Origin of the sequence: Kosakonia sp. S57, from assembly GCF_016516575.1 — a bacterium.
Taxonomy (GTDB): Bacteria; Pseudomonadota; Gammaproteobacteria; order Enterobacterales; family Enterobacteriaceae; genus Kosakonia; species Kosakonia cowanii.
This window is the reverse complement of the sequence record NZ_JACVUL010000010.1, coordinates 115,343-172,283: the sequence shown is the minus strand read 5'-3', so window position 1 is coordinate 172,283 and position 56,941 is coordinate 115,343. Positions and strand designations below refer to the sequence as shown.

The window sequence follows — 56,941 nt, the reverse complement described above, 5'->3', positions numbered from 1 at the left end:
GGTCACCGCTGCTTTTTTAGTCACGGCCTGCAGCACGCCCACACCGCCAAAAGGCGTTACCGTGGTGCAGAATTTCGATACGCAACGCTACTTAGGGAAATGGTACGAGATCGCCCGCTTCGATCACCGCTTTGAGCGTGGTCTGGAGCGCGTCACCGCGACCTACAGCCTGCGCGACGATGGCGGCTTAACCGTTGTCAACCGGGGTTATAACCCGGATCGCGGCAAATGGCAGGAGTCGGTCGGCAAAGCCTACTTCACCGGCGACCCGCGCACCGCGTCGCTGAAGGTCTCATTTTTTGGCCCGTTCTATGGCGGCTACAACATCATCTCGCTGGATAAAGAGTATCGCCATGCGCTGATTTGCGGCCCGGATCGCGACTATCTGTGGATCCTCTCCCGCACGCCGACCATTTCGGCCGACGTGAAAGAGAAGATGCTGGCAGAAGCGACCCGCCAGGGCTTCGAAGTGAACAAGCTAATCTGGGTCGATCAGCCCCATTAATGGGCGCTGATTTTTAAGCCAATAATTCCGGCCACAATCAGACAGAGGCTAACGATACGCGCCAGGCTTGCGGACTCGCCGAGTAATATAATCCCGGCGATCGCCGCGCCAACGGCGCCAATGCCGGTCCAGACCGCATAAGCGGTACCGACCGGCAGGGTTTTCATTGCCCATGAAAGCAGCACGACGCTAATAAGCATCGCCACGACGGTAATAATACTGGGAGTGATGCGGGTAAAACCGTGGGTATATTTAAGGCCGATAGCCCAGACGACTTCAAGAAGACCGGCGATGACGAGAATAAACCAGGACATGGTTGGCTCCAGTACGGGGCCGTCCCCGAATTAAAATTGACGCTGTCGGGTCGTCCCGCCAGCCAGGTGATGAGTGTCAGATTTTCCCTTCTTTACCTGAGGATTTCAACCCCACAAACCCCCATTCAGTTTCAGGAAGTTAAAGCAAGAAATAGCCCCTCTTCGCAGCGGAATTCAGGCATTTATTCATCATATCCAGCGAATATGATGAATCGCTTTCCTGGATTCAGGAAGCCGTGCGCCCTACTCTGACTGCGAAGAAAAATATGTTCAAAATGCTTGTGATTGACCGCTGTTACTTCACCCGTTCAGGGATGGAATCCTGGCTCAATCAAACCGATCTGTTTCCCGCCTCTTTCCTTGTCACCGCTCTGCATAATTTGATGCTGGCGAAAGAGCATATTGTCCAGTGGCAGCCGGATCTGGTGATTATTGATTTACACAGTTTTAAAGATGAAATTCATCATATTCAACAACTTGCTTCGCTCTTCTCGGTATGCGGCGCATCCTGCCAGGTGATGCTGCTGGAGTCGGGCCACGACACACAGCTGTCGGCGTTTTGCGCGCAATTTCCGATTGCGGCGATCCTGCAAAAGACGGATCCGCTGGAAAAAGTGGCGCAGGCCATTGATAACATGATGCAGGCGCGCCCGGTCAGGCAGTCACGGCGAGTCGTGACGCCGCTACTAACGCGTCAGGAAGAGAAAGTATTAACCCTGTGGATGGAAGGCAGAGATAACGCAGCAATCGCAGCAAACATGAGGATCAACGGGAAAACCGTTTATACCTACAAAAGAAACATTCGCATGAAATTGGGGATGGGAAACCGCTTTACGCCGTTTTTGTCACTACCAGAGGCAAACTAACGGTACGGCACAGGCCGTACCGGCAGTCATCACTGTTGTGCTTTGGTCGCAGCGCCAGAAATTGCGCTACCGCCATCGGAGATATCTTCGCCGACGCCACGGGTGGTGTTACACGCCGTCAGCACGGATGAAAGAACCAGTACAGAAAAGATCGCAACAAATGTCTTCTTAACCATAATATCTTCCTTTTATTGTCAATATCGTTTGTGTATAGCCACTTAAGCATAGACAAATTCCCGAAAAGCGACGGGAAAAAAGCGGATTTTTAAGACGAAAGGAAGTTATTAGCTGGCGGCGTGCGAAATGATATGACCCAGCGTCTGCACATCTTCGCCGATACCGCGCGCGGTATTGCAGCCTGCGAGCAGTGCGCAGCTGATAAGCAGCAGGGAGAGGAGTTTTGCGAGACGTTTCATCATCCGGGCCTCAACGAACCCGCGACGCAGCAGAGCGCTACGCCGCGGTTGCGCGCATTACTTCACGCGAGATACATATTCGCCGGAGCGGGTATCAACTTTGATCACTTCGCCAACCTGTACGAACAGCGGCACTTTAACCACAGCGCCGGTGCTCAGGGTAGCCGGTTTGCCGCCGGTACCTGCGGTATCACCTTTCAGGCCTGGATCGGTATCAACGATTTCCAGTTCAACGAAGTTCGGCGGCGTGACGGAGATCGGCTGGCCGTTCCACAGCGTCACGATGCACTCGGCCTGATCCAGCAGCCATTTTTCGCTGTCGCCAATCGCTTTTTTATCAGCGGAGAGCTGCTCAAAAGTTTCGTTGTTCATGAAGTGCCAGAACTCACCGTCGTTGTAGAGGTAAGTCAGGTTCATATCCACAACGTCCGCGCCTTCAGCCGAGTCGGTAGACTTGAAGGTTTTCTCAACGCGGGTACCGGTCAGCAGACGACGCAGTTTAACGCGTGCGAACGCCTGGCCTTTGCCCGGTTTCACGAATTCGCTGGCCTCAACCGCGTACGGTTCGCCGTCCATCATGATTTTAAGACCGGCACGAAAATCGTTGCTATAGTAAGTCGCCATAAGGCCCTCTGAAATTGTTAACTGGTAGCTTAGCCAAAAAAATGGCACACATTGTAACCCTAAAATCCCCTTCCAGAGAAGATTGGTTATTGCAACTTGCCGATGTAATCACCGATCCCGATGAACTGCTACATATTTTAAATATAGAACCTGATGAAGCCCTGCTGCGCGGACGCGAAGCAAAGCGGCTTTTCCCGCTGCGGGTGCCGCGGGCGTTTGTCGCGCGCATGCGCAAAGGCGATGTTAACGATCCGCTTCTGCGTCAGGTACTTACCACCAGCGAAGAGTTTATCTCCGCACCGGGTTACAGCACCGATCCGCTGGATGAGCAGAGCAGCGTAGTGCCAGGTCTGCTGCACAAATACCGCAACCGCGCGCTGCTGTTGGTCAAGGGCGGCTGTGCGGTAAATTGCCGCTACTGTTTCCGTCGCCACTTCCCGTATGCCGATAATCAGGGCAACAAGCGGAACTGGCAGGGCGCGCTGGACTATATTGCCGCGCATCCGGAGCTGGATGAGATCATCTTCTCCGGCGGCGATCCGCTGATGGCCAAAGATCACGAGCTTGAGTGGTTGATCGCGCAACTGGAAGCCATTCCACACCTTAAGCGCCTGCGCATCCATAGCCGCTTGCCGATTGTGATCCCGGCGCGTATCACCGATACGCTGGTTGCCCGTTTCGCCCGCTCCTCGCTGCAAATTTTGCTGGTGAACCATATCAACCACGCGCAGGAGATTGGCGACGATTTCCGCGCAGCAATGGCGCAACTGCGCCAGGCGGGCGTCACGCTGCTCAACCAGAGCGTGCTGCTGCGCGGCGTAAATGACAATGCGCAGACGCTGGCGGATCTCAGCAACGCCTTATTCGACGCGGGCGTGCTGCCTTACTATCTGCATGTGCTGGATCGGGTAGAGGGCGCGGCGCATTTTATGGTGAGTGATGAAACGGCGCGGGAGATTATGCGTGAGCTGCTGACGCTGGTGTCGGGGTATATGGTGCCGAAGCTGGCGCGGGAGATTGGCGGTGAGCCGAGTAAAACGCCGCTGGATCTACAACTGCGTCAACAGTAAAAAAAGCACGGTCGCGAAATACGCAACGCGACCGTGAAAAAAGCGCTTGCACGGGATACAAGCGCGTGTCGGAACTTTAAAAGGTCTCCCAGCCCTCATCGGCGGCGCCGGCAGGTGCCAGACGCGCACGCTGTACGGGTGCTTTCACGGTGCTGGCGCTGGCGCGAGCCGGCTGCTGGCCCGGTAAACGGAACACATCCACCAGCTGCTGCAGTTTCGTGGCCTGCTCTTCAAGGCTACCCGCTGCCGCCGAGGACTCCTGTACCAGCGAGGCGTTCTGCTGGGTCGTGGTATCCATTTCAGACATCGCCTGCGCAATCTGCCCGATGCCACGGTTCTGCTCATCAGAGGCGGCGGCGATCTCCTGCATCAAATCCTTCACCTGCATCACGGAGTTAACGATGCCGCTCATGGTTTCACCAGCCAAATCCACCTGACGGGAACCCTCCTGCACATAGTTCACCGATTCGCTGATTAAGGTTTCAATCTCTTTGGCTGCCTGCGCGCTGCGCTGGGCCAGAGAGCGAACTTCACCCGCTACCACCGCAAAGCCGCGGCCCTGATCCCCTGCCCTTGCTGCTTCTACCGCCGCGTTAAGCGCGAGGATATTGGTCTGGAAGGCGATGCCGTTAATCACCGAGGTGATTTCAGAGATGCGTTTTGAGCTCTCCATAATGTCTTTCATGCGGTTTACCGCCACGCTGACCACGGTGCCGCCCTGTGCCGCGGTATCAGAAGCAGTAATCGCCAGCTGGCTCGCCTGATGGGCGTTCTCAGCGTTCTGTTTCACCGTCGAGCTGAGTTCTTCCATACTGGCGGCCGTTTCAACAACTGCTGCCGACTGCTGTTCAGTACGTGCTGAGAGTTCGTTATTGCCTAACGCAATCTCGTTCGCTGCGGTATTCACCGAGCTTGAAGCGGCGCGCACCATCTTCAGCGATTCAGAGACACGCTCAACCAGCAGGTTAAACGCGGCGACCGCACGGCCAATCTCATCCATCCGCCCGGTTGTCAGCGCCTGGCTCAGATCCAGTTTCTCGCTGATATTTTCCATGCCATCGCGCATATCGTTAAGACGACGCTTGATGTTAAGCACGGTAAAGAGACCAAACAGACCGAGAACCAGCGTCGCGACCAGCGTGGCGCTAATGGATAAAACCATCGAGCGGTTAATTAAGCTGGAGTTAGCAGAGACGGCGTCATTTACCAGCTTGCCGTTATAAGCAACCTGTTCAGTAAAGTCGTTAATTAATATGGCAATACTGTCGGCAACCGGCCCGCCTTTACGCATCGCCTGAATAATGGCAGCACGGTCATTACTTTCTGAGACTTTGAAAAATTGATCCATCACTGCGCGAAACTTTTCTAAATCGCCCAGCGTTTTATTTGACATATCCTGATCGTGTTGATCGGAAACGAGATCTTTAATGTAACCCTGGTGCATGGCGTAAACGTCGTCATACAACTTTAATGCGTTCTGTTTGATTTCCGCCATCCCGGCAGGTTCTTCAGTCAGACCGTGAACGAAGAGCTGGCCGCGGATCGTCAGCACTTTCAGCATCTCTTTGTTCATCATGTCGAGGCTGGGTAAGGTATTTTCTTTAAAGTTCGTTTGCGACTCACCCAGTTTCGATAAGGAAAATATCGCAATCAGGTTTGTGCCGATAAGGCTTAAGATCAATAACGAGAAGGCAAGTAACAACCTCTTTGTAATATTCATTGGTAACTCCCGACACTTCATGCAAGAAATAATATTGTTTTTTTACACTCCTTCGCGTTTTGTCCTGAAGTGAGTATCGGCAGCGAAAAATATTACTTTATCGCGATATATCCTCTTTTCTAAAAAAAGACAAAACAGAGAAAAATATAATTAAATAAAGCGCCAAGATTAAGAAAACTTAATATTCAGAGAGGCGAAATTTAATTAGCAGGAAAATTATAATCGTCTTATTTACAAGCAGGGAATAAATAACAGAGTGCGGGAAAATAGTAGCTATTGCAGCGCGCCCGCCATCGCTGGCGGGCAGAAGGGAAAGGATCAGTTAGGGCACTTGTAAACCTGGGCGTTCATTTCGCTGGCGGTCGGCACAAAGCTCGACAGCACGCCCTGCGTCGGGCTGCTTACGTTGTAGAGCACGTTGCCGCCCATAGCGGCAGCCTGGTTGCGCAGGGCATTTGCCGCGCCGCGCATTGAGCCGCCCTCTTCGCCGTGCTGGCCAGAGAGCCAGTTGCTCTGCTTGCCGCTGGCGGTGCCAAGATACTTGCACTGCGCGGCGGGCTTATCTTCCACAAAACGCACGTTCTGGCCGCCAGCGGTGAGATCATTGCTGCTGCTGCAACCCGCCAACAGAAACGCTGCGCCAACCATTCCCGCCAAATATTTTACCGACATGTTATTCCCCGTAATCAATGAGCTGGACGCGGTTCGTCCGTGTCTAAACCTTATACTAAAAAGATGACTAAAAGAAAAATGCCGCCATCGCAGCTCAGATAAATCAGCGGAAAATTGCCAAAAAGCCCCGCCAGTTACGGCAGGGCTTGCTGAGATTAACAGCCATCAAATTTATACGGCGGGCCGGAGGAGGTGGTGCCGACGGTTTCGACACTCACGCTGCCCTGCGGGTCAACGTTCAGTTTGAAGACGTGCCACAGCGTATTGCGCTGCGAGCCGCTGGCGTTTTCCACCGCCCAGTTCCAGCTGCGGCCATCCGACAGGGAGAGCGTCACCTTTGCTCCCGTCATCAGCGGGCCGGTTGCCGGTTGGCTGTTGTGTACTGAGTAACAGTACGCACCGGGGTGGAAATTGCCAATCGAGACGGTTTCCGGGCCATAGCCATTGCGCACGTCATTCTCCAGCCCCGCTTCTGCGCCGACCGGGTGCGTCGTCATATAGTAGACATGCTGCCTTGCACCGCCGGGATTACTCGCTTTGGGCGGCACAATCAGGTGCGCGTCGAGATTCGCCGGTGTGGCGTTCCAGCTGACGACAATCTTCGCCACTGCGCCCTTCAGGCGATGCGTCAGGGTGAAATCCTGGGCAAAGAGTGTTCCTCTGACGACCGTAATCGTGGTTTGCAACGGGAAGTAGTCCGGCGCGGTGACTTCAACATAGTAGCTCCCTGATAAGACATCGAGGCTGTAGCTGCCGTTACTGTTGGCCTGGGTGGAGTAGACCGGCTGCGCGTCGCCTTTGCTATGAAAGAGTTTGATCTCAGCGCCGGGCACGACAACCGGTGCAGGGTTACTATAGCCCCATACCGCCTGGGCTCCCCACACTCCGCCGCGCAGGTTGACCTGCTGCGGATGGAAACTCACCGTTTTGTCCGCATCAATGCTGGCCTCGTTATTAAGCGACGCGGAAACCTGCACATTCATCACATCTGTCGTGGTGCTCTCAAGCAGAGCGACGGCGATCCCCTCATCGTTAGTCACGCTCAGGCTGTTGATGGTGGCGGCAACGCCTTTATCCTGTAACCACTGCACCGTCGCGCCGCTGACCGGGTTGTTATTGACGTCCTTGACCCGCGCATGGAAGGTAAAGCTGTCTGTGCCGTTGGCGGTTTTATCAGTGGTTGATCCCTCCAGCGTGACGCTCGCCAGCGCAGCGGTCGAGATATCGCCGATAAAGTCGACCGCTTTACTGGCCGAGGTTCCCGCCACGCGAGCCGTTACGGTAAATCGTCCGGCGCGCAGGCTGTTAACGCTGGTGGTTACCTGACCATCCAGATTGCTCACGCCCTGTGTGCGGGTCAGGACTGCGCCCGCGCTGACGGTGAAATCAACGGTGATTCCGCTCAGCCGGTTCCCCTTCACATCGGTCACCGTTGCCGAGAGGCTATTGACCGCATTGCCGTTCGCCACCGCGCCATTGCTCTCCACCACCAGGTTGGCATCGGAGATTTGCGCCGTGACCACATCGGCAATGAACAGCGTCGATTTGCTCAGGGTGCTGCCGTTTACCGTCGCGGTCACCGTGTAGAGGCCAGCAATATCGCTAACCACCGTAGTTTGCGCCTGCCCATCCGGCCCGGTAATGGCGGTCGTCGCGGCAAGGGTTGCGCCTGGCGACACGCTAAAGTTGACGGTAACACCGGGGATCGGGTTGTCATTGGCGTCAACAACGGTGGCCGTGACGCCATTCGGCGCAATCCCGTTAGCGATCGCGCCATCGGGCGAGATAAGCAGGTTTTCATTGGGCAGTTGCGCGGTGGTGCTGTCAGCAATAAAGCGGGTGCTCACCTGCGCGGCCTGCGGCGTGCCAACCAGTTTCGCCGTGGCGTTAAAGGTTCCCGCCCGGCGGCTGGTTAAGGTGGTTTGCGCTACGCCTTGCGCATCGGTTAGCGCCTGCGCGGGCAGAACGCTGACCGGGCTGTCGGGAATAAACTGTATCGCCATGCCCGGTACCGGGTTGCCAAACGCATCAGCGATCCTGACCGTCATAACGCTGCCCGCCTGGCCATTGGCCAGCGCATCTTGCGCCACGCGGCTCTCGATAAAGCGGGCGCTCTGGCGATCGACGCTGAAGTTAACGGTTTGCGTCAGCGCCTGGCCATTAACCGTCGCGGTAATCTGCGTCGCCACCGCGCGCGTATGCGTCAGTAGTAGTGTCGCCTGACCACGGGCATCGGTCAGCACCGCATTGCCGCCAATCAGCGTCGCGCCGTTATCCGCCGAGAAGCCCACCGCGTAGTTCGCCAGCGGGTTGCCATAGCGGTCAGTAACCGTTGCACGCACCGCATTGGCCTGCTTTCCATCCGCCAGCGCGTTATCAGTCATAATGTCGAACGCGGAAAGCGTGGCGGTGGCGGTATCGGCGATAAACATTACCCGCACGCTGCTGCTGTTACCATTGCGTAACGTGGCGGAGACCACGCCTTCACCCGCAACGCGGCTCTTCAGCTTCACCGTCGCCAGACCCTGGCTGTCGCTCACCGCGCTGAGCGAGATAGTATCCTGCCCCTGGTTGTTAAACAGCGTGGCCGCCGGTTTACCTGTGCTGTCGGCAAGCTGAGCAATATGGAATGTGACGCGCTGCCCGGCGACCGGCTGGCCCTCCTTCACCACGCTTGCCGTCAGGGTAAAGGCCTGCTGGTTATCAGCCAGCTGCGGTGCGGTGGGCGTCAGGGCGATTGGCGCGACCGTTTCGCTGGCGCGCATCACGCGGAGGGTGGTGGTCGCAGGCGTGGCGCGGTTGCCGTTTTTATCAACGCCAACTGCGGTCAGCACATACTCCTGCGCGGCACTGGCGGCTTCGCTGCGCGTGGTGCGATAGGCCGGAACCTGCACATGGAGTGCGGTCAATGCCGGTTGCTGCCAGCTGCCGCCGTTGGCGGCAAAGTTCGCCGAGGCGCTCCACTCAATGCGCTCAAGGCCATACTTCGCTTTGCTAATCGTCACCGGGATGGTCAGCGTCGTGCCCGCTTCCGCGGTGAGCTGCTTTGGCAGCGAGAGCACCACCAGTGGCTGCTTGCGGTACTGCATCACGATGTCGTAATTGCGATCGACAAGGGCGTATTTGCTGCCGATCAGGCTGCGGTGCAGATCGACATTGTCGCTGGCAATCTGCCGCCACAGCGGCACACCGAAGCGGTAGTTCAGTGCCATATCAAGGCGTGTATCCTGGCTGTCGCCAAAGGTGCGCTCGCCGGAAAGGGTCAGCAGCGGGAACGGCGTATAGTTAAGCCCAAGCGTGACCGCAGAGGGGTTATGTTGCAGATCGCCCGGCCCGCTGGCAGGCGTGAGGGCGATGCCTTTACCGAAGTAGTGCTCATATTTCAGCTTTGCTCCCCACTGCGGGTGCGCAGGCAGCCAACCGTCGAGGCGAACATCAATGCCATTCGCCGGGCGCTCGTCATACTCTTTCATGCCTTTTAGCGTCGAGGCGTGCCAGCCGGTGAGGCCATAATAGGCGTTGGCTGAGAGCTTCAGGTAATCAGCCCAGGCTTCGCCACCGATGCCAAGACGCGCATTCTTGCCGCTGTAGTCATAGTCGTAAAACGCATTGATGCCCAGCATGCCGCCTGCCAGCTGGTGACGGTAGCCCAACCCGACGTTGCCAATATTGCGCGCATCGCTTTTGCGTAGCCCCCACTGGCTGAACAGCAGTTGTCGTTCACTCTCCAGCAGCGGCAGCAGCAGATCGCCGCTCACCTTCCCTTTGCTGTCCAGCGACGCGCTGACACTCCCTTTTTGATCCATCCAGTCGCTAAGCTGTTGGTTGATCACCCCTTCGCCGAGGCTGCGGGCGTAGGCAAAGGCTGAGCGGCTGACATCTTCGGAGATCAGTAGCTGCGCGGCCTGCGCCGCTTTCGGTGCCAGCCACGCCTCGGCCGCTGTCGGTTCAACCGGCGGCGGCTCTATATTTAGCGTTGGCAAAGGCGAATTATTTTGCGGCTGGGGTGCAACCGCCGGTGAAATGGCGTGGGATAACATTCTGGGCTCGCTGATGAGCGCCTGTAGCCCGGCCATGGTTTCATCCATGCTGCGGTAATCGGCATATTCCGTTACCTGCGCCGCGGAGGTGAAGGGAAAAAAGAGTGGGCTGAATAACTGGAGCGCGATAATTCCCCACGCGGTACCACGCTTCCAGCCGGGAAGTTGTCTGGTTTTCATTATTACGTCATCAAGGAAAAACACGAAAAAGCCGTTTTTAACAACGGCGTTTAAAAGAGAAATTGGCGATGCCTCTGTCAGATATTGGCAAGGTTGCGCATCTTTTCTTTAACGATTTGGTAACTCGTGTAGTGCGCCTTCGCGCACAGGGTATCCAGCTTGAGATCGAGCTGCATGGTGTAGATCTCTTTCGCCTCTTTACCCATGATGTTTTTATTAATATTCAGAAATTTGTAGCCTTCGCCTATTTTTGAATAGTCATCAGAGTAGTTTTTATAGGTAGAGGTGTCCGTGCCGCGAATGAAGTTAAATTTGTCGATACAGGCATTGTTAGTTGATGCAATAACGATCCCATCGAAAAAGGGCGATTTGCGCTCTGCCGCCACGCCCTGTGGCGCGTTGGCGTTACTGACGCTGGCTGCTGAAACCCTCTCTTTTGGGGTGTTTTTGTTACCTGCACAGGCGGAGAGAAGCAATACGCACGCGCTGCTTAATATAATGGCATTTAAATTGTTCATTTTATTTTTCCCCTTAAAATTAAACCATTAACAAAAATACCAAGTTTTAAATGTGCGAGTGCCGTGAGGATATGACTACCCACACACTGCACGCGCCTAATAAGGTTCAATAATAAATTCGCACTCTTCTTTTTAGCTATTTATATCGGAACATTAGATACAAACAAGATAAATTATCGTCATATAAGCCACTTTCAGCGTTACGCATAATTATTATAAAAAAAATAATAACAAAATCCCGGTCATTCATGGAGAATTCTCTGGTAAATTGTCGGGATGCGTCTCTTAAAACTGAAAAAAAGCGGCTTTATTTATTGACAATATAGGTAGCATCGACAATATGGTTACATTTTCTATGCAGTCTCATAATTCTGAATAGCGTGATTTAATTAACAGGTTAAAGTAACTATTAATTAATTTCGCTATTACAGAAGTATCTAACTTCTTCTTTTTAATTTATTCCATGATGAATAGCATCATGAAAGGTATCAATATGCTCTTTATTATAGATAAGGAAATCTATTTCAGACCCGCCGATGGCGCAATATGGGGCGCAGGCACTGAAAATGAAAAACGGTTTTTAACCCTCGCTGGCAGCCGCTTGCTGCTCTTTTTTATTGAGCATCGCGGCGAGATCGTGACCCGCGATGCGATCTTCCAGGCGGTCTGGGAGCGGTATGGCCTGCACTCCACCAACAACACCCTCAACCAGTACATCTCACTGCTGCGCAGAACGATGACGGACCATGGCCTGGGCGCGCAGGTGATTAAAACCATCCCCAAAACCGGCTTTATATTCAGCCGCGATCTCTCCGTTATCGCCCTCACGGAACAGCATGACGTGACGCCACCAGCACCTGCACCAATACCGGCACCAATCCCAGCCGCGCCTGACCCGCTGATTGCGCGTAAACAGTACGGCGCGCTGGCGCTGCTGGTGCTGTTTTTGCTGTGCACCTTTATGCTCTTTGGCCTGTGGCAGAGCCGTACCCTCAGCGCGCCGCTGCCTGAATTTGGCAAAAGCGTGGTGACATTCACCCAGTGCGATTTTATGCCAGCGGAGAGCGAGGAGGAGCCCCGGTTGCTGGCGTCGAGTGACAAACTCAAATTTATGACGCTGGTGGACGATCTGGCCGTTGAGCAGGAGCCAACTCGCGATAAAGCCCCGCTGGCCTGCCCGGTCAACTCGCCTGCGGGCTGAAACGCAGGCAAAAAAAAGAGCGGGCATTAAGCCCGCTCCTCTTCGTTGAACCCGCGCCCGGTTTCCCGGGCACGTGTCCGGCAGCCATTACATCATGCCGCCCATACCGCCCATGCCACCCATACCGCCAGCAGCACCTAAATCAGGCGCGTCGCTTTTCGGCAGATCGGTAACCATGCACTCGGTAGTGATCATCAGACCGGCTACGGAAGCCGCGTACTGCAGTGCAGAACGGGTCACTTTAGTCGGATCCAGGATACCCATGTCGATCATGTTGCCGTACTCTTCGGTCGCAGCGTTGTAACCGTAGTTACCGTCGCCCGCTTTAACCATGTTGGCAACAACAGACGGCTCTTCGCCACAGTTCAGCACGATCTGACGCAGCGGGGATTCCATTGCGCGCAGCGCAACTTTGATACCCACGTTCTGGTCTTCGTTCTGGCCTTTCAGCTCAGCCAGTTTGCTGGCTACGCGAATCAGCGCCACGCCACCACCGGCAACCACGCCCTCTTCAACGGCAGCACGGGTTGCGTGCAGCGCATCTTCAACGCGGGCTTTCTTCTCTTTCATCTCAACTTCGGTCGCAGCACCTACTTTGATGACCGCAACGCCGCCTGCCAGTTTCGCTACGCGCTCCTGCAGTTTTTCACGGTCGTAATCGGAAGTAGCTTCTTCGATCTGCTGACGAATCTGCGTTACGCGACCCTGAATAGCGGTCTCTTCACCCACGCCATCGATGATGGTGGTGGTGTCTTTATTGATGACAACGCGTTTCGCCTGACCCAGATCTTCCAGGGTCGCTTTTTCCAGCTCCATACCGATCTCTTCAGAGATAACGGTACCGGCAGTCAGGGTTGCGATATCCTGCAGCATTGCTTTACGACGATCGCCGAAGCCCGGTGCTTTCACCGCAGCGACTTTCACGATGCCGCGCATGGTGTTAACTACCAGAGTTGCCAGCGCTTCGCCTTCCACATCTTCAGCGATGATCAGCAGCGGTTTGCCTGCTTTAGCAACGGCTTCGAGAACCGGCAGCATTTCGCGGATATTGGAGATTTTCTTATCAGCCAGCAGGATGAACGGGCTTTCCAGTTCTACTGCGCCAGTTTCCGGCTTGTTGATGAAGTAAGGGGAGAGGTAGCCACGGTCGAACTGCATACCTTCAACCACGTCCAGCTCGTCCTGCAGACCGGTACCGTCTTCAACGGTGATCACGCCTTCTTTACCGACTTTATCCATCGCTTCAGCGATCAGTTTACCTACGGTTTCGTCGGAGTTAGCGGAGATGGTACCAACCTGAGCGATAGCTTTAGAGTCAGAGCATGGTACGGAGAGCGCTTTCAGCTCTTCAACGGCAGAAGCGACAGCTTTGTCGATACCGCGTTTCAGATCCATCGGGTTCATGCCCGCAGCAACGGCTTTCAGACCTTCAGTGATGATGGACTGTGCCAGAACGGTCGCGGTGGTGGTACCGTCGCCCGCAGCGTCGTTCGCTTTGGAGGCCACTTCTTTCACCATCTGCGCGCCCATGTTTTCGAACTTGTCTTCCAGCTCGATTTCACGTGCTACGGAAACACCATCTTTGGTGATGGTCGGTGCACCGAAAGATTTATCCAGAACCACATTACGGCCTTTCGGACCGAGGGTAACTTTCACTGCATCTGCCAGAACATTTACGCCGCGCAGCATTTTTACACGAGCGTCGTTACCGAATTTTACGTCTTTAGCTGCCATTTTCTGTATTCCTTAAATTCGTTCAGGTTCGTTCGCGCGCGTTGTTACGCTTCAACAATTGCCAGAATGTCGCTTTCGGACATAATCAGCACTTCTTCGTTGTCGATCTTCTCAGCCTTCACACCGTAACCATCGTTGAAAATCACGATATCGCCCACTTTTACGTCCAGCGGCTGAACAGTACCGTTTTCCAGGATGCGGCCCTTACCGACAGCGATGATTTCGCCACGAGTTGATTTGCCTGCCGCAGAACCGGTCAGAACGATACCGCCAGCAGATTTAGACTCAACTTCCTTACGTTTGACGATCACACGATCATGTAACGGACGAATACTCATTTGATAGCTCTCCTTTGAGAAAGTCTTTATCAGTTATGGTGAGGCCGGGTCCATGGGGTTATCCGGCTGGTGACCTGAGAGATGGGGTTAGGCCTCTCCCCCTTCAAGGGGTAAAACAAAAAAAATTTTTGAAAATGCAATCGACTGCCCCCTCCCTTTCCTGGCGGGGAACGGCGAGCCATAAGTAAAACAGCTTGTGCTACCATCGAGGCTCCCGATAAGAGACAAACAGAAAAAAATGAGCGGATTAAAACAAGAGCTGGGGCTGGCGCAGGGTGTTGGATTACTCTCTACCTCGTTACTCGGCACCGGGGTCTTCGCCGTTCCGGCGCTGGCCGCACTGGCGGCCGGTAGCAGCAGCCTGTGGGCGTGGCCGTTACTCATCGTGCTGGTGTTCCCGGTGGCGATTGTCTTTGCCATTCTCGGACGCCACTTCCCCAGCGCTGGCGGCGTCGCCCACTTTGTCGGCATGGCGTTTGGACCGCGCTTGCAGCGGGTGACCGGCTGGCTGTTTCTCTCGGTGATCCCGGTTGGGCTGCCTGCGGCCCTGCATATCGCCGCCGGTTTCTGGCAGGGGCTCTTTGGCTGGCAGGGGCCGATGCTGCTGATGGCGGAGCTGATGACGCTGGCGCTGATCTGGCTTATCGGCACGCGCGGAGCGGGCTCCAGCGCTAACCTACAATCGATTATCGCCGGGCTGATCGTTGCCCTGCTGGTTGCCATCTGGTGGCGCGGCGGCATTACGCTGCGCGATATCCCCTTCCCACCGCTCGGCGAGGTTTCCCTCTCTGAGATGTCCGCTTCATTAGCGGTGATGTTCTGGTGTTTTGTCGGGCTGGAGGCGTTCGCCCATCTCGCCTCGGAGTTCAAAAACCCGGAGCGGGATTTCCCCCGTGCGCTGATGATTGGCCTGCTGCTGGCGGGCACCGTCTACTGGGCCTGTACCGTGGCGGTGCTGAAGTTCGATCTCTGGCATCACCTCGGCGCAGCGGCGTCGCTGCCGGTGATTGTCGTCGATCTCTTTGGCAAGCAGGCGCTGTGGGTGGCCTGCATTATTGGCTATCTCGCCTGTTTCGCCAGCCTCAATATCTATATTCAGAGCTTCGCGCGGCTGGTGTGGTCGCAGGCGGCGTACAAACCCGACAGCGCGCTGGCAAAACTCTCGGCGCGCCAGCTGCCGCTTAATGCTCTCAACGCGGTGATTCTCTGCTGCGTGGCCTGCACGCTGGCGATTTACGCCTTCAATATCAATCTCGACACGCTGATCATCTACGCCAACGGCATCTTTATCATGATCTACCTGCTCTGCATGCTGGCGGGCTGTCGCTTGCTGAAAGGGCGCTATAAGGCGCTGGCGATGTTGGGGAGCGTGCTCTGCCTGCTGTTGCTGATCATCCCAGGCTGGAAGAGTTTGTATGCGGTGGTGATGCTGGCGGCGCTGTGGCTCTTTTTACCGAAGCGGCGCACCACAACGGTTCGTTCTGTGTCGGAATAAAAAAATGCCCGGCGAGGCCGGGCAGCGGAGCTTAACGATCGTCTTTATGATCCAGACGATTGTTGGGGTCATCTTTACGCTGATATTCGCCTTCAAAGGTATCGCCACCGCCAAACCCGGCGCCTGCGCCCGGCCCGCGCGAAAAGCGCAGGTGCGGCATCAGCTTGAGGGTGATCAGCTTCTGCACCGGCGGCACCAGCAGCAGCAGGCCGAGGAAGTCGGTAAAGAAACCGGGCAGCAGCAGCAGCAGACCGGCGATCACCAGCGACACGCTCTTGATCATCTCGGCCGCCGGGCTTTCACCCGCCGCCATCTTCTGCTGCATCGCCATCAGGTTTTTAAAGCCCTGGTTGCGCACCAGCGACATGCCGATAACCGAGGTGAACAGCACCAGGATAAGGGTCATCAGCACGCCAAAGACGTGAGCCACCTGGATGAAGATCGAAATTTCGATGTAAACGTATAAGAAAAAAGCAATAAACGGTATCCAGCGCACTGGCTTCTCCTGTAAACGAGCAACGGTCATCTCACCGTTGCTAAAATGAGTCTGCGAAATCGCATAGGGATGAGATGGTGGCAAAGCTGGAAAATTCAATTTCCCCCGCGGTGTAAAGTTTTGTTTGTTACGCAGCGGTGACTTATTTCACATATTGGTAATTATGATGGGTCCAGTAAGATAATAAGTGATCCCGATTACGGCAATTCGCCCGCGCCAGCATATAATTTCACTCTTCTGGCCGATTGAGGGAATAATCGTCGGTCGAAAAAGACACATAACCACATAAATATTGTGTGATTGGTGTATTCATTCGTAGCTTGAAAAAGAAGGTTCACATGTTAAACAACATTCGTATCGAAGAAGACTTGTTAGGTACCAGGGAAGTGCCAGCGGATGCCTACTACGGCGTGCATACTCTGAGAGCGATTGAAAACTTTTATATCAGCAACAACAAGATCAGCGACATCCCTGAGTTTGTTCGTGGCATGGTGATGGTGAAGAAAGCCGCAGCGCTGGCGAACAAAGAGCTGCAAACCATCCCTAAAAGTATTGCTAACGCTATTGTTGCCGCATGTGATGAGGTGCTGAACAACGGCAAATGCATGGATCAGTTCCCGGTTGACGTCTATCAGGGCGGCGCGGGTACCTCTGTGAACATGAACACCAACGAGGTGCTGGCAAACATCGGCCTTGAGCTGATGGGTCACCAGAAAGGGGAGTATCAGTTCCTCAACCCGAACGATCATGTCAACAAATGCCAGTCCACCAACGATGCCTACCCAACCGGGTTCCGCATCGCGGTCTACACCTCGGTGGTCAAACTGATCGACGCCATCAAACAGCTTGGCGAAGGCTTTGAAAACAAAGCGGTGGAGTTCAAAGATATCCTGAAAATGGGTCGTACCCAGCTGCAGGATGCGGTGCCGATGACCCTCGGCCAGGAGTTCCATGCCTTTAACGTGCTGCTGAATGAAGAGACCAAAAACCTGCTGCGTACCGCGGAACTGCTGCTCGAAGTGAACCTCGGCGCAACGGCTATCGGTACCCGCCTCAACACGCCGGATGGCTACCAGCAACTCGCCGTGCAGAAGCTGGCGGAAGTGAGCAACCTGCCGGTAGTGGCCGCAGAAGATCTGATCGAAGCGACCTCCGACTGCGGCGCCTACGTAATGGTGCACAGCTCGCTGAAACGCCTGGCGGTAAAACTGTCGAAAATCTGTAACGACCTGCGCCTGCTCTCCTCCGGGCCGCGCGCCGGGCTGAACGAAATCAACCTGCCGGAACTGCAGGCGGGCTCCTCTATCATGCCGGCCAAAGTGAACCCGGTTGTGCCGGAAGTGGTAAACCAGGTCTGCTTTAAAGTGATCGGTAACGACATCACCGTCACCATGGCTTCCGAAGCGGGTCAGTTGCAGCTGAACGTGATGGAGCCGGTGATTGGCCAGGCGATGTTCGAGTCGATCCACATCCTGACCAACGCCTGCTACAACCTGCTGGAAAAATGCATTAACGGCATCACCGCCAACAAAGAGGTGTGTGAAAGCTACGTCTATAACTCCATCGGTATCGTCACCTACCTCAACCCGTTTATCGGCCACCACAATGGCGATATCGTCGGCAAGATCTGCGCCGAAACCGGGAAGAGCGTGCGTGAAGTGGTGCTTGAGCGCGGATTGCTGACGGAAACGGAGCTGGATGATATCTTCTCTGCCCAGAACCTGATGCACCCGGCCTATAAAGCGAAACGCTATACCGATGAAAGCGAACAGTAACCTTCCCCCAGGTTAAAAAATATGAAAGGCACGTCCTCCGCGACGTGCCTTTTTCTTTTGGGTGGTTACTTACCAATAACAATTTCATATCACTTGGAAAACAAGGAAGCCCACTATGTTTGCTGCAGAGCTTGTCCTCGTCTTACTTGCCATCTACCTTGGCGCCAGGCTCGGGGGGATCGGCATTGGCTTTGCCGGTGGCCTCGGGGTGCTGGTGCTGACGCTCTTCTTTCAAATCCAACCCGGCGCCATCCCGTTTGACGTCATCGAGATCATCATGGCGGTCATCGCCGCGATTGCCGCCATGCAGGTGGCGGGCGGGATGGATTATTTAGTCAGCCTCGCCGAGCGCCTGCTGCGCCGCCATCCGAAGTACATCACCTTTCTCGCCCCGCTGGTCACCTGGTTTATGACCATTCTGGCGGGCACCGGCCACACTGCCTTCTCCACGCTGCCGGTGATCACCGAAGTGGCAAAAGAGCAGGGCATCCGCCCCTCGCGCCCGCTCTCTATCGCCGTGGTGGCGTCACAAATCGCCATTACCGCCTCGCCCATCTCTGCGGCAGTGGTCTTCTTTGCCGGTATCCTTGAGCCGCTGGGCGTCAGCTACCTGACGCTGCTGGCGATCTGTATTCCCGTCACGCTGATTGCCGTGATGCTGACCGCCATTGTCTGTAACTTCCTCGGCTGCGAGCTGAAGGATGATCCGGTCTACCAGGAGCGGCTGGCGAAAGGGGAAGTGAAGCTGCGCGGCGAGCAGGTGTTCGCCCTGAAGCCCCACGCCAAACGCTCGGTGATGCTCTTTCTGGTCGGCATTATCGCCGTGATGCTCTACGCCACCGCCATCAGCCCGACAGTGGGGCTTATTGCCAACCCGGTGCTGCCGCGTAACGAAGCGATTGTGGTGTTTATGCTCACCATCGCCACGCTTATCTGCCTGAGCTGCAAAGTTGATACCGGCGAGATCCTCAACGCCGGTACCTTTAAATCCGGCATGAGCGCCTGTATCTGCGTGCTCGGCGTGGCGTGGCTCGGCGATACCTTCGTCAAACACCATATTGAAGATATCCAGATGGTGGCGGGCGATCTGCTGCACAGCTACCCGTGGCTGCTGGCGGTGGTGCTCTTCTTTGCTGCTACTCTGCTCTATTCGCAGGCGGCGACCACCAAAGCGCTGATGCCTGCCGCGCTGCTGCTTGGCGTCTCACCACTGACCGCCGTGGCTTCCTTTGCCGCCGTGTCGGCGCTGTTTGTGCTGCCGACCTACCCGACGCTGCTGGCGGCGGTCGAGATGGATGACACCGGTTCAACGCGCATCGGCAAATTCGTCTTCAACCACCCCTTCCTGATCCCTGGCGTCATCGCCATCGCGCTCTGCGTGGTGCTCGGCTTTATCTTCGGCACTATCTTGTTGTAAAAGTCTATAAATCGGGCTGCCCGGCGGCCCGATCTTCCCGCGTCGCATGCTATAGTCCCTGCTTTCGCTTTCAGGAGGTTGAGAATGAACACGCTCGACGCCGTTGTTGTACTCTGCACCGCCCCGGATGAAGCCACCGCCCAGGATCTGGCGGCCAAAGCGCTGGCGGACAAACTCGCCGCCTGCGTGACGATCCTCCCCGGAGCGACCTCGCTCTACTACTGGGAAGGCAAGCTGGAGCAGGAGTATGAAGTGCAACTGCTGCTGAAAACCGACGTCGCGCATCTGGACGATCTCTTCGCCTGCCTGAAATCGCACCACCCTTACCAAACCCCTGAACTGCTGGCGCTGCCGGTTTCTCACGGAGAGCACGACTACCTCACATGGCTCAACGCATCCTTACGCTGATCCTGCTGTTATGCAGCACATCCGCTTTCGCCGGGCTGTTCGACGCGCCCGGCCGCTCTGACTTTGTGCCTGCCGACCAGGCGTTCACCTTCGATTTTCAACAGCATCAGCATGACCTGACGCTCAACTGGCAGGTGAAAGAGGGTTACTACCTCTACCGCCAGCAGATCCGCGTCACGCCAGCGCAGGCGCAGATCGGCGCGCTCGTTCTGCCGAAGGGCGAGATGCATGAAGATGAGTTCTACGGCAAAACCGAGATCTACCGCCAGAAGCTGAACCTGCCGCTAAGCATCGCGCAGGCGGGAAAAGGCGCGACGCTTACCGTCACTTATCAGGGCTGTGCCGATGCCGGTTTCTGCTACCCGCCGGAGACCAAAGTGGTGCCGTTGATGGAGGTTGCTGCCGCGCCGGTTGTTGAACCCAAAGCCGCACCAACGACTGAGACTGCGCCCGACCGCCCGCTGCCCTTTTCCGCCCTCTGGGCGCTGTTGATCGGCATCGGTATCGCTTTCACCCCCTGCGTATTGCCGATGTACCCACTGATCTCCGGCATTGTGCTCGGCGGCAAACAGCGCCTTGCCACGCCGCGCGCGCTGCTGCTGGCCTTTATCTACGTGCAGGGGATGGCGCTGACCTATACCGCGCTGGGGCTGGTGGTGGCCGCCGCCGGGCTGTCGTTCCAGGCCGCATTGCAACACCCCTACGTGCTTATCGGCTTGTCGCTGCTGTTTAGCCTGCTGGCGCTGTCGATGTTCGGCCTCTTTAACCTGCAACTGCCTTCCGCGCTGCAAACCCGCTTAACGCTGTGGAGCAACCGCCAGCAGGGCGGCTCCGTCGGCGGCGTGTTCGCCATGGGGGCAATTGCCGGGCTTATCTGCTCGCCCTGCACCACCGCGCCGCTCAGCGCCATCCTGCTCTATATCGCCCAGAGCGGAAACCTGTGGCTCGGCGGCGGCACGCTCTACCTTTATGCCCTCGGCATGGGCCTGCCGCTGATCCTTGTGACGGTATTCGGCAACCGCCTGCTGCCGAAAAGCGGGCCGTGGATGGAGCAGGTCAAAACCGCCTTTGGCTTTGTGATCCTCGCCCTGCCGGCCTTTTTACTGGAGCGCGTGCTGGGCGAAGCCTGGGGGCTGCGGCTCTGGTCATTGCTCGGCGTCGCCTTCTTCGGCTGGGCCTTTATCACCAGCCTCAACGCCACGCGCCCCATCATGCGGGTGCTGCAAATCGCCCTGCTCGGCGCGGCGCTGGTTTGTGCGCGTCCATTGCAGGACTGGGCTTTTGGCACGCCCGCGGCACAGGCGCATGCGCCGCTGGCCTTCACGTCGGTGAAAACCGTCGACGATCTCAACCGGGCGCTGGCGCAGGCCAATGGTCGGCCTGTCATGTTGGATCTCTATGCTGACTGGTGCGTGGCCTGTAAAGAGTTTGAGAAGTACACCTTCAGCGACCCAAAGGTACAGGCGGCGCTGAAAAATACGCTGTTATTACAGGCCAACGTGACGGCTAATGACGCACAGGATGCCGCGCTGCTGCGCCATCTGAATGTGCTGGGGTTACCTACCCTGCTCTTTTTTGACGCGCAAGGGCGAGAGCAGCCAGCGGCCCGGGTGACCGGGTTTATGCCTGCCGACGCCTTTGCCGACCATTTGCGCAATCACGCCCCGTAAACAACACTTGGTGGGGTAGTTTGACGCAGTAACGGAGGAGACCACTGTGCAACGCGAAGACGTTTTAAGCCAGACATTGCAACTGCTTGAATTAAGAGGCATTGCGGACACCACTCTTGAAATGGTTGCCGAGCGCGTCGACTATCCGCTGGAGGAGTTCCGCCGTTTCTGGCCCGATAAAGAGGCGCTGCTCTATGATGCGCTGCGCTATTTAAGCCAGCAGATCGATACCTGGCGCCGCCAGCTGCTGCTGGATGAGAGCCTTAACCATGAACAAAAACTGCTGGCGCGTTACGCCGCGCTGACCGAGTGCGTGAGCAACAACCGCTATCCGGGCTGCCTGTTTATCGCCGCCTGCACCTTCTTCCCCGCGCCGGATCACCCGATTCACCAGCTGGCGGATCAGCAGAAGCTTGAAGCGTACAACTTCTCTCACAAGCTGCTGAACGAGCTGGAGGTGGACGATGCGGCGATGGTGGCGAAGCAGATGGAGCTGATCCTGGAAGGGTGTCTCAGCCGTATGCTGGTCAACCGCAGCCAGGCAGATGTCGACACCGCCCAGCGACTGGCAGAAGATATTCTGCGCTTTGCCCGCTGCCGCAAGGGTGGCGCGCTGACCTAAGCGCTCAGCAGCCCCGCCCACGCGGAGATAAACAGACCCAGCGCCATCACGCGCTGGAAGGTGACGAGCGAGGCCGGGGTGCGAAAGAGCCGGTTCACGGCTTTGCCCAAAAGCGCCCAGCCGAACAGGCTCAGCACCGAGATGATGAAAAAGAGCAGCGCCATCACCGAGACCTCGCGCAGCGGATGACCGCTGTGTGGGGCAAACAGGCTCACTACCGCTAACGCCATCATCCAGGTTTTCGGGTTAATAAGTTGCAGTATTGCAGCCGCGCGCGCAGTGAACGGCTGCTGCGCCTCGCCGTGCAGATCGGTGGCTGGTGCCCGGAACAGCTGCCAGCTCATCCAGCTTAACCACACCACGCCTGCCCAACTCATCACCGTTCTCACCATTACGTGATCCTGCAATACCTTCCCTGCGCCCGCGCCGGAGAAGAAGACAATCGCGCTGGCGGCGGCACAGCCGCTTATCACCGCGGGCAGCGTGGCTTTGACGCCGAAGCGCTGACTGCTGGTGAGGATCAGGATATTGGTCGGGCCGGGAGTGATCGACGCGACAAAGGCAAAGAGTAAGTACGGCAGGAGGTTATACAGCAGGGTCATTATCAGGCTCCTTTGGATATGAGCCTGTCAATGTCGCGTTATTTGAGGCTGTCGTCTGGAAGGTTTGTGCACAGCCTGCGGTAGTGCGCAGGAGAGATTCGATAAGCGCGCTGGAACCAGCGCCCGAGGTGGCTCTGATCGGCGAATCCCACGGCGGCAGCGACATCCGCGGGCTGATCGCCTCGCGCCAGCTGCGCCCGCGCGGTGGTAAGGCGCAGTTGAACAAGCCAGGCGTGCGGGCTTAAACCGAACTCGCGCTTAAAACAGCGCGTCAACGTAAAGCGATCGGTGCCGGTTTCGCGCGCCAGGTCCGTTAAGCCAATATTGTCACCGATATGCGCGTGAAGATAATCCCGCGCGCGGTGGGCAATCGCCACGCTCTGGATCTGCGTCGGGATACGTTTGCGCCACTGGCAGTGGTGCGTCAGCTCGCCAAGCAGCGCATCCATCGTCCCCTGCTGGACAATGCGCATCTCATCGCTGTGCAGCGCAGAGAAGGTTTGCGCAATGGTGCGAATCAGCCGCGGTTCGCGGGCGATGGTATGGGAAAAGTGCAGCGCATAACTGGAAGGCACAGCGTCATACAAGCCGCGCAGGGTGGTGTTGAGCCAGCGATCGTCGAGGTAAAAGGTGAGATAGGTAAAGCCGCCCTCTACCGGCGCGTCGCCATCGTGGATCTCGCCCGGCTCGAGTAAAAAGGCGTCGCCCGGTCGGCTATGGTGGCGCTCGCGGCGGCAGTGAAACTGCTGGGTGCCAGACAGGGTAATGCCCACCAGGTAGCTGTCATGCCAGTGCGGGTCAAACGCATGCCCTTCAAAATGGGCGCGGATGGTCTCAATCCCCGTATCCGCATGCTGTCGCAGCTCAAGCCAGTCTTTAGACATTTCGCCTCCGTATACTATCGAAAAATAGCATTCATCAACGCTATGTAAAAGTCTGGAAGATTTGTGCAGCCGCCGATTTTCGGCGCGGTTTTGCGCGTTTTGCCGCAAAGTTGAGCAACTGAAAGGGATTTCGGGAAATTTGGTTGACGCCCACGGGCGATTACGGTTTAATGCCGCCCGTTGCCCGGATAGCTCAGTCGGTAGAGCAGGGGATTGAAAATCCCCGTGTCCTTGGTTCGATTCCGAGTCCGGGCACCACTATTTAAAGAACCCAGCCTATGGCTGGGTTTTTGCTTTTCTGCGACCGGACTCTCCATCGAACTTCGTTCGATTATTCGCCGCAGGCGGCTCACCCCTTCGGGGCCAGCGCGACAAGCGCGCTGTGAGAGGAATCCGTTTTGTATCGACACGCAGACTCTAAAAGTTTTTTCTCCCTTACTCATCATATAAAAAATTAAATTTGTACAGCACTCAATCTTAATCATATCGCTATTTATTGAGACCTTTTTATCCTTTAGATATTAATTTGTTTTGTAATAAACCTTGTATTTCATCACCTCCATATTTAAGAGTAACATCCCCGACAATGTTTTGGAGAAAATATAAACCATCATTTGTTCCCAGGACGATTGCAGTTATTTCCAGGCTTATTATCTAAGAAATTTAAAAATTCATTCTTGAACCTCTATTAATAAATTCCTTAATACACCTCTTGCTCTGGAAGAAGGAGCATCATCTCCAGTTGATTTAGCAAGATCAGTTACTAATATAGTAAGATAGCGCCTCGCCTAAAAAATCAGACAGTAACGTAGCAACGACCAACACTTCTTTTTTCGTTTTGAGCCCTGACAACTAATTTCACGTTATATTAATGATTTACTTCTTCAGGATGAACCTTATTGATCAGTAAGTTTAATATTTATATTTGAATAGATAGCCCCAGAACAAAAACACCTCTAACCAGTAACTCCTTCCGTTAGGGAAATGAATTTCCGGCAGCATATTTTATTTACCAGAGGAAACAACACCAATACCACATCCTTAATTTGCGTGGTCTCCTTAGGAACTAAAATTCATCATGCAATCTTAGTGAAGCACTTGGCAGCAAGGTTATTCATAATAATATCGCCCAATATAGCAGACATCATGCCCTACCCTTTTTTAAATAAACCCCTTGGGTTTTAATAATCTCCTTACTTTACAATAAATTAATCAATGAAAATAAACTTCCGACCTGTGAATATAGTAGCGGAAAATTTTATGGTGAAAGCAGGCTTTATAAATTGCAAATCCAAAAAATGTAAATACGGGCAAAATCAATTACCCGTACTTTTGATGATTCATTTTTTTGAAAACGGATAAAGGCACTCATTAAATACCTTTTCTTTTATAGACTCATCAAGCAGTCTGCCGGTTTCCTGCTCTTGCTTGTGTATCTTTGATGAAATAAAATTTTCGTTTATTTTATGAGGCTTACTATAAAAGTTTTTTGCATGCTCACCTAGATCATCAATATCGATTAACTTTGAAAAAGCAGAGTTAATCAAGGGACTTCCTGCATACATCAATGACTCTGTTTCTTCACAAGAAAATTTCAAATACATAATTGCTTTTTTCAAAGCCACGACTTCACCTTGATTTAGCATCAGTACTTTATCTTTATCATCAACCACACCCGCCTCCTCTCGTTTTTATCTGTTCGTGCGTCATTTTCCACCGCTGATCATATGATAAATGAGATACCGTGTCATAAGGATTTTTACCTGCGTGAAGTATATCCCTCAGTTTCAATCTGCCTGAGTGAATATACTCTAACTCAGAGCTCTGAGCAATTTTAGACATCTGCGAAGCATCAGCTTTAAAAACAATAGAATAGTCACCTCGCCCCGGATGAGAAACGTCATTTATAAAGATATCTCTCATAGCATCTTCGGGAGACATTAATATATCTGTAATATAAACTTTCCCCCGCGAATTTGCTTCAATCACGCCGCTATTCATTATACTGTCAAACCCTGCTTTATCCGTATAATGAATAAAGATCTCCTCACCACTTAACCCCCACGGGTCAATCCAGCCCTGCGGATTAGGCGCATACTGATAAAGATTCCAGCCCCCAGCTAACCCTATAGGGTCCTGAACAATGAACCTTCCCGTTTGTGGGTCGTAATATCGGAACAGGTTGTAGTGCAGGCCGGTTTCGCTGTCTGCATACTGTCCGGCATAGCGCAGGGGCTGGTGCGCCAGCGTGGTGCTCTGCTCCAGCCGCGTGAAGCCGTCCGTCTGATGCCGAACTTCGCCGAAACTGCCGTACTGGCCGCTCCAGCGGAGGCTGCCTTCTTCGTCGGTCACTTCCAGCGGCGCGCCGTTCAGGTCGGTACTGAACCAGAATATTTCCCCGGTTTTGTCCTCCCGCAGATGGTCGACCCGCGCCAGCGGGCTCCATGCTTCATTCGGATCGTAAATATAGGTGCTGCACTGCCCGCCTTGATGCTGCTCCTGCAAAAGGCGGTAACCCTGCCAGAGGAAGCGGCTTTCATGGGTGCCGTGACCGGTGGTGATCGTCTTGCGGGTTCGTCTGCCGAGCGCGTCATAATGGTAGTGCGCTTCAAAGCGCCCCTCTGGTCCGGTTCCGCGCGCGGACAGAAGCCGGTTTTCGGCGTCATACGTGTAGTGCTGCTCATACAGCCCGCTGCGCCTGCGGGTCATGTTGCCCCAGGCATCGTACTGCATAAACAGGCTCTGCCAGTGCTGCAGGCGGTTATCCGTGACCGGGGCGTCATTCGCGGCCAGGTTATCGGCGGCATCATACGTAAAGAGCGCACTGCTGTTCCCCTGGCGGGACTCATAATGCTTCAGCAGGCGGCCTTCAGCATCGTAACCGTAATTCACCTCGCCGCGCAGGGTGTCGCTGACGCCCGCCAGCTCGCCACGTCCGGTGTAACGGTAGAGGCGCTCCAGTATCGCCTGCTCCGGCAGTGCCACCTCTGTGATAAGTGCACTGCGCAGCGCAGTGCGTCTGCCAAGGCTGTCGTAACTGCGCGACTGTTCGCGCGCGCCCTGGGTGCGGGTCACTTCCCGGTGCAGACGGTCGCGGGTGAATTCAGTGACCAGTTGTGATCCGAAGCGGATGGCACTGACGTGGCCGGAGCCATAGTGCAGCCAGGAGAGCTGCTGCCCGCCGGGGAGGGTCAGATTTGTCAGATTGCCCAGCGCATCCCATGCATAGCTGAGTTCGCCGTTAACACCAGACTCGTTTACCAGGCGACCTGCCGCATCGCGGTTAAAGGCGATGTCATCGGCTTCAATGCCCAGGGCAACACCTTCAGCCGTCGGGGTGCGCCGGATACGGGTGAGCTGGCCGTTCAGGTCGTGGTCATAGCGGTACTCCGCATGGCGGGTAGCGCGTGCGGTCAACAGGCCACTTTCATCATAACTAAAGGTTCGTATACGCCGGGCGATGCCGTCATCGACGGCAGGCCTGCCATTTTCATGCAGTTCGCTGAGGAATCCACGGCTGTCCCATATCATCTGGCGCGACGTGTTGTCCGGGCGGATTTCGCTGAGCGGGCGGCCTGCGGCGTCGTACGTAAAGCGGTATTCTCCGCCATTGCCGTTCTCAAGCCGCAACAGGTTGCCGCGGGGGTCGTAATGCCAGCGCCGGGTGCGCCCGATGCGGTCGGTGATGCTCACCGGCAGGCCGAGCAGGTTATAGTCCCAGCGCACCTCGCTCTCCAGCGGGTCGCGCCAGGCGGCAAGCTGGCCGCGTGTGTTCCACTGCAATGTTTCGCGGCTGCCGTCCGGGCGAATAACGGCTGAAAGTTGTCCCGCGCTGTTCCATTCGCGGCGGGTGATGTTGCCCTCTGCATCCTCACTCGACAGAAGCTGCCCGAGGCGGTCGTAGGTATAGAGCGAGACACTGCCGGAGCAGTCGGTGCGCTGCGTAAGTAGTCCCTGGCGGTTCCACTCCAGACGCACTTTACCGCCTGTCGCATCGGTGATGCTGTCCGGTAAAGGTTCTTCATCGTTCGGGTAGTGATAAGTGGTGCGGTTGCCTGCGGCGTCGGTTTCCGAAAGCAGGCGTCCCTGCAGGTCATACAGGCTCTGCTCTGCCGTGCCGTCCGGCCAGACCGTTCGGGTGAGGCGATCGGTGAGGCGGTACCAGTAATATTCCGTCCGCCGTCCTGCCGGGTCCGTCTCCTGGGCCATGCGCCCGTACCTGTCCCACCGGCTATGGCGCATGGCACCGCCCGGCAGGATGACATCACACAGCTCGCCGTCGCGGTAAATAAAGGCGCTCTTGCGACCGTCGAAGTCGGTGAAGGCGGCGACGTTGTCATCGTCATCAATCAGCCACTGCGCCTGCACCCCGTCATCACGGATGGCCCGGCGGGTGCCGTTGTCAAAATCATACTCAAAAGTTAGCTGCTCACCGCCGCTGTGGCGAAAAGCCGTGACGCGCGGCAGACCGGCAATCTCCTGCCAGCGGTATTCACTCACCAGGCCGTTTGCATCCTCGTGGGCGCACATCAGGCCGTCCTGCCAGCGGAAACGCCTGCGCACGTTACCGCCCCGGCCGGTCACTGAGGTCAGCTGGCGCTGTTCGTCATAAGCGTAACTGACCAGGCAGATATCATCATTCAGCCAGGCTCCCGCAAGGCGGTCGCCCTCATAGCGGCAGACCACGCGCTGCCCGGCGCTGTCCGTCAGTGCATGCAGGGTGAGGTTATCGTTCCACTCGAAGAGGATAGCGTTGCCGCAGGGTTCGGAAATGCGCTGCAACAGGGAGGGTTTATCGCTCTCAAGCGGGGCGTAGTGCCAGCGTTCACCGCTGATGTCATACACCGACCAGGCATCGTCCTGATGGTGCTCCAGCCAGCGCTTTTCGGCTTCGCAGTAGGTCCGGTAACCCTTCGGCACCTGCGGGAAGGAGACGTAATCCCCGGTCGGGGCCCGCCACACCAGCCCCTCCTGGTAACGCTCCAGACGGGTTTCCCAGAAGAGGTTCCAGCCGCGACCGAGTACGCTGTCGCCCGGGTTACCGCTGCGCCAGTAACGCTGCCAGCGCACCGGCAGACGCGACGGCAGCACAAAGTCCAGCTCGTCGTCACCGCTGAGAAACTTTTGCCCGCTGACGATATCCACCGGGCGGGCGATAATCCCTCCCGCCGCAATGGCGGTCAGCATCGCGCCGAAGCGGCAGGCGATGCGGCCGATTTTGCTGATACCCGGCAGTTTCGACAACAGCTTACCCACCGCACCGACCTTACCGGCCGCACCACCCCATCCGCCCGCCAGGCCGGCAAACAGCAGGGTCAGATCCGAAACTTTATACAGCCATTCAGGGACTTCCGGGGTTATCGGCAGGGTCTGTTCCGGCTCTCCACCAATAAGGACGTTGCCGGAGCCGGTCATCACCTTCGCATCGCAGGTTGTGCGGTCCCCGATACGGGCGGCAGGAAGACCATTGATGTAGACGCGGGAGGAGCCTTCCGCCATCTGCTGCGAGCCGTCGTCGTCGCACTCCACCATGCTGTCCGTGGCAATGGCGGCGGGCTTACCGTTGATAAAGACGTCAGGAGAGCCGGTGGTGATGACGCCTTTCTTCGTCATGTTCGCCGCCATTCCTCCGGCAATGCCGTCGCGCACGCCGGTCGCCACCTCCCCGGCGAGAAATCCGACTGCGAGGCTGGCACCGATAAGCAGTACACCGATGCCCAGGCAGGAGGCGCCGATGCCTGCGACCATCAGCGCACCGGCAGCAATGCCGCCCAGCGCCGCAATCGCGCCGCCGACAAGGGTGCCAAGGATCATCCCGGCCAGCGCACCGGAATGGCCTATATCATCACCGGCATACGCGGCTTCAAACATAGCAACAATCCTTGTTAAGCGTGGAAACGGAAACTTTTGAGAACAGAAAGAAGCAGTGCCCTATCCGCGTCGTTTAACGCCCGCGCGACGGACATCGTGAACACCAGGATATGGTCAGCGGACGGGTTAAACACCGCCTGCTGCTGAAAGGTGCGCTTACCGTCACGAAGATAGCTGGCATGAATGATTTCGCCGGTTACCAGGTTGTCGCCAAGCACAGCCTCTGTGCGCTCGCCCGTTTTCCAGCCCTTGAGATGTTTCGCCATCAGCGACATCTGGCGGTCAATATAGGTCGTCAACGTTTCGCCGGGTTTTAGCGTGTCGCGGGAGATATTGAGCGCCGGTGCATCCGCGCCGGGCGGCGTGAATACATTGACAGTGCGGTCCTGATAGCCTTCAGGAAGGGTGACCTGGCCTTCGGTAAACAGGCAGGGCTGAGCGGATTCTGACATAAAGTGCGTCCTGTCACAGGTTCAGAAAAATGGATTTTCGCACAGGGTTTGGCTGAAAACCAGACGCGAGAATGAGAGCTCCTGCGCAGATATTATTCTCTGATGATATGCAGATATAGCCTCGCCTGTCGTTTATGCTGGCCTGTAATCTCCCTGAGTTAATGCGGTGAGTTCATACTCAACTATCTTGCCTGCAAAGCGCATAGGATAAAGCCTAACATCTTGATATAGTGCGCCAGTATCAGACGTGGCTTAGTGCATAACTTCAAAGTTCATACGGACAGCGTGGCTTGTTATAAATTTTCTAAAACAACATAAAAAATAGTGGGATATATGTTTTATCGTTCAGACATAGATGGCCTGAGAGCAATAGCGGTGCTGTTAGTTCTCTTTTTCCATGCCGGGTTTACTCTCTTTCCTTCCGGATTTATTGGCGTCGATATATTTTTTGTCATTTCAGGTTTTCTCATCGCTTCAATTATTAAAAATAAACTTGAAACAAAAAGCTTTAGCTTCGCGGATTTCTATCTACGCAGAATCTGGCGCCTGCAACCTGCGATGCTTGCCATGCTGGTCTTCTCATTTATCATTGCATCGCTATATTATCTGCCAGAAGATTACAGCGCATTCCTGAAAAGCTTTCAGAAGTCCTTGTTTTTCATATCGAATCGCTATTTTAGCGATGTAACATCAGCCTATGCAGCGCCGGACTCTAATGCAATGCTGTTGCTGCATACATGGTCGCTCGCTGTTGAGTGGCAATGGTATCTATTCTTCCCGGCGTTCTACTATTTCCTGAGTAAAAAGCTTAACCATAAAAAACAGCTTATTCTGTGCCTGGTGCTTATTCTGTTAACCTTTGGTGTCACCTGGCACTATATATACAACCAGCCAACGAAGACTTATTACTTTTTTGCCTCGAGAATATTTGAATTTCTCATTGGCATGAGCGCCTGCTTTATCATCCCGCACGCCCACAAAGCGAGTAAAATCTCATTAAGTTTTTTATCAGCCTTTGCATTCGTAGCAATTGTCATTGTCGCTCTGACGAAAAATATCACACCGGGATATCCTAACGGGTATACGCTTTTAGTTTGCCTCAGTACCGCCGCCATTATCGTCGCCGGAAGCAAAGAAAGTAATCCTATAAACCGCGTACTCTCTTTTGGGGCGCTCGTCTGGACAGGAAAGCTTTCCTACTCCTTATATCTTTTTCATTGGCCTATATTCGCCGTGCTGCATTATGTTGGCATCACCTCTTTGGCCGCACGTTTAGCGGGATTGTGTCTGGCATTGATTCTCGCCACCGGATGTTATTACTTCATCGAAAAACCTTACCGTACGCCCCGTTTGTCCCTGAAAAAGTCTCTCGCTTTATTAGTTCTGTTGCCTCTGTTACTGGTGATTTCATTTATCCCTCTCAGTAAACGTTACGATACCTTTAGCCATTTACGCTTCGGAAACGACCTAAGCCATATCAATGACGTATTGAAATCTACAAAATTAGAACAGCGTCAGGATTGTATGAATGAAAATGTCAGCGGAACGGATATGGCCTGTGTTGTCGGTGATAAATCCTCTGACCAAAAAGCCCTGCTGATGGGTGATTCACACTCAAATCAATACTGGAATTTCTTTGATGTGATGGGTAAAAACGCCCATATCGCCGTCGACATGAAGGCAACTTCCCTCTGTCTGGCAATTCCGAATATTTATCATGCGGACATGTACACCTATAAAGGCGATTTTTATAAGATGTGCCGGGAAAATGTTGAGCAGTATTATGCTGCCATTCAGCAGCACAAATATAAATTCGTTATTATTTCTGAGGTTTGGGAAAACTACGCATTTTTCAACGTGAGAAATAACCTTCAGGATCAACTCAGCCCTGCCGGATCTATCGAGGTCATCTCTGCTTCTCTTGACGCAGCAATACAAACGATCATTCAAAGCGGTGCAAAACCTGTTCTCGTCAAATCCATGTTTGTCATGCCGGAGAATTATCTGACATGCTTCTATGAACACTTCAAAACCAGAAAAGCCTATTCACCCGGTTCATGCAACCCTGCTCCATCACCTGTGACAAATAACTGGACGGACCAACTCTTTGCCGCGTTACAGCGCAAGCATCCAGAGCTGATTGTGATTGATCCGAAAGATGCGCAGTGCCAGAACGGCAAATGCGATACCGAGATCGAGGGTATTCCGCTTTATCGGGATGTCGGCCATTTAAATGACTATGCGTCAGAAAAACTGGGGGAGATTTACCTTAAACGGTCTGGCAATCCGTTACGGCAATAGCGGATCGGTGGTCTTATCGTGACGCATTGATAGCAGCATCGTTATTCATTAAGTGGACACTAACTCCCTAAAATTGTGGTGTTGGTGTCCACTTAATTCCAGCTCAAAGCGCGCTCAGCACCCCTTCTTTCACCGCTTTTACCGCCTGCTTCATCTGCTTTAACTCTTGCCGCAGGGCATGCTGGTTGTCGTTATCGGGGATCAGCACAATGCAGTCTCCGGCGATTTTCACGGTGACGCCTTTGCCGGTGGTAAATCCCGCCTCTTTCAGCCATTTGCCGCTCAGGTTGAGGCAAGGCGTACTGGTATCGCCCTGATTGGGGGCATAGCCGACGGTGTAGCGGCGTTCGGTTTTGGGGAATGGGTGTGTCTGGTTAGGGGTCGTAGCCATAAGGGCAGCCTCCGATGAGTAATGATTATTACCGTCACCAGAGGTTCCAATCTCTTGGGTGGCGGAATCGGGCGGGGTTGGAACTACCGGCCTCATCGATACCGGCGCGTCTTGCGACGCCCCCGCCCGACCCACCATTGAGGTGTAGCCGAACGCACGACATAAAAAAAGCGTGAACGCGCTATATGTCGCCGATGAAGTCATTCAGGGTTCCAATCCCGGCACCTGATTTTGCAGGTGCCGGTGAAAAATAGCGCTGATGCCCAAAGCCGACAAGCGGTTTTACTTCTTCCTGCAAAACAAAGCGTTATTCCGGAATTTGCCTCGCAAAATGGGTGTTCTCCCCCTGCCCTCGTTTGCACGCAGCCGGGATCACTCTTCAGAACATCGTATTGGCGTTGGCGGACTTCTCCGGCACCGACTGAATGATGTCCCAGTGTTCAACAATTTTCCCGTTGCTCACACGGAAGATATCCATCACCGCCTGGCCGCGATCGTTACTGTCATTGGTCGAGTGAACCTGCAACCAGACTAAATCGCCGTCGGCAGCGCTACGCACAATCCGCGCGGCAGAGTGCGGGTTCTCCTTGAAGAAACCGGTGAAGTAATTCACAAACGGCGCTTTGCCGTCCGGCACATCGGGGTTGTGCTGACGGTAATGCTCATCAACGACCTTCGCGGCCTCTTTTACCTCGTGGCGGTTGAAGAATTTATCATAAAAATCAACCACCAGCTGTCGGTTAGCCTCTTCTGTCGCCACATTGCGTGCATTTTCAGCAGGGGCCGCTATAGCACTGCCAGAAGTGATGAGAACTGCCGTTAACAGCGCACCGCTAATAAACTTTTTCATTGTGATCTCCTTTAGTACATTACCTTTGGTCACAAAAATAGACCGTCAAGAACGCGGATGGTACATTGCCCGCAAAACCTCAACAAGAGGTCAAAATTCAGGTACTTAGTCACACGAAGCTGACTATTGGCGGCAAAAGAGAGATAACGAATGAGCGACAACGACCAGAATGATATCGCCGAGTTTGGGCAGCCCTGCCCGATCCGCGATGTGCTTAATCAAATCGGCGATCAGTGGAGCCTGCTGATTCTGGAAGCGCTGGCGGAACGCACGCTGCGCTTTAATGAACTGAACCGGGAAATTGGCGATATCTCCCGCCAGATGCTCTCCCGCACGCTAAAACGTCTTGAAACAGACGGTTACGTCAGCCGCACCGTTTATGCGGAAGTGCCGCCGCGCGTGGAGTACACCTTAACGCCGCTAGGGAGATCGTTTCTGGAACCGATGCAGAAACTTATTCAGTGGGCGGATGAAAACCATGCTGATATCTGCCGCTCCCGCCGACGCCAGCATGAACAGCAGCGGGAACAGGCGCGCGGCTAAGACAGTTACGGGCTGAAACAGATGACGGCGCAAGCGGTTGTTGCGTAAGGTAAACGTCCATTTCAGGAACCAACAGGGGCTATTTATGAGCAGATTTGAAGGCAAACGCGTACTGATCACCGGCGGCACCAGCGGGATGGGGCTGGCGGGTGCACAGCGCATCGTCAGCGAGGGTGGCGAGGTCGCCATCACCGGGCTGAACGAAACGCGCCTGGCTGAGGCCCGCAAGCTGCTGCCCGCCTCATCGCTGATCCTGAAAAGCGACGCTGCCAGCGAAACGGATATCGAGACGCTGGCGACGGCGATCAGTCAGTGGGGATCCCTCGACGGCCTGTGGCTGAACGCCGGTTATGCCGAAGTCGGCGCGCCAGAATCGGTCACCGCCGAGAGCTTTAACCGCATGATGAATGCCAACGTGCGCGGCCCAATGCTCCAGCTGGCAGCGCTTTCTGGCACATTAAATTCCGGCGCGTCGGTGCTGGTCACCGCCTCCTCTTCCGTCTACGAAGGCGCGGCGATGACCAGCCTTTATGCAGCCACCAAAGGCGCAGTCGTTGCAATGGTCAAGAGCTGGGCCAGCGCGCTGGCACCGCGCGATATCCGCGCCAACACGCTGGTGCCAGGGCCGATTGAGACCAACTTCAGGCACTTTATGCCCGAAGAGTCGCGCCAGCAGTTCGAAGATTTTGTAGTAAGCCAGGTGCCGCTCAGACGTGCCGGCACTGCACAGGAAGCCGCCGCCGTCGCACTCTTTTTGCTCTCGGATGATGCGTCATACGTTACCGGTAGCCAGTACGCCGTGGATGGCGGGCTGGTGCATTACTGATTCGATAAGTGCTTAACGTGCTGAAAACCAGAATCCGCTGCTAAGGCGGATTTTTTTCATCATCGTCACCCGTTCTCAACCATTTGTCTTTTCCCCCTTTTCAGCCGATAGTCTCTTTTTCTCTGTTACCGAAACGGACATTCGTATGCTCAAGAGCGTTAACCGCCCTGCGCTGTACGGCGCAGCGCTAATCCTGTTACTGATGCTTATCTATACCGGTCTCTTTACCCATGACCGTGCCACCTGGCTGATGGAAGTGATCCCGGTAATGATCGTGGTGCCGCTGCTGCTCGCTACCTGGCGGCGCTACCCGTTGACTGCCCTGCTTTACACGCTGATTTTCTTCCACGCCATCATCCTGATGGTTGGCGGGATGTACACCTATGCCAAAGTGCCGATCGGCTTTGATGTGCAGCACCTGTTCAACCTTAGCCGCAACCCATACGACAAACTTGGCCACTTCTTTCAGGGGCTGGTTCCGGCGCTGGCGGCGCGGGAGATTTTACTGCGCGGGCAGTACGTGCGCGGTGGCAAGATGCTCGAATTTATCGTCTGCTGTATTGCGTTAGCCATCAGCGCCACCTATGAATTGATTGAGTGGTGGGCAGCGCTGGCGATGGGCCAGGGCGCGGATGACTTCCTCGGTACGCAGGGCGATCCGTGGGATACCCAGTCGGATATGCTCTGCGCCCTGCTCGGCGCGCTGACCACAGTGCTGCTGCTCGGGCGCTGGCACAAGCGGCAGCTCAATTTCTGATCCCAGACTGGAGCCCGCACCTGACGACACCTATACTGCGGGCTATCCCTTCTTAATGGCTGAACGCCTATGACGACGCAACTTCTCACCCGTGACTGGCGCCTGCCAGCGGCGCTTACGCTGCTGGCGGCAGGGCTGGTTGCCGCTTTCGCCCTGCACACGCACTGGGGCGCTTTTTTGCAGTGGTGCCTGGCGGCGCAAATCACCCTGCACCGCTATCTGGTGATGTATCTGCTGCAACTCAATAATCATCAGTACAGCGGCGGTCTATGGCTGCTGACGGGGGCGTTCTTCTACGGCGTGCTGCACGCTATCGGGCCGGGGCACGGCAAATTTATTGTCGCCACCTATCTCAGCACCAATAAAGAGAGCGAGACCGCTGCGCGCATGGTTCCGCTGCTCGGCAGCCTGATGCAGGGCGTCAGCGCGATCCTGTTTGTCTTTATCCTCGCGGTCGGGTTTAACCTCGCCTCGGGGGATCTCAGCGAAAGCCGCTGGTATGTCGAGAAGGTCAGCGCGGTGCTGATTGGCGGCTTCGGAGCCTATATCATCTGGCGCGCGGTGAAGAGCCTGCGACCGCGCGCGCTGCGCATCCGCTCCCTGACGCATGTTCACGACGCGCAGTGCGGCTGCGGTCATCACGGGGTTGGCGCGTCGACGCAGGGCGACTGGAAAACCCGGCTGGGCGTGATTCTGGCGATTGGCGCGCGGCCGTGCAGCGGAGCCATTATGATTTTGCTCTTCTCGAATGCGCTCGGCATTGTCACGTGGGGAATGGCGGCGGTGATGACCATGGCCTTCGGCACAGCGCTCTCGATCATGGGGCTGTCGCTGGCGGTGCGTTATGCGCGTAACCGCACGGCAGCCTTGTTTGGCAGTGAGTCAGGTCACTTACGCTGGCTGGTTCCGGGGCTTAAAATCGCGGGTGGCGTGGCGCTGATGCTCTTTGCGCTGGTACTGTTTTTAACGGTGATCCCGGTGAGTGCCAACGGGGATTATATTGCGGCAGGGTGTTAAAAAAACCCGGAGGGCTAAGCCGTCCGGGTTTTATTTAGTTACTCGTCAATCTTCGGATGCTGCTGCACCAGGCGGGAGCGTTTCTCCTGCAGCTGGGCAATCTCTTCATCCAGGTCTTCGATTTTCTGTTCGATGTTGTCGTGATGTTCTTGCAGAATTTCACGCGCTTCCTGCATATCCGACGCTGCCGGGGTTGCCCCTTTCAGCGGCAGGTTCGCCGTCTCTTTCATCGTCAGGCCGGTAATCAGGCCAATCACCGCGATCACCATCAGGTAGTACGCCGGCATCATCAGATTATTCGAGCTCTCCACCAGCCAGGCGGTCAGCGTTGGCGTCAGACCGGCAATCAGGATGGAGATGTTAAAGGCGCTGGCGAGCGCGCTGTAACGGATATGCGTCGGGAACATCGCTGGCAATGTGGAAGCCATTACGCCGGTGAAGCAGTTAAGGATCACCGCCAGCAGCAGCAGGCCAGCGAAAATCATCCCCATCACGCCGCTGTTGATCATGCTGAATGTCGGAATCGCCAGCGCCAGCAGCGCGATACTACCAATCAGCACAAACGGACGGCGGCCGAAGCGGTCACTCAACAGACCCATCACCGGCTGCACAAACAGCATACCGATCATAATGGCGATGATAATCAGCACCCCATGATCTTCCGAGTAGTGCAGGTTATGCGACAGGTAGCTCGGCATATAGGTCAGCAGCATGTAGTAGGTGACGTTGGTGGAGATCACCAGACCAATACAGGTCAGCAGGCTGCGCCAGTGTTTGCTGGCAATCTCTTTAAAGGAGACGCGCGGCCCTTCCTGCAGCCCTTCGCGGTCGCCCTGCTCGAGCTTATCGACATGCTGCTGGAACGCCGGAGTCTCTTCCAGCGCATGACGCAGGTAGAGGCCAATCAGGCCCAGCGGCAGTGCCAGGAAGAACGGAATACGCCAGCCCCAGTCGAGGAAGTTCTGCTCGCCAACAATCGTCGACAGCAACACCACCACGCCCGCGCCGAGGACAAACCCGGCGATAGAGCCGAAGTCCAGCCAGCTGCCCATAAAGCCGCGTTTACGGTCCGGGGAGTATTCAGCCACGAAGATCGACGCGCCGGTATACTCGCCGCCGACGGAGAAGCCCTGCGCCATCTTACATAACAGCAGCAGAATCGGTGCCCAGATACCGATCGACTCATACGAAGGTATAAGCCCGATAGCAAAGGTACTGACGGACATGATCACTATCGTGATCGCGAGGATTTTTTGCCGTCCATATTTATCCCCCAGCATGCCGAAGAAGAGGCCGCCAAGTGGACGAATCAGGAATGGAACGGAGAAGGTACCGAGCGCGGCTATCATCTGCACGCTGGGGTCTGCATCGGGGAAGAACACTTTGCCAAGTGCGTAGGCCACAAAGCCATAAACACCGAAATCGAACCACTCCATCGCGTTACCTAACGACGCGGCGGTGATGGCTTTACGCAGTTTCGCGTCGTCAATAATCGTGACGTCGCGTAGCGTTATCGGTTTGATTTTTTTCCTTTTTAACATCTCTGTTTTCCTCTTAAGACTCTCGCCCTGTATCGCCCGTTTACCCATCCATGGCAGGCGTTTTTTATCGGCCTTACGGCCATTCTTTCAAGCGTAGCAGGTTTACTTACACTAACTGTTCAAAGCCTGTACAACCGAACCTGTTGACGCCTGTTGGGCAGTGAATGAGCGAATTACCCTATCAGGGTTTATAAATGTGATCAAATTCACATAGTTGTAACCGGTAATCATCAACCACCGTTTTTACCTCACTTTTTGCCTCATTTCAAAAAAGCGCGATCGGCTTTCGACCCACCTTTTTACAAGCCATTTACATCGAAAATAAATAAAGAAACATCGATAAATGTTTACGCGAATTATGTGATCGGTGTAACTAAAACACCGTTTCATTCTTATTGAATAGATATTCCAATCACCTCATGATAGCCCCACTAATAGCAGCGTTAAGGGCTAACTCATCGGTATTGATGAGTCTGTTCAGGCCGCTCTGCCGCCGCCCATCGTCAATGCGCTGGCTTCTGAATGCTTTAAATCTCTGAAACATCGAATGATTCATTTTTTAGCTTCCTCGTTCATCTGAATGACGAGTCGTGAGGATCGTGTATGAAAATTAAGGCCACCATTGAACGTATTCCTGGCGGGATGATGTTAGTTCCGCTCCTGTTAGGCGCCATTCTTAATACCCTGGCGCCCGATACCGGTGCCTATTTTGGCTCCTTTACCAAAGGCATGATTAGCGGAACGGTGCCGATCCTGGCGGTGTGGTTTTTCTGTATTGGCGCCTCGATTGATCTTCGCGCGACCGGCACGGTGCTGCGCAAATCGGGCACGCTGGTGCTGACAAAAATTGCCGTCGCCTGGCTGGTGGCGATGATTGCCGCTTCCTTTATTCCCGATACCGGCATTCAGACCGGCTTCTTCGCCGGGCTGTCGGTGCTGGCGATTGTCTCAGCGATGGATATGACCAACGGCGGGCTCTATGCCAGCCTGATGAACCAGTACGGCAGTAAAGAGGAGTCGGGGGCATTTGTGTTGATGTCGCTGGAGTCCGGCCCGCTGATGACCATGGTGATCCTCGGTTCCGCTGGCCTCGCCTCGTTTGAACCGCACCACTTTGTCGGCGCGGTGCTGCCGTTCCTGATCGGTTTTGCTCTCGGCAACCTCGACCACGATCTGCGCGCCTTCTTCAGCAAAGCGACACCGGTGCTGATCCCCTTCTTCGGCTTCGCGCTGGGTAACACCATTAACCTGAAAGTGATTATGGAGACCGGTCTGCTGGGGATTTTCCTCGGCGTGGCGGTGATTATCATCACCGGTATTCCGCTGATTATGGCGGACCGACTGATTGGCGGCGGGAATGGTACCGCGGGCGTGGCGGCCTCTTCCGCAGCGGGTGCGGCGGTGGCTAACCCAGTGATCATCGCCCAGATTAACCCGGCCTTTGAACCGGTTGCTGCATCAGCGACCGCGCTGGTCGCCGCGAGCGTAATTGTCACCGCCATCCTGGTGCCGATTATCACCGCGCTCTACGCACGACGCTTCGGCAAGGTGCCGACGCCGGAAGAGATGGCGGCGCGAACCGAGTCGACGAGCCACTAAAGGTCGTCGAAAACCTCATCGACCATCGCCGTCGCCAGACGGGCTGCCGAGCAGAGCCTCGGCATCCCCAACGCGACGGGTTGCCAGCTCTGCGTCACCGACCAGCAAATCGGGTGGCGCTCTGCATCACACCAGTCCCCGAGCCAGCCCAGCAGATCTTTATACTCCATCACCCCCGGCGTGGACGGCGCGGCGAGCCATTGATGATAGAAGTGGCGCGTCCCTTGCGACGCATCAATGCCCTGTGCCAGAAACTCTGCCGCCATCACCCGCAGGTTATCTTTCAGCATCGTCGCTACATCCTCATTAGCCAGCCGACAGGCATCGCCAAACGCCCCCCAGCGCAGCTCCTCCAGCGCGACGTAGCAGCGTCCGGCCATCGACCAGCCGTTGTAGCTTCCCGCGCGCCAGTGGGTAAAAACTTGTTCACTGTGATGACCGGCCTGCACCGCCAGCCCGCGCTGCGTCAGCGCTTTCTCCTTAAATGCCGCGCGCTGGCTAAAGTGCTCCAGCAACACGTCGTACTGCTGCTGCGCGCCGGGCGTGACGCTGCCGGGACGCCGCTCGGCGTGCTGCATCGCCTTCAGCCGCTGCGTAATGCGCGTCAGCGCCAGATAACCGGGGTCGAGCATGCTCGCCAGCTTCTCTGCCAGCCCGAGCCGCAGGGCGTCGTTCTCCTCAAGCTTGCCGGAGATCGCCCACGGGCGCAGCTGCGTCTGGGTCATGATCTCCTGCGCCAGCCGCTCACGAAAAAGCTGCTGCTGTGGCGCGATCGTCGTCTGACGCGGCGCGTCGATGCCCTGCACCAGATCGACAATAAATTTCGGATGAATAGATTCCAGCACCCTGCCGGGGCCGTCGAGCAGTCGATTTTTCATGGTTGCTCCGCCGCGAAGAGCGTCTGGATATCATCACGTAACAGCCGCGCATCCTCATGGATCCAGTGCGCCGTCCTGATACAGTGCAGCAAATGGCGACGCAGCGCGCTGACCGAGGATTCATTCTGCTGGCGGATCGCCATGCTCTCGCGCAGGCTCTCCTGCAGCCCGGAGAGACTCTGGGAGAACTCAGCAAAAAAGGTCGCCATGCCTGCGGTGACGGAGACATCAACCTGCGCGCTTAGCGCTTTGCGGATCTGCTCGCAGAAGTGCGCCACATGGGCGGTCAGCTTCTTATGCAGCGTGCCGAGGTCGATCACATACCGGGTGCGCGTCGCCACATAGTCGTCCCAGCCCCAGTTGGGGTTATTGAGCCAGCGCGAGACCGTTTCACGCACGCCGCCAATGCGGCTGGCCTGCGCGGCGCTGCTCTCTTCCGGCGAGATGACATTGTTAAACAGCGTGCGGGCATTAAAGTTGAGCGTGCTCGGCTGAAACGCGGGAAAAGAGATGCGGGCGCGAAAACCGGCATGGCTCAGCTCCGCTTTGATGCGCGTTTCGATTGGGCGCATGGCATCGTTCAGCGAGCGCGTCAGCGTGTTCTCCAGCTCATCAAAACGCAGCGCCAGTTCACGGCTGATGCGCTCCTGCGCCGCCAGCAGGATCGTCTCGCAGGCGGAGCGCATTTTGCTCAGGGCGATCTGCGCCTGGCCTTCATCTTCCAGCACCAGCTGGCCGGGGCTTAAACGTTCATCAAGGCGTAAATCGGCCTGGCTCTCGCTAGCCATTGCCATCAGTTGTCCATCATGGAACCAGGCGTCGATCGCTTCGACAATTTCAAACTGCTGACCGTTGATAAAGATCTCTGCCGCCGCCAGCGCCTCTTCCACTTCATGATCGACCTCATCACGTACCCGCGCCTGGCTGGTGCGCAGCAGGGTCATATCCTCTTCCAGCCGGGCAATATTCTGCTCCAGTTGCTCATAGGCGACGGTCAACCCCTGATAGCGGAAATCGAGATACTCCCGCGCGCTCTGGGTGTAGTTGAGGAGCTTATGCGAGGCGGATCGCAGCGCATAGAGGGAAGCGTTGGCGTGAGCCGCGTGCAGCAAGTTGCGGATCGGCAGCTCAAACAGCGAATCCTGCCACAGCAGATCGGCGGCGTGACGAATATGTTCAGTATCATCCAGATCCGCCATGCGCCAGCGCCGACCGAGCGCCGCTTCGGCAAAGTCCTGCACCCAGGGCTGATCGTTTGGATCGGGCAAGCGCCCCTTTTTCTGCAACTCGTGACGGGCGCGGTTCGCCAGATAGCCCCACATTGAGGAGACCGGGTAGATCTGCGTCGGTGTGATATTGCCTTTCATTAAGGTGCCGGAGATAAGCGCGCGAACCTGGTGCTCATCGTCGCTGTTACGATCTTTTTGATCGAACTTATTCACCAGCGCGTAGAGCGGAACCGAGCGGCCAACGGCCGAGATCGCCTGGCGCACCTCTTCATCGGAGATCGATTTCAGCTGGGTGTAATCCATCACCGCCAGCACCGCCGAGGCGCGCGCCAGCTGTTCACTGAGCATCTTCTGTAAATGGGGCTGCCCGGCTTCGTTCGGCCCCGGCGTGTCGAGCAGAGTCAGTTGACCAAGGTTGCTCTCCAGCCCCGCCAGGTGAACAAACTCCACTTCGATAACCGGAATATGTTCAATCGCCGCGTAGGCCGAGAAGGGAAAATCGACGCCCAGCGCTTTCGACAGGCGTACAAGATCGTTGAGGCTTTTCAGGCAGTGGAAGATCGGCTGCGCGCCGAGATAGTGCTTATCAAAGGCATCGCCCTGCGCAATGCGCGCCAGCAGCGAGTCCATATCGCGATCGATCTCAATCTTCTGCGCCAGCTTGTCGCGATCGTAATTGAACAGCCGCGTCTGCAACTGCTGCGCAAGCGCATCAATCGGGCCGACGTGAGAGAAGTGGAGCACAGGCTCTTTCTGACCGGGCGTATGGCGGATCAGCGTTGGCAAGGCCGTCATCGGGCGGTTGCGGTTCGGCAACACTTCCGTGCCGACAATCGCGTTGATGGTGGTCGACTTGCCCGCTTTCATGGTACCGACAATCGCCAGCACCATCTCCAGCCGGGTGATTTTGCGCAGTTCGTTCTGTAGGGTCGCCTCTTGCGCCTCAACGCCGCGGGCGCTGAAGTGCAGGGGCAACACATTTTTATTTTGCGCCGCGCCGCTGATATTTGTCTCATCAAGCGCCGCCGCCGGCATTTTTTTCAGCGCCAGCAGGTTGTGCAAAGAGAGTTGTAACAGCCGTTCTGCTTCCTGACTTAATTCAAATATTGTTTGTGTGTGCATGTCAAAAGTCTTTCCTTAACGCAAATTTTCTTTGTTTTATTTAGCCGTTGAGTTTTATTAGTGAAGTTTCGGCTTTTATAATTACGTGTAGAAAATATCTTCGAAAAGATAAACACCTGATGGCATTCGGGAAAATAAAAACTTTCCCGTAAAAAGGGACAGCAATAGTACTCTGGTCTTTAAAAACCAAAGGGTTAGAGCTTAGCGCATTTTTATGAATAGCCAGGATATATCATCATAGATTTACCCACCCGATCTGAGAGGTAATTATTCGCCGGGAATGGCGCATTTAACAGGTGTGACAGCCTGGTTACAAATAACACCGGTTGCTAACTGTCACCATATCTGAATTAGTAAATGCTGGCAATTTCAACCAGCAAATAATCTAATTATCACACATAAGTACTTTCTCAATGGTGTGATGAGATAAGCATCGCTTAAGCGAATGACAGGTGGTGTCGCGGGCGTTGTTTTTTTATCTCCGGGATTAAAGAAATAATAACAACGGCAATTGTACGGTTTTGCTGTATAATCGCGCGCTTTCAGGCACTGCGCCTTTTGTGCCGGTAAACATCCGGCTCTCTCTGCTCTTGTTTGAGGTAACCCCTATGCAACTTCCCCACTGCCCAAAATGTAATTCCGAATACACCTATGAAGATAATGGCATGTTCGTTTGCCCGGAATGCGCCCACGAGTGGAACGATGCCGAACCCGCGTCGGTGAGCGATGAATTAATCGTCAAAGACGCAAATGGTAATCTGTTAGCCGACGGCGACAGCGTGACCGTAATTAAAGACTTGAAAGTAAAAGGCAGTTCTTCAATGTTGAAGATCGGCACTAAAGTGAAGAATATTCGCCTGGTGGAAGGCGACCATAATATCGATTGTAAAATCGATGGCTTCGGGCCAATGAAACTGAAATCAGAATTCGTTAAAAAGAATTGATGATTCGCCGGCGGATTTTACCGCCGGTACACCACCAAAACAGGGAGCCGATCGCGGCTCCTTTTCTTTTTTCATCCTGGCGCAATCAATACATAACCCAATTGCAACATTCCCTTGGCACTCTGGAGGCACATTAACTGAGTCTGCGGGGGAATGATGACTATCCACTTATCCAGACATCCGACCAGCTTCCCAACACGTTACCAGGAGATCGCCGCCAAACTGGAGCAGGAGCTGCGTACCCACTATCACTGTGGTGACTGGCTGCCCGCCGAACAGCAGCTGGCCGCGCGCTTTCAGGTCAACCGCCACACTCTGCGCCGCGCCATCGATCAGCTGGTCGAAAAGGGCTGGGTGCAGCGCCGCCAGGGCGTTGGCGTGTTGGTGTTGATGCGCCCGTTCGACTACCCGCTGAATGCGCAGGCGCGTTTTAGCCAGAACCTGCTCGATCAGGGGAGCCATCCCACCAGCGAACGGCTGCTGGCGGTATTGCGCCCGGCCTCCGGCCATGTTGCCGATGCGCTCGGCATTACCGAAGGCGATAACGTCATTCATCTGCGCACCCGTCGCCGGGTGAACGGCGTCGCGCTTTGTCTTATCGATCACTACTTTGCTGACCGCCAGCTCTGGCCGCTGCTGCAAGAGTTTAACAGCGGGTCGCTGCACGATTTTCTGCGCGATCGCGCCGGTCTTGAGCTGAAGCGCACGCAAACGCGCATCAGCGCCCGCCGTGCGCAGGTGAAAGAGAGCCGCTGGCTGGAGATCCCCACTATGGCGCCGCTGCTCTGCGTGCGTACCCTTAACCACCGTGACGGTGAGATCAACGCAACGGAGTACTCCGTCAGCCTGAATCGCGCCGACATGATCGAATTTATTATGGAGCACTGAATGCAGGTTGATACCCCTACGCGCCACACCGGCCGGGTCGAGGCCTCTGTTCCGGTGCGCGGAGAGAATGCATGACACTACAACCCGCCTTCGCGTCGGCGGTTCACGACGCTCAGCACGCCTTTCGTCGCCTGTTAAAAGCAATGAGCGAGCCGGGGGTGATTGTCGCCCTGCCGCAGCTGAAACATAGCTGGCCGCCGCTCAACGCAGCCACCACCAGCGTTCTGTTAACACTGGCAAACAGCGACACGCCGCTGTGGATCGCAAACGCGCTGGATAACGATCTGCTGCGCCAGAACCTGCGCTTTCACACCCAGGCGCCGCTGCTGGAGACGCCGCAACAGGCGCTCTTTGCTATTGCCGACAGCACCCTTAACCATCAACAGCTCAGCGCCCTGCCCGTGGGTCAGCCGTTAAATGCAGAGAGCAGCGCGACGCTGATTTTACAACTGCCCGCGCTCAGCGGCGGGCGGATGCTGCGGCTCACCGGCCCCGGCATTCAGGAGGAGCGGATGATCGCCCCGCTGCTGCCGGAGTGCATCACCGATGAGTTAACCGACCGCCCGCACTCGTTTCCGAGCGGAATCGATGTGATCCTCACCTGCGGCGAACGCATGTTGGCAATCCCAAGAACCATCCTGGTGGAAGTGTATTGATAGGGTAAGAATGACCTTAAACCGGGTGTGAGGCGCTGCACGACTTATCCTAACGCATATCAGATATGCCCTTGATCAAGGGATGATGAAAAACCCGCTGCCGACGGGGCCTGAAGCGGGTTATGATGGCCTGCGGATTGTGCTGGATTAGACTGACCATTGTGGCTATATTGCGTCCCGCAACGCCCGGCGATGCAGGGGCGGAAAGCAGCCAGTATGTGGTCGTTTGTAGGATGAAGCGGACAGACTCGCACCAGAGGGTTGCCAGAAAATAACGCAACCGGGTCTTAATACCCGCGTATGACACGACGTAGTGCGCTCAGCGCGGCTTGATGAGTATCGACTTGCATGAATGTGCTTTTTATTTGTAGCCGGAACCAATGGCGCAGCCCCACCGCTGAGCAGCTGTTTCGCCGCTATCCTGGGCTCAATGCCCGCTCCGCCGGCATGCAACGCCAGGCAAAAAAAACCGTTTCGCCCGCCATTCTCTCCTGGGCAGATGTTATCTGCGTCATGGAAGAGGAGCACAAAGAGCGCCTGCTGACCGACTTTACCCGTCTGGTGCAGCACAAACCGGTGCATGTGCTCAATATCCCGAATCACTACGCCTTTATGGACCCGCAGCTGGTCGCCATGCTGGAAGATATTGTTCCCGAACGGCTAGGGCTGCGCGTCCCTGCCTAAGCGCTAAAAATTACCCCGCCGGGTGGAGAAACTGCACACGCGGCGCGGGTGAGATTAATGGCGCGTGCTTATTCACATACTCCGTCAGCAGCTCCGCCATCGGCACATCGTAACGATCGCGGATGGCGATGTCGCGAATGCCAAAATCGCTCACCTGCTCATTACACGCCACGCGATAGATTTTATCCCGCGCCAGCGGCTGACCGTTGACCTCAATCGAGGTCATGCGATCCCCGGCGGGTCGGGTGAAATCGACGCTAAAACGCAGGCCGCTGACGTGGGCATACGCCCCGGAAATAATGTTCTGCTGCGCATAGTTGTGCTCAATGAACGCTTTGATCTGCTCGCCGCTCATCTCCCGCGTCACCAGCGGCAGGCGAAACGGCAGCGCATTCAGCACGTCGCCATAGGTCACGGGCCCCGCCGGAATGCTGTCGCGCAGAAATGCGCCAACGGTAAAGGCGATATCGGCGTTGGCATACTCCCGTTCGGCATCTGCCAGCAGGCTGCCGAGGTTGGTCTGTCCGGAGCGCACCCGCTCACGCTGGCCGTTGAGGGTAAAGGGGAGCGCCATCACCACGTTATTGAGCACCTCCGCGCTTGCAGCCCGCGCTTGCTCGATACAGGATTCGGTTTCGCTATCTGCTTTCAGCGCCGTTAAGCTCGCCACATCCAGCAGCTTTTCACTCCACGCGACAATCTTTTTATCTTTGATACTTAAGGTGAGATGACCGAGATAGTCGCCATACTGCCCGGCGTTAACCATCACCGTTCTGCCCATCTGCTTACCGGACTGCACGGCAATATGGTCGTGACCATCCACCAGCACATCGATCTCCGGCACCGCTTCCACCAGCTTCGTGATATTCACCGCCGGGTCAGTTTTCCCGAGATGCGCCAGCACAATGATCAGATCGCTCTTCCTCTTCACCTGCGCCACCGTGTTGCGCACCGCCTCAATCGGATCGCTGACGGAAAATCCGGCCAGTTTGCTGTCGGTGGTTGCCACCATCGCATTGAGCGGCGACACGCCGATGATGGCGATATTGAGCCCCGCCACCTTTTTCATCACATAGGGGCGAAAGGCGAGCTTGTCATGATGGTAAATATTGGCGGAGACAAACGGGAAGCGGGCTTTATCCCGCAGCGAGAGCAGCTCCGGGCCGCCGAAAATAAAATCCGCGTTGCCGGGCGTAAAGGCGTCGTAACCCATGGTGTTCATGGCGCGGACATTGCTTTCCCCCTGTGTCAGATCGGTCACCGGCATGCCGCTTACCGCATCGCCAACGTCAACAAACAGCACGTTGGCGTCCTGTTCGCGCAGATTTTTCACATAGGCGCTCATTTTGCCGTAGCCGATACCCGATTCGCTCATCCCGCGCCCGTGCGTATCCCCGGTGTGAATAAGCGTCACTTTTGCCTCTTGCGCCTGCGGTGCGCTGATACTCATCAGCAGCAGAAACGCGATTACCCCTTTTTTCATTGTTACGTCCTTTTCCTTTTTTATAACCGACAAAAACAAAAAAACCTGAAACTCAGCGCAGAGGTTAATTACCAGTGCGTGGGTTTCAGGTTTAGCCGTGAGGGAGTCACTATCCTTAAGGCAAATAATCTATCGGGCGACAGGCGTCACGGCAAGCCAGCTTTTTATCACCCTGTGAGCGCCGTCACCTCACACCGCAATGCGTTGCAGAGCCTGCGCCAGCTGCGCGCGGGTGAAGGGCTTGCGTAACAGTTCGACCTCCGGCAGCGCCGGATTGTGGGCAGGGCGCAGATCCTGGCCGCTGATCAGCAGCATCGGCAAGTTTGGCGCGTGCTGGCGAGCGGCAGCAATCACCTCCGCGCCGCTTAAGCGCCCCGGCAGCATTAAGTCGCTGATCAGCGCGCCAATCTCGGTGGAAGCCGCAAGCATCTGTAGCGCCGCGTCACCGTTTTCCGCCTCCAGCGTCAGGTAGCCCAGCTCGTGAAGCTGCTCGCACAGGGTCTGGCGCACGTCGGCTTCATCCTCCAGCACCAGAATCAGCGTATCGCTGCGCACATGTCGCGCATCGCTGGCCGGTTCAGCGCTGCTCACCGCTGGCAGGGTGGCGCGCGGTAGCTGTAAACGCACCGTGGTGCCCTGCCCTGGGTTACTTTCAATCTCCACCCGTCCGCCGGACTGGCGCACAAAGCCGTAAACCATCGACAAGCCCAGCCCGCTTCCGCTGCCGGTCTGTTTGGTGGTGAAGAAGGGTTCAAACACCCGCGCTTTGACCTCCTGCGACATGCCGCAGCCGCTGTCGATCACCTCCAGCGCCACCATATCCTGCCTGCGTCCGTCGGTGCGGGTGACGCGCTGGTTCCAGGTGCGCACTTTGATCACGCCCGTTTGTCCCTCCATCGCATCGCGGGCGTTCATCACCAGGTTGATGATGGCGTTCTCCAGTTGCCCGACGTCGATCCACGCTGGCCAGGCGGCGTGCTGCGCTTCAATCTCAAGGGTCAGCGTTGAGGGGAGCGAGTGGCGCAGCAGCTCGTCGAGATTCTCCAGTAGCGCCTGCATCTCTACCGCGTGCGGGTGGAGCGACTGCTTGCGTGAGAAGGCCAGCAGCCGCTGGGTGAGCAGCGCCCCGCGCTCGGCGGCTTTCAGCGCGCGTGAGATGCGCGCTGCGTCCGGCGAGTCGGTTGAGGCCAGCTCCAGGCTGCCAATAATCACCGCCAGCAGGTTATTAAAATCGTGCGCCAGCCCGCCGGTAAGCTGGCCGACGGCTTTCATCTTCTGGCTGTGCAGCAGCGCCTCCTCCAGCCCTTTGCGCTCGGTGCGATCCAGCACCACGTTGACCATCCCGCGCCCCGGCACCGGGCTGAAGCGCAGCTCAATGGTGCGGTTATCCGCCAGCCGCAGCTCCTGGGTTAACGGCAGCGGGCGCGCAAGGTTCTCCTGCACATGGCCGGGAAGATCGCTCACCTGGCGCAGCAGGCTGTGGTAGTGCTGACCGCGCCGCAGCGGCTCCTCGCCGAGGCCCAACAGCAGCGGATATTGCGGGTTCCACACCACCAGGCAGCCCTGGTTATCAAACAGCGCAAAGCCGTCGCGCATGGCATGAAAGGTGGTCTCCAGCTGCGTGCTCTTCTCTTTTAAAAGCGTGGAGGTGTGCTCCAGCGAGGCGGTGTTGCGGGCAAAGACGTTAAAGGCGCGCGCCAGTTCGCCTAATTCGTCGCGCCGTTGCAGCGCAGGCACCGAAACATTCGATTCCCCGCGCGCCAGCCGCGACATGGCGCGTGAAATGGCGGTCAGGTTTGATCCCAGATTGCGGTAGATATACCAACCGGCGCAGGCGGTGATCGCCAGCGCCAGCAGCGCAAACAGGCTGATAAAGATGCTGATGGAGCGCATCTCCTGGTGGCTCTGGGCAGTGCGCTGTTCAGAGGCCTGCGCCACTTCCGCCACATACTGGTTGATATCGTTGTTGAGCAGCGCGCCCAGCGCTTTGATATGAAACATCGACCAGGTGATCGCCAGATCGCTCTCCTCCAGCTGGCCCGCGAGCGGCATCAGCTTGTTAAGCTCGGCCTGAAAATCGGGCAGGATAAAATCGAGCAGCGGATCGCCCGCCCGCGTCGGGAGCTGGCCGACAATCTCCGCCAGTTGCGCCAGCGTGGCGCGCGGCGACGGCGTCTGAATGGCGGCGAGAAGCAGCCTGTCCATCTCACTGAGCAGGCGCGGGTCGGGGGTGTTCAGCCCGTCGCGCGCGGCGATGGTCTGCAAATGGCGTAAATAGCTCTGATTCTGGTAGAGGGAGCTAAGCAGCGCGTTGCGCTCAAGGTGGCGCCGCTGCCCCCGCTCCAGCATCTCTGTGACGCTCTGCTGTAACGCCTGGCTGCGGCGGGTGATTTGCGCCACCAGCTGCGGTTCGAGCCGCGCCAGCGGCGCGTTTGCCAGCTGCGTTAATGAGCGTTGCAGCGCGCTTTGCGTCGCTTTCAGCCGCTCCGCCTCCCCTTTATATTCCTGCGCGCCAACCACCTGCGAAAGCCGCACCGCAGCGGTGGCGACGCTGGCGGTATCGCGCGCGAGGTTCATGCTGGCGGTCATATCATCCAGCGTCTGCTGCTGCACCTGCTCCTGCAACTGGCTGGCGTGGCGAAAGCCGAGCACCGCTACGGCGCAGACCATTAGCGTCACCGCCACCACCAGCACATTAAAAAAGAGCAGTCGCCCGCGGGCGCTGGTGAAAAAGGGGTTGGCGCGATAGGGCATAGCGGCTCCGGGAGAGGTCACAACAGTGGCGTGGCGCCACTATGACAAATATGAACAGCTTCTGACATTCTCCATTTACCAACGTGTGATGAAGTGCGTAAATCGTCACTCGCAGGAGCTTCGTCATGCCTAATGTGCCCGTGCTGGAGATGCGTAATATTGCCAAAGTGTTCGGCAAGTTTTACGCCCTCAAAGGGGTGGACCTGACGGTCTGGCCCGGCGAGATCCATGCCTTAATGGGAGAGAACGGTGCCGGCAAAAGCACGCTGATGAAGATCCTCGCCGGGGCCTACAGCGCCACCAGCGGCGAGATCCTGATCGACGGCAAGCCTCACACCATTCGCGGGCCAAAAGACGCCCTTACCGCCGGGATCACCTTGATCTACCAGGAGATGCAGCTCGCGCCTAACTTAACGGTGGCGGAGAACATCTTTCTCGGCAGCGAAATCGCACGCGGCGGGCTGGTGCAGCGCAAAACCATGGCGGCGCAGGCGCAGGCGGTGATTGACCGTCTTGGTGCCAATTTCAGCGCCACCGACCGGGTGATGAAGCTGACCATCGCCGAGCAGCAACAGGTGGAGATCGCCCGCGCCCTGCACCGCAACAGCCGTATTCTGGTGATGGATGAACCCACCGCCGCCCTCTCCTCCCGTGAAACTCACCACCTGTTTGAACTGATCATGCGCCTGCGCGATGAGGGAATGGCAATTATCTATATCAGCCACCGTATGGCGGAAGTGTATGAACTTTCGGATCGCGTCAGCGTGCTGCGCGATGGCCAGTATGTGGGCAGCCTGACGCGCGACAACCTCAACGCCGCCGAACTGGTGCGCATGATGGTCGGGCGACCGCTCAGCGATCTGTTTAATAAAGCGCGCGATATCACCCCCGGCAAACCGCGTCTTACCGTTCACCATCTCACCGATGGCGGCAAGATCCAGCCGGTCAGCCTGCAGGTGCGCGCCGGAGAAATTGTCGGCCTGGCCGGGCTGGTCGGTGCCGGGCGATCCGAACTGGCGCAGCTGATTTTCGGCGTGCGCAAAGCGACCGGCGGCATGATTGAGATCGATGGCGAACCGGTAGTGATCCACTCCCCGCGCGCGGCGATCGATCTTGGCATCGGCTTTTTGACCGAGAACCGCAAAGAGCAGGGGCTGTTCCTTGAACTGGCAGCGCAGGAGAACATCACCATGGCGACGCTGGAGCGCGATGCGTTGTGGGGCATGTTGAACCGCAAAAAGGCGCAAACCCTCTCCGATGACGCGATCAAATTACTCAATATTCGCGTGCCGCACGCGCAGGTGCGGGCGGGCGGTTTGTCCGGCGGCAACCAGCAAAAACTGCTTATCTCGCGCTGGGTGGCAATTGGCCCACGCATCCTGATCCTTGATGAGCCGACGCGCGGCGTTGATGTCGGCGCGAAGAGCGAGATCTACCGGATCATGAACCAGATGGCGCGCGAAGGGGTGGCGATCCTGATGATCTCCAGCGAACTGCCGGAGGTGGTCGGCATGAGCGACCGCGTCTATGTGATGCGCGAAGGCACTATCGCCGGCGAGTTGCAGGGCGAGGCTATCACCCAGGAAGAGATTATGACGCTGGCGACCGGCGTTAACGACACCCATCACCAGGCGGTACACCATGACTGAAATGAAACCACACCCGGCCACCACGCCGCAGCAGGAGGCCAAATCTGCCTCCGCCAAAAAAGTGCTGATGGGCGATCTGATGCAAACCGTCGGCATCCTGCCGATTCTCATCCTGATCGTCGCGGTTTTTGGCTTTATCGCGCCGAACTTCTTTACCGAGAGCAACCTGCTCAATATTACCCGCCAGGCGTCGATCAACATCGTGCTGGCGGCAGGTATGACCTTCATCATTCTCACTGGCGGGATCGATCTTTCGGTTGGCTCAATTCTTGGTACCACGGCGGTGGCGGCAATGGTGGTATCGCTGATGCCGGAGCTGTCGATGCTCTCGGTGCCCGCTGCGCTGATGCTCGGCCTGCTGCTCGGCCTGTTTAACGGCGCGCTGGTCGCCTTTGCCGGATTGCCCCCCTTTATCGTCACGCTCGGCACCTATACGGCGCTGCGCGGCGCGGCCTATCTGCTGGCGGATGGCACTACCGTTATCAACTCGGACATCAGCTTTGAGTGGATCGGCAATAACTATCTCGGCCCGGTGCCGTGGCTGGTGGTGATCGCGCTGGCGGTGATTGCGGTGTGCTGGTTTATTCTGCGCCGCACCACGCTCGGCGTTCATATCTACGCGGTCGGCGGCAACATGCAGGCAGCGCGCCTTACCGGCATCAAAGTGTGGCTGGTTTTACTCTTCGTCTACGGCATTAGCGGGCTGCTCTCCGGCCTTGGCGGGGTGATGAGCGCCTCGCGCCTTTACAGCGCCAACGGCAACCTTGGCATGGGCTACGAGCTGGATGCGATTGCGGCGGTCATTCTCGGCGGCACCAGTTTTGTCGGCGGTATCGGCACCATCACCGGCACGCTGGTTGGCGCGTTAATCATCGCCACCCTAAACAACGGCATGACGCTAATGGGCGTCTCCTACTTCTGGCAACTGGTGATCAAAGGGGCGGTGATCATCATAGCGGTGCTGATTGACAAATACCGTACCCGACACCATCAGGCAGCATAATAAAACCCTACAAAACAGTAACATAAGTGAGGATTACAGCATGCGTCTTAAACCTCTTGTCACCGCGCTCTGCGCCACGGCCCTGCTCGCCGCGACGCCGTTCGTTCAGGCGAAAGAACTGAAATCTATCGGCGTCACGGTGGGCGATCTCGCCAACCCCTTCTTTGTGCAGATCACCAAAGGCGCGGAGCTGGAAGCACGCAAGCTGGCGGGCGATAAGGTCAAAGTGACGCTGGTCTCCAGCGGCTACGACCTCGGTCAGCAGGTCGGCCAGATTGATAACTTTATCGCGGCGAAGGTCGACATGATCATCCTCAACGCCGCGGATTCAAAAGGCATCGGCCCGGCGGTTAAACGGGCGAAAGAGGCTGGCATTGTGGTAGTGGCGGTGGACGTGGCGGCAGAAGGTGCCGATGCGACAATCACCTCCGATAACACCCAGGCGGGCGAAATGGCCTGTAAATACATCACCGATCGCCTGAAGGGCAAAGGCAATGTGGTGATCATCAACGGGCCGCCGGTTTCCGCAGTACAGAACCGTGTCGAAGGGTGCCAGAAAGAGTTTAAACGTCACCCGGATATTAAGGTGCTCTCAGATAACCAGAACGCCAAAGGTAGCCGCGAAGGCGGGCTGGAAGTGATGACCTCCCTGCTGGCCGCCAACCCGAAAATCGACGGCGTGTTCGCGATTAACGATCCGACAGCGATCGGGGCCGATCTGGCAGCCAAACAGGCACAGCGTAGCGAGTTCTTTATCGTTGGCGTCGACGGTAGCCCGGATGGTGAAGAGGCGCTGAAGCGTAAGAACTCGCTGTTTGTTGCCACCCCGGCGCAGGATCCGCAGGTGATGGCGGCGCGTGCGGTGGAGATTGGTTACGACATTCTGCAAGGCAAGCCCGCGCCGAAAGAGCCGGTGCTGATCCCGGTGACGCTGATCGATAAGCAGAGCGTCGCCAACTACAAAGGCTGGACGGTGAAATAAGCCCTCTCCCTCCCCGCGCGGGAGGGAAAGCGCGATACGGAGAGACGATGAAACGCTCTGCCATTAATGACATTCTCGGCCACACGCGGCAGTTTTTCTCGAAGCACGACGTGCATCTGCCGCCTTTTGCCAGCTTTGCGCCGACCCAGTGGCGCGAGCTGGATCATGAGGCGTGGCGAGAAGTGTTCGAGCTGAAGCTGGGGTGGGATGTCACCGCCTTTGGCGGCGACAACTTTTACGCCGAGGGGCTGACGCTCTTTACCCTGCGCAACGGCTCGCCGGACGGCGCGCCTTTTGCCAAGTGCTATGCAGAGAAGATCATGCATGTGCGCGACGGGCAGCTTACGCCGATGCACCTGCACTGGCGCAAGCGCGAGGACATCATTAATCGCGGCGGCGGAAACTTAATTATTGAACTATGGAACGCGGATGCGCAGCACCAGACTGACAGCAGCGACGTTACCGTGGTCATCGATGGCTGCCGACACACGCACGCGGCGGGCAGCCAGCTGCGCCTCTCACCAGGGGAAAGCATTTGTGTCACACCGGGGCTTTATCATAGCTTTTGGGGCGAGCCGGGGTTTGGCGATGTGCTGGTCGGCGAGGTTTCATCGGTTAACGATGACCAGCACGACAACCACTTCCTCAACCCGGCGAACCGCTTTAGCGACGTGCTGGAGGATGAACCGGCACATCTGGTGCTCTGTAATGAGTACTCACTCTTTTTAGGGTAAAGGAGGCGGTTATGCCCATGATCTCTCTCGCCGCAGGGCTGGCGCATGCGCGCGAGCACCACTACGCCTTAGGCGCGTTTAACGTGCTCGACTCCCACTTTCTGCGCGCGCTGTTCGCCGCCGCAAAGCGGGAGCGCTCGCCGTTTATTATCAATATTGCCGAAGTGCACTTTAAGTATGTCTCGCTGGAGTCGCTGGTGGAGGCGGTGAAGTTTGAAGCCGCGCGCAGCGATATTCCGGTGGTGCTAAACCTCGATCACGGCCTGCATTTTGAGTCGGTGGTGCGCGCCCTGCGCCTCGGTTTCAGTTCGGTTATGTTCGACGGCTCCGCGCTGGAGTATGAAGAGAATATTCGCCAGACGCGGGAAGTGGTGAAGATGTGCCACGCCGTGGGCGTCTCGGTGGAGGCAGAATTAGGCGCGGTTGGCGGCGATGAGGGCGGCGCGCTGTATGGTCACGCCGATGAAGCCTGCTTTACCGATCCGGCGCTGGCGCGGGAGTTTGTCGATCGCACCGGCATCGACACGCTGGCGGTCGCCATCGGTAATGCGCACGGCAAATATAAGGGCGAACCGAAGCTCGATTTCGCCCGCCTCGACGCCATTCGCCAGCAGACCGGCCTGCCGCTGGTGCTGCATGGCGGCTCAGGCATCAGCGATGAGGATTTTCGTCGCGCCATTTCGCTTGGCATTCATAAAATCAACTTCTACACCGGCATGTCGCAGGCGGCGCTTGGCGCCATTGAGCAGCGTATGGCGGATCGCCAGCCGCTGTATGATGAGTTCGCCCAGCTGCTGCTCAGTGTCGAAGAGGCGATTGCCGATACGGTGGCCGGGCAGATGCGCATCTTCGGCAGCGCGGGGCAGTGCTGATGGCCCGCCACGGGGTTATCGCCGCTGGCAATATGCTGGTGGATCACGTCCACCATATTGCCCAGTGGCCGGAGCGCGGCTGGCTGGCGGAGATCGTTCAGAGCGAGCGCTCGACGGGCGGCGCGCCGCTTAATGTGCTGCTGACGCTGGCGAAAATGCACGTTGGCCTGCCGCTGCAGGCGGTCGGGCTGGTGGGCGAAGATGGCGACGGCGACTACATTATGGCGATGCTCGATCAGTACCATGTCAATCGCCAGCATGTGCAGCGCACCCCTTCCGCCCCCACCTCGATGTCGCAGGTGATGACCGATCCCTCCGGCCAGCGCACCTTTTTTCACTCGCCCGGTGCCAACCGGCTGCTGGATATCGACGCCTTTGAGATGCTTAACGGCGAGATGAAGATTTTCCATCTCGGCTATCTGCTACTGCTCGACAGCCTTGATAAGGCCGATGAGGAGTACGGCACGCGCAGCGCGCGGTTGCTGGCGCAGATGCGCGAGCAGGGGTTTGAGACCTCGCTCGATCTGGTGTCGCGCAAAGGCGACCCGCGCTATAAACCGCTGGTGCTGCCCTGCCTGCCGCACCTGGATTATCTGGTGATCAACGAGTTAGAAGCGGGCGAGTTCAGCGGGCTGGCGATGCGTACCGCGCAGGATAAGCCCCACGTTGAGAATATTGGCCGCGCGGCGGCGCAGCTTTTGGCGGCAGGGGTTAAACAGCGGGTGGTGATTCATTGCCCGGAAGGGGCATGGGGTGAAGCCGCGGATGAAGCCGGAGCGTGGATCCCGTCGCGGATGTTAAGCCAGGCGGAGATTGTCGGCAGCGTGGGAGCAGGAGATGCCTTTTGCGCCGGATTTTTATACGGGTGTCACGAAGCGTGGCCGTTAGCGCACAGCATTCAGTTAGCCCATGCCTGCGCCCGCGCCAGTTTGTTGTGTGCCAACGCCATCGACGGCGCGAAAACCCTCGAAGAGTTACAGCTTGATATCGCGGTTTAAACGTTCGTCGATCGGGAAGTTGTAGGCCGGATAAGCGTCAGCGCCATCCGGCATGCGGTGCCACATTCAGCACACCGCCGGATGGCGACTACGCCGTTTCAGCTAAAGCCGCACCGGCTTGATGTTCCAGATATGCTCCGCGTACTCCTGGATCGTGCGGTCAGAGGAGAAGTAGCCCATGTTGGCGATATTGCGCATCGCTTTGGTGGTCCACTCTTCCGGATGCTGATAGAGCGCATCCACTTTATCCTGACAGTCGACATAGCTGCGGAAATCCGCCAGCACCTGGTAGTGGTCGCCAAAGTTAATCAGCGAATCGACCAGATCGCGGTAGCGCCCTGGATCCTGCG

50 protein-coding genes, 1 tRNA gene and 1 pseudogene (2 of these 52 cut by a window edge) are annotated in these 56,941 nt (G+C 56.4%); 28 read left to right on the top strand and 24 right to left on the bottom strand.

Annotated features, from left to right (window positions below):
• Window positions 1-505: the 3' portion of a lipocalin family protein gene (locus IAE48_RS12190; protein WP_023478412.1), read on the top strand. 26 nt of this gene lie to the left of the window's left edge; 505 of the gene's 531 nt are visible here — the last part of the coding sequence; the start codon falls outside the window, past its left edge; its stop codon occupies window positions 503-505.
• On the opposite strand, the gene sugE is transcribed toward IAE48_RS12190, so the two are convergent.
• Window positions 502-819, bottom strand: a complete 318-nt coding sequence (gene sugE, locus IAE48_RS12185) for a quaternary ammonium compound efflux SMR transporter SugE (protein ID WP_200134546.1) — start codon at window positions 817-819, stop codon at window positions 502-504. The two genes, IAE48_RS12190 and sugE, sit on opposite strands and share 4 nt — an antisense overlap.
• A 266-nt stretch (window positions 820-1,085) precedes the next feature.
• Here sugE and IAE48_RS12180 point away from each other — a divergent pair, with 266 nt between their 5' ends.
• Entirely contained in the window at window positions 1,086-1,685 is a 600-nt protein-coding gene (locus IAE48_RS12180; RefSeq protein ID WP_200134545.1) for a LuxR C-terminal-related transcriptional regulator, read from the top strand.
• A 29-nt stretch (window positions 1,686-1,714) separates the two neighbouring features.
• Here the strand turns inward: IAE48_RS12180 and ecnB are convergent, their stop codons facing one another.
• The 3 genes from ecnB to efp form a co-directional block, all read right to left on the bottom strand.
• Window positions 1,715-1,861 (bottom strand): lipoprotein toxin entericidin B, encoded by a 147-nt coding sequence (gene ecnB, locus IAE48_RS12175; protein WP_023478333.1) that lies wholly within the window; start codon window positions 1,859-1,861, stop codon window positions 1,715-1,717.
• A gap of 108 nt (window positions 1,862-1,969) precedes the next feature.
• Entirely contained in the window at window positions 1,970-2,101 is a 132-nt protein-coding gene (locus tag IAE48_RS12170) for an entericidin A/B family lipoprotein (protein ID WP_042718504.1), read from the bottom strand.
• 57 nt (window positions 2,102-2,158) lie between these two features.
• Window positions 2,159-2,725 (bottom strand): elongation factor P, encoded by a 567-nt coding sequence (gene efp, locus IAE48_RS12165; RefSeq protein ID WP_023478480.1) that lies wholly within the window; start codon window positions 2,723-2,725, stop codon window positions 2,159-2,161.
• 41 nt (window positions 2,726-2,766) lie between these two features.
• Between efp and epmB the strand changes: the two genes are divergently transcribed.
• Entirely contained in the window at window positions 2,767-3,795 is a 1,029-nt protein-coding gene (epmB, locus tag IAE48_RS12160) for an EF-P beta-lysylation protein EpmB (protein ID WP_054803047.1), read from the top strand.
• Between the two features lie 76 nt (window positions 3,796-3,871).
• Here the strand turns inward: epmB and IAE48_RS12155 are convergent, their stop codons facing one another.
• From IAE48_RS12155 to IAE48_RS12140, 4 genes are all read right to left on the bottom strand, one after another.
• The gene (locus IAE48_RS12155) at window positions 3,872-5,515 is read right to left on the bottom strand and encodes a methyl-accepting chemotaxis protein (protein WP_200134544.1); all 1,644 of its coding nucleotides are present in this window, start codon (window positions 5,513-5,515) and stop codon (window positions 3,872-3,874) included.
• Between the two features lie 318 nt (window positions 5,516-5,833).
• Window positions 5,834-6,187, bottom strand: a complete 354-nt coding sequence (locus IAE48_RS12150) for a DUF4156 domain-containing protein (RefSeq protein WP_042718501.1) — start codon at window positions 6,185-6,187, stop codon at window positions 5,834-5,836.
• A 155-nt stretch (window positions 6,188-6,342) separates the two neighbouring features.
• Window positions 6,343-10,407: an Ig-like domain-containing protein gene (locus tag IAE48_RS12145; protein WP_200134543.1), complete on the bottom strand. Its 4,065-nt coding sequence runs from the start codon at window positions 10,405-10,407 to the stop codon at window positions 6,343-6,345.
• A 77-nt stretch (window positions 10,408-10,484) separates the two neighbouring features.
• Window positions 10,485-10,925 (bottom strand): hypothetical protein, encoded by a 441-nt coding sequence (locus IAE48_RS12140; RefSeq protein ID WP_200134542.1) that lies wholly within the window; start codon window positions 10,923-10,925, stop codon window positions 10,485-10,487.
• 493 nt (window positions 10,926-11,418) lie between these two features.
• Between IAE48_RS12140 and IAE48_RS12135 the strand changes: the two genes are divergently transcribed.
• Window positions 11,419-12,126 (top strand): winged helix-turn-helix domain-containing protein, encoded by a 708-nt coding sequence (locus IAE48_RS12135; RefSeq protein WP_200134541.1) that lies wholly within the window; start codon window positions 11,419-11,421, stop codon window positions 12,124-12,126.
• A gap of 87 nt (window positions 12,127-12,213) precedes the next feature.
• Here IAE48_RS12135 and groL read toward each other — a convergent pair whose 3' ends face one another.
• On the bottom strand, window positions 12,214-13,860 hold the full coding sequence (gene groL / locus IAE48_RS12130) for a chaperonin GroEL (RefSeq protein WP_094419174.1): 1,647 nt from the start codon (window positions 13,858-13,860) through the stop codon (window positions 12,214-12,216).
• A 44-nt stretch (window positions 13,861-13,904) separates the two neighbouring features.
• On the bottom strand, window positions 13,905-14,198 hold the full coding sequence (locus tag IAE48_RS12125; RefSeq protein ID WP_007372708.1) for a co-chaperone GroES: 294 nt from the start codon (window positions 14,196-14,198) through the stop codon (window positions 13,905-13,907).
• 238 nt (window positions 14,199-14,436) lie between these two features.
• Here IAE48_RS12125 and yjeH point away from each other — a divergent pair, with 238 nt between their 5' ends.
• Entirely contained in the window at window positions 14,437-15,693 is a 1,257-nt protein-coding gene (yjeH, locus tag IAE48_RS12120) for an L-methionine/branched-chain amino acid transporter (RefSeq protein WP_200134540.1), read from the top strand.
• Between the two features lie 31 nt (window positions 15,694-15,724).
• Here yjeH and IAE48_RS12115 read toward each other — a convergent pair whose 3' ends face one another.
• Window positions 15,725-16,189, bottom strand: coding sequence for an FxsA family protein (locus tag IAE48_RS12115; protein WP_042718491.1), 465 nt, complete (start codon window positions 16,187-16,189; stop codon window positions 15,725-15,727).
• A gap of 338 nt (window positions 16,190-16,527) precedes the next feature.
• Between IAE48_RS12115 and aspA the strand changes: the two genes are divergently transcribed.
• From aspA to IAE48_RS12090, 5 genes are all read left to right on the top strand, one after another.
• Window positions 16,528-17,964 (top strand): aspartate ammonia-lyase, encoded by a 1,437-nt coding sequence (gene aspA, locus IAE48_RS12110; protein ID WP_023478344.1) that lies wholly within the window; start codon window positions 16,528-16,530, stop codon window positions 17,962-17,964.
• A gap of 115 nt (window positions 17,965-18,079) precedes the next feature.
• Window positions 18,080-19,381: an anaerobic C4-dicarboxylate transporter gene (locus tag IAE48_RS12105; protein ID WP_094419171.1), complete on the top strand. Its 1,302-nt coding sequence runs from the start codon at window positions 18,080-18,082 to the stop codon at window positions 19,379-19,381.
• Window positions 19,382-19,465: 84 nt separating this feature from the next.
• On the top strand, window positions 19,466-19,789 hold the full coding sequence (cutA, locus tag IAE48_RS12100; protein WP_200134539.1) for a divalent cation tolerance protein CutA: 324 nt from the start codon (window positions 19,466-19,468) through the stop codon (window positions 19,787-19,789).
• The gene (locus IAE48_RS12095) at window positions 19,765-21,459 is read left to right on the top strand and encodes a protein-disulfide reductase DsbD (protein WP_200134538.1); all 1,695 of its coding nucleotides are present in this window, start codon (window positions 19,765-19,767) and stop codon (window positions 21,457-21,459) included. The genes cutA and IAE48_RS12095 overlap by 25 nt, the downstream gene beginning before the upstream one ends.
• A gap of 46 nt (window positions 21,460-21,505) precedes the next feature.
• Complete coding sequence (locus IAE48_RS12090; protein WP_042718485.1) at window positions 21,506-22,081, top strand: transcriptional regulator; 576 nt, start codon at window positions 21,506-21,508, stop codon at window positions 22,079-22,081.
• Here IAE48_RS12090 and IAE48_RS12085 read toward each other — a convergent pair.
• Together IAE48_RS12085 and IAE48_RS12080 are read right to left on the bottom strand one after the other, a co-directional pair.
• Window positions 22,078-22,683, bottom strand: coding sequence for a LysE family translocator (locus IAE48_RS12085; RefSeq protein ID WP_200134537.1), 606 nt, complete (start codon window positions 22,681-22,683; stop codon window positions 22,078-22,080). The two genes, IAE48_RS12090 and IAE48_RS12085, sit on opposite strands and share 4 nt — an antisense overlap.
• 38 nt (window positions 22,684-22,721) lie before the next feature.
• Window positions 22,722-23,567 carry an AraC family transcriptional regulator gene (locus IAE48_RS12080; RefSeq protein WP_200134536.1) on the bottom strand — a complete coding sequence of 282 codons (846 nt, stop codon included), beginning with the start codon at window positions 23,565-23,567 and terminating at the stop codon, window positions 22,722-22,724.
• A gap of 182 nt (window positions 23,568-23,749) precedes the next feature.
• Here IAE48_RS12080 and IAE48_RS12075 point away from each other — a divergent pair.
• Window positions 23,750-23,825, top strand: a tRNA-Phe gene (locus IAE48_RS12075).
• Window positions 23,826-24,907: 1,082 nt separating this feature from the next.
• Here IAE48_RS12075 and IAE48_RS12070 read toward each other — a convergent pair.
• From IAE48_RS12070 to IAE48_RS12060, 3 genes are read right to left on the bottom strand one after another with little or no spacing between them, the layout of a single operon-like run.
• On the bottom strand, window positions 24,908-25,240 hold the full coding sequence (locus tag IAE48_RS12070) for a hypothetical protein (protein ID WP_200134535.1): 333 nt from the start codon (window positions 25,238-25,240) through the stop codon (window positions 24,908-24,910).
• The gene (locus tag IAE48_RS12065) at window positions 25,233-29,438 is read right to left on the bottom strand and encodes an RHS repeat-associated core domain-containing protein (RefSeq protein WP_200134534.1); all 4,206 of its coding nucleotides are present in this window, start codon (window positions 29,436-29,438) and stop codon (window positions 25,233-25,235) included. The genes IAE48_RS12070 and IAE48_RS12065 overlap by 8 nt, the downstream gene beginning before the upstream one ends.
• Before the next feature lie 14 nt (window positions 29,439-29,452).
• On the bottom strand, window positions 29,453-29,890 hold the full coding sequence (locus IAE48_RS12060; RefSeq protein ID WP_200134533.1) for a DcrB-related protein: 438 nt from the start codon (window positions 29,888-29,890) through the stop codon (window positions 29,453-29,455).
• Window positions 29,891-30,223: 333 nt separating this feature from the next.
• On the opposite strand from IAE48_RS12060, the gene IAE48_RS12055 reads away from it, so the two are divergent.
• The gene (locus tag IAE48_RS12055) at window positions 30,224-32,191 is read left to right on the top strand and encodes an acyltransferase family protein (RefSeq protein WP_200134532.1); all 1,968 of its coding nucleotides are present in this window, start codon (window positions 30,224-30,226) and stop codon (window positions 32,189-32,191) included.
• 103 nt (window positions 32,192-32,294) lie between these two features.
• Here IAE48_RS12055 and IAE48_RS24235 read toward each other — a convergent pair whose 3' ends face one another.
• On the bottom strand, window positions 32,295-32,786 hold the full coding sequence (locus IAE48_RS24235; RefSeq protein WP_200134531.1) for a SymE family type I addiction module toxin: 492 nt from the start codon (window positions 32,784-32,786) through the stop codon (window positions 32,295-32,297).
• Window positions 32,787-32,961: 175 nt separating this feature from the next.
• Window positions 32,962-33,432 (bottom strand): nuclear transport factor 2 family protein, encoded by a 471-nt coding sequence (locus tag IAE48_RS12045; protein WP_200134530.1) that lies wholly within the window; start codon window positions 33,430-33,432, stop codon window positions 32,962-32,964.
• Window positions 33,433-33,582: 150 nt separating this feature from the next.
• On the opposite strand from IAE48_RS12045, the gene IAE48_RS12040 reads away from it, so the two are divergent.
• The 4 genes from IAE48_RS12040 (at window position 33,583) to IAE48_RS12025 (ending at window position 36,575) form a co-directional block, all read left to right on the top strand.
• Entirely contained in the window at window positions 33,583-33,975 is a 393-nt protein-coding gene (locus IAE48_RS12040) for a helix-turn-helix domain-containing protein (RefSeq protein ID WP_200134529.1), read from the top strand.
• A gap of 85 nt (window positions 33,976-34,060) precedes the next feature.
• Window positions 34,061-34,801, top strand: coding sequence for an SDR family oxidoreductase (locus IAE48_RS12035; RefSeq protein WP_200134528.1), 741 nt, complete (start codon window positions 34,061-34,063; stop codon window positions 34,799-34,801).
• A 145-nt stretch (window positions 34,802-34,946) separates the two neighbouring features.
• A complete protein-coding gene (locus IAE48_RS12030) occupies window positions 34,947-35,558 on the top strand; it encodes a DUF2238 domain-containing protein (protein ID WP_200134527.1) in 612 nt (203 codons plus the stop codon).
• A 69-nt stretch (window positions 35,559-35,627) separates the two neighbouring features.
• Window positions 35,628-36,575, top strand: a complete 948-nt coding sequence (locus tag IAE48_RS12025) for a nickel/cobalt transporter (protein WP_200134526.1) — start codon at window positions 35,628-35,630, stop codon at window positions 36,573-36,575.
• Window positions 36,576-36,613: 38 nt separating this feature from the next.
• Here the strand turns inward: IAE48_RS12025 and proP are convergent, their stop codons facing one another.
• Complete coding sequence (gene proP, locus IAE48_RS12020; RefSeq protein ID WP_200134525.1) at window positions 36,614-38,116, bottom strand: glycine betaine/L-proline transporter ProP; 1,503 nt, start codon at window positions 38,114-38,116, stop codon at window positions 36,614-36,616.
• Between the two features lie 603 nt (window positions 38,117-38,719).
• Here proP and kdgT point away from each other — a divergent pair.
• Window positions 38,720-39,715 (top strand): 2-keto-3-deoxygluconate transporter, encoded by a 996-nt coding sequence (gene kdgT / locus IAE48_RS12015; RefSeq protein ID WP_042712731.1) that lies wholly within the window; start codon window positions 38,720-38,722, stop codon window positions 39,713-39,715.
• Here kdgT and IAE48_RS12010 read toward each other — a convergent pair.
• Window positions 39,712-40,593: a diguanylate cyclase regulator RdcB family protein gene (locus IAE48_RS12010; RefSeq protein ID WP_200134524.1), complete on the bottom strand. Its 882-nt coding sequence runs from the start codon at window positions 40,591-40,593 to the stop codon at window positions 39,712-39,714. The two genes, kdgT and IAE48_RS12010, sit on opposite strands and share 4 nt — an antisense overlap.
• Complete coding sequence (gene crfC, locus IAE48_RS12005) at window positions 40,590-42,944, bottom strand: clamp-binding protein CrfC (protein WP_200134523.1); 2,355 nt, start codon at window positions 42,942-42,944, stop codon at window positions 40,590-40,592. The genes IAE48_RS12010 and crfC overlap by 4 nt, the downstream gene beginning before the upstream one ends.
• Window positions 42,945-43,552: 608 nt before the next feature.
• Between crfC and IAE48_RS12000 the strand changes: the two genes are divergently transcribed.
• The 5 genes and pseudogenes from IAE48_RS12000 (at window position 43,553) to IAE48_RS11985 (ending at window position 46,116) form a co-directional block, all read left to right on the top strand.
• Window positions 43,553-43,888, top strand: a complete 336-nt coding sequence (locus tag IAE48_RS12000; RefSeq protein ID WP_023478448.1) for a zinc ribbon domain-containing protein YjdM — start codon at window positions 43,553-43,555, stop codon at window positions 43,886-43,888.
• Window positions 43,889-44,050: 162 nt separating this feature from the next.
• Complete coding sequence (phnF, locus tag IAE48_RS11995; protein WP_200134552.1) at window positions 44,051-44,776, top strand: phosphonate metabolism transcriptional regulator PhnF; 726 nt, start codon at window positions 44,051-44,053, stop codon at window positions 44,774-44,776.
• A 71-nt stretch (window positions 44,777-44,847) separates the two neighbouring features.
• Window positions 44,848-45,432, top strand: a complete 585-nt coding sequence (gene phnH, locus IAE48_RS11990) for a phosphonate C-P lyase system protein PhnH (RefSeq protein ID WP_200134522.1) — start codon at window positions 44,848-44,850, stop codon at window positions 45,430-45,432.
• 31 nt (window positions 45,433-45,463) lie between these two features.
• Window positions 45,464-45,583: pseudogene (phnP, locus tag IAE48_RS24330) on the top strand (phosphonate metabolism protein PhnP); the annotation flags it as partial.
• A gap of 197 nt (window positions 45,584-45,780) precedes the next feature.
• Window positions 45,781-46,116 carry a low molecular weight protein tyrosine phosphatase family protein gene (locus tag IAE48_RS11985; protein ID WP_042712725.1) on the top strand — a complete coding sequence of 112 codons (336 nt, stop codon included), beginning with the start codon at window positions 45,781-45,783 and terminating at the stop codon, window positions 46,114-46,116.
• 10 nt (window positions 46,117-46,126) lie between these two features.
• On the opposite strand, the gene IAE48_RS11980 is transcribed toward IAE48_RS11985, so the two are convergent.
• Complete coding sequence (locus tag IAE48_RS11980) at window positions 46,127-47,599, bottom strand: bifunctional UDP-sugar hydrolase/5'-nucleotidase (RefSeq protein ID WP_200134521.1); 1,473 nt, start codon at window positions 47,597-47,599, stop codon at window positions 46,127-46,129.
• Between the two features lie 189 nt (window positions 47,600-47,788).
• The gene (locus IAE48_RS11975) at window positions 47,789-50,353 is read right to left on the bottom strand and encodes an ATP-binding protein (RefSeq protein WP_200134520.1); all 2,565 of its coding nucleotides are present in this window, start codon (window positions 50,351-50,353) and stop codon (window positions 47,789-47,791) included.
• Between the two features lie 125 nt (window positions 50,354-50,478).
• Here IAE48_RS11975 and IAE48_RS11970 point away from each other — a divergent pair, with 125 nt between their 5' ends.
• From IAE48_RS11970 to IAE48_RS11945, 6 genes are read left to right on the top strand one after another with little or no spacing between them, the layout of a single operon-like run.
• Complete coding sequence (locus IAE48_RS11970) at window positions 50,479-52,002, top strand: sugar ABC transporter ATP-binding protein (RefSeq protein WP_200134519.1); 1,524 nt, start codon at window positions 50,479-50,481, stop codon at window positions 52,000-52,002.
• A gap of 1 nt (window position 52,003) precedes the next feature.
• On the top strand, window positions 52,004-53,005 hold the full coding sequence (locus IAE48_RS11965; protein WP_180344267.1) for a ribose ABC transporter permease: 1,002 nt from the start codon (window positions 52,004-52,006) through the stop codon (window positions 53,003-53,005).
• Window positions 53,006-53,045: 40 nt separating this feature from the next.
• Window positions 53,046-53,987, top strand: coding sequence for an ABC transporter substrate-binding protein (locus IAE48_RS11960; protein WP_200134518.1), 942 nt, complete (start codon window positions 53,046-53,048; stop codon window positions 53,985-53,987).
• Between the two features lie 47 nt (window positions 53,988-54,034).
• Window positions 54,035-54,721 (top strand): D-lyxose/D-mannose family sugar isomerase, encoded by a 687-nt coding sequence (locus IAE48_RS11955; protein WP_023478366.1) that lies wholly within the window; start codon window positions 54,035-54,037, stop codon window positions 54,719-54,721.
• Window positions 54,722-54,732: 11 nt separating this feature from the next.
• A complete protein-coding gene (locus IAE48_RS11950) occupies window positions 54,733-55,593 on the top strand; it encodes a ketose 1,6-bisphosphate aldolase (RefSeq protein ID WP_023478390.1) in 861 nt (286 codons plus the stop codon).
• Complete coding sequence (locus IAE48_RS11945; protein WP_200134517.1) at window positions 55,593-56,591, top strand: carbohydrate kinase family protein; 999 nt, start codon at window positions 55,593-55,595, stop codon at window positions 56,589-56,591. The genes IAE48_RS11950 and IAE48_RS11945 overlap by 1 nt, the downstream gene beginning before the upstream one ends.
• 102 nt (window positions 56,592-56,693) lie before the next feature.
• On the opposite strand, the gene glgP is transcribed toward IAE48_RS11945, so the two are convergent.
• On the bottom strand, window positions 56,694-56,941 hold the 3' portion of the coding sequence (gene glgP / locus IAE48_RS11940; RefSeq protein ID WP_200134516.1) for a glycogen phosphorylase. It continues 2,200 nt past the right edge of the window; only the last 248 of its 2,448 coding nucleotides appear in the window; its start codon lies off the right edge, out of view; its stop codon occupies window positions 56,694-56,696.

What these genes read in the sequence shown, in the direction of transcription:
- IAE48_RS11975 (WP_200134520.1), bottom strand. Translation starts at nt 50,353, where the DNA reads ATGCCCTATCGCGCCAACCCCTTTTTCACCAGCGCCCGCGGGCGACTG.
- IAE48_RS12085 (WP_200134537.1), bottom strand. Translation starts at nt 22,683, where the DNA reads ATGACCCTGCTGTATAACCTCCTGCCGTACTTACTCTTTGCCTTTGTC.
- IAE48_RS12155 (WP_200134544.1), bottom strand. Translation starts at nt 5,515, where the DNA reads ATGAATATTACAAAGAGGTTGTTACTTGCCTTCTCGTTATTGATCTTA.
- cutA (WP_200134539.1), top strand. Translation starts at nt 19,466, where the DNA reads ATGAACACGCTCGACGCCGTTGTTGTACTCTGCACCGCCCCGGATGAA.
- IAE48_RS12145 (WP_200134543.1), bottom strand. Translation starts at nt 10,407, where the DNA reads ATGAAAACCAGACAACTTCCCGGCTGGAAGCGTGGTACCGCGTGGGGA.
- IAE48_RS12045 (WP_200134530.1), bottom strand. Translation starts at nt 33,432, where the DNA reads ATGAAAAAGTTTATTAGCGGTGCGCTGTTAACGGCAGTTCTCATCACT.
- IAE48_RS11970 (WP_200134519.1), top strand. Translation starts at nt 50,479, where the DNA reads ATGCCTAATGTGCCCGTGCTGGAGATGCGTAATATTGCCAAAGTGTTC.
- IAE48_RS12055 (WP_200134532.1), top strand. Translation starts at nt 30,224, where the DNA reads ATGTTTTATCGTTCAGACATAGATGGCCTGAGAGCAATAGCGGTGCTG.
- IAE48_RS11960 (WP_200134518.1), top strand. Translation starts at nt 53,046, where the DNA reads ATGCGTCTTAAACCTCTTGTCACCGCGCTCTGCGCCACGGCCCTGCTC.
- IAE48_RS12080 (WP_200134536.1), bottom strand. Translation starts at nt 23,567, where the DNA reads ATGTCTAAAGACTGGCTTGAGCTGCGACAGCATGCGGATACGGGGATT.
- IAE48_RS11965 (WP_180344267.1), top strand. Translation starts at nt 52,004, where the DNA reads ATGAAACCACACCCGGCCACCACGCCGCAGCAGGAGGCCAAATCTGCC.
- aspA (WP_023478344.1), top strand. Translation starts at nt 16,528, where the DNA reads ATGTTAAACAACATTCGTATCGAAGAAGACTTGTTAGGTACCAGGGAA.
- IAE48_RS11945 (WP_200134517.1), top strand. Translation starts at nt 55,593, where the DNA reads ATGGCCCGCCACGGGGTTATCGCCGCTGGCAATATGCTGGTGGATCAC.
- IAE48_RS12140 (WP_200134542.1), bottom strand. Translation starts at nt 10,925, where the DNA reads ATGAACAATTTAAATGCCATTATATTAAGCAGCGCGTGCGTATTGCTT.
- IAE48_RS12025 (WP_200134526.1), top strand. Translation starts at nt 35,628, where the DNA reads ATGACGACGCAACTTCTCACCCGTGACTGGCGCCTGCCAGCGGCGCTT.
- IAE48_RS11985 (WP_042712725.1), top strand. Translation starts at nt 45,781, where the DNA reads ATGAATGTGCTTTTTATTTGTAGCCGGAACCAATGGCGCAGCCCCACC.
- IAE48_RS24235 (WP_200134531.1), bottom strand. Translation starts at nt 32,786, where the DNA reads ATGACTTCATCGGCGACATATAGCGCGTTCACGCTTTTTTTATGTCGT.
- IAE48_RS12065 (WP_200134534.1), bottom strand. Translation starts at nt 29,438, where the DNA reads ATGTTTGAAGCCGCGTATGCCGGTGATGATATAGGCCATTCCGGTGCG.
- IAE48_RS11955 (WP_023478366.1), top strand. Translation starts at nt 54,035, where the DNA reads ATGAAACGCTCTGCCATTAATGACATTCTCGGCCACACGCGGCAGTTT.
- epmB (WP_054803047.1), top strand. Translation starts at nt 2,767, where the DNA reads ATGGCACACATTGTAACCCTAAAATCCCCTTCCAGAGAAGATTGGTTA.
- IAE48_RS12135 (WP_200134541.1), top strand. Translation starts at nt 11,419, where the DNA reads ATGCTCTTTATTATAGATAAGGAAATCTATTTCAGACCCGCCGATGGC.
- IAE48_RS12150 (WP_042718501.1), bottom strand. Translation starts at nt 6,187, where the DNA reads ATGTCGGTAAAATATTTGGCGGGAATGGTTGGCGCAGCGTTTCTGTTG.
- efp (WP_023478480.1), bottom strand. Translation starts at nt 2,725, where the DNA reads ATGGCGACTTACTATAGCAACGATTTTCGTGCCGGTCTTAAAATCATG.
- IAE48_RS12170 (WP_042718504.1), bottom strand. Translation starts at nt 2,101, where the DNA reads ATGAAACGTCTCGCAAAACTCCTCTCCCTGCTGCTTATCAGCTGCGCA.
- groL (WP_094419174.1), bottom strand. Translation starts at nt 13,860, where the DNA reads ATGGCAGCTAAAGACGTAAAATTCGGTAACGACGCTCGTGTAAAAATG.
- crfC (WP_200134523.1), bottom strand. Translation starts at nt 42,944, where the DNA reads ATGCACACACAAACAATATTTGAATTAAGTCAGGAAGCAGAACGGCTG.
- IAE48_RS12125 (WP_007372708.1), bottom strand. Translation starts at nt 14,198, where the DNA reads ATGAGTATTCGTCCGTTACATGATCGTGTGATCGTCAAACGTAAGGAA.
- IAE48_RS12035 (WP_200134528.1), top strand. Translation starts at nt 34,061, where the DNA reads ATGAGCAGATTTGAAGGCAAACGCGTACTGATCACCGGCGGCACCAGC.
- proP (WP_200134525.1), bottom strand. Translation starts at nt 38,116, where the DNA reads ATGTTAAAAAGGAAAAAAATCAAACCGATAACGCTACGCGACGTCACG.
- IAE48_RS12010 (WP_200134524.1), bottom strand. Translation starts at nt 40,593, where the DNA reads ATGAAAAATCGACTGCTCGACGGCCCCGGCAGGGTGCTGGAATCTATT.
- yjeH (WP_200134540.1), top strand. Translation starts at nt 14,437, where the DNA reads ATGAGCGGATTAAAACAAGAGCTGGGGCTGGCGCAGGGTGTTGGATTA.
- phnH (WP_200134522.1), top strand. Translation starts at nt 44,848, where the DNA reads ATGACACTACAACCCGCCTTCGCGTCGGCGGTTCACGACGCTCAGCAC.
- IAE48_RS12095 (WP_200134538.1), top strand. Translation starts at nt 19,765, where the DNA reads ATGGCTCAACGCATCCTTACGCTGATCCTGCTGTTATGCAGCACATCC.
- IAE48_RS12000 (WP_023478448.1), top strand. Translation starts at nt 43,553, where the DNA reads ATGCAACTTCCCCACTGCCCAAAATGTAATTCCGAATACACCTATGAA.
- IAE48_RS12105 (WP_094419171.1), top strand. Translation starts at nt 18,080, where the DNA reads ATGTTTGCTGCAGAGCTTGTCCTCGTCTTACTTGCCATCTACCTTGGC.
- kdgT (WP_042712731.1), top strand. Translation starts at nt 38,720, where the DNA reads ATGAAAATTAAGGCCACCATTGAACGTATTCCTGGCGGGATGATGTTA.
- IAE48_RS11980 (WP_200134521.1), bottom strand. Translation starts at nt 47,599, where the DNA reads ATGAAAAAAGGGGTAATCGCGTTTCTGCTGCTGATGAGTATCAGCGCA.
- IAE48_RS12180 (WP_200134545.1), top strand. Translation starts at nt 1,086, where the DNA reads ATGTTCAAAATGCTTGTGATTGACCGCTGTTACTTCACCCGTTCAGGG.
- IAE48_RS11950 (WP_023478390.1), top strand. Translation starts at nt 54,733, where the DNA reads ATGCCCATGATCTCTCTCGCCGCAGGGCTGGCGCATGCGCGCGAGCAC.
- IAE48_RS12040 (WP_200134529.1), top strand. Translation starts at nt 33,583, where the DNA reads ATGAGCGACAACGACCAGAATGATATCGCCGAGTTTGGGCAGCCCTGC.
- ecnB (WP_023478333.1), bottom strand. Translation starts at nt 1,861, where the DNA reads ATGGTTAAGAAGACATTTGTTGCGATCTTTTCTGTACTGGTTCTTTCA.
- IAE48_RS12030 (WP_200134527.1), top strand. Translation starts at nt 34,947, where the DNA reads ATGCTCAAGAGCGTTAACCGCCCTGCGCTGTACGGCGCAGCGCTAATC.
- sugE (WP_200134546.1), bottom strand. Translation starts at nt 819, where the DNA reads ATGTCCTGGTTTATTCTCGTCATCGCCGGTCTTCTTGAAGTCGTCTGG.
- IAE48_RS12060 (WP_200134533.1), bottom strand. Translation starts at nt 29,890, where the DNA reads ATGTCAGAATCCGCTCAGCCCTGCCTGTTTACCGAAGGCCAGGTCACC.